The organism is Pantoea sp. RCC30.1 (assembly GCF_058148845.1).
This window is the reverse complement of record NZ_JBXUHX010000027.1, coordinates 1-54,203: the sequence shown is the minus strand read 5'-3', so window position 1 is coordinate 54,203 and position 54,203 is coordinate 1. Positions and strand designations below refer to the sequence as shown.

Sequence of the window (54,203 nt, the reverse complement as noted above, 5' to 3'; positions counted from 1 at the left end):
TATGTGGGTAGCGGGAATAAGCTGCGATGAGTTTAACTGCGGTTCAGGATAGTCATTCAGAACAGATCGAACGTTTCCCCCTTTACCGCCCGTTTCCCTTCAGGAGGATGCCAGTGAACATTAATCAGTTTGATCAGCCGGTCGGTGAAGCTCTGCCCGACTGGCAACCTGTCGCCAGACCGCCCCGCGCTCCCCTATCCGGCCAGCACTGCCTTCTCCTGCCGCTAAGCGTGGATCATGCGGAACCGCTGTTACAGGCCTTTATGCTGGCCCCGGATGATCGTGACTGGACGTGGCTGAGCGCAGAGCGGCCCGCCTCACTGCCGCAGATGCAGCGCTGGATTGCGGATAAAGTGGCAGACGCGGCCCTGGTGCCCTTCACGGTCTGCACGCCGAATCAGCAGCCCTGCGGTGTAGTCTGCTTCGCCAGTATTGAGACCGAACATGGCACCCTTGAAATCGGGCACGTCACCTGGTCGCCACGGATGCAACGCAGTGTGATCGGCAGTGAGGCCATTTTTCTGCTGCTGCAACAGGCCTTCTCGCTCGGCTATCGGCGGGTGGCGTGGCGCTGTGATTCAACCAATGTCGCGTCAAGACGCGCAGCAGAACGGCTGGGGTTCCGCTTTGAGGGCCGTTTTCGTCAGGTGATGACGCGAAAACAGCGCAACCGCGATACCGACTGGCTGTCGATGATTGATAGTGAATGGCCAGTGGTTCAGCACGCCCTGAGCGCCTGGCTGAGCGTGGATAATTTCACCGACGAAGGACAGCAAAAGCGCCCGCTCAGCGCCTGCTTCGCCGGCGTTAATCGGGCCGATACAGGCGCGACAAGCCCTGAACGCTGAGGCGGTTAATGCAGCCGAAGCCGGCTTAGTGCCGCAGACCAGCGTTGCCGCTGACAGCGCGGGCAGACGGCCTGCTGCTCCGCCTCAATCCTCTGCGTCTGGCCGCAATGGGTGCAGGCATAAAGTCCGCTGACCGGCACAGTGCTGTAATCCTGCCGATGCTCCGGCGGCAATATGCTTAATCCAGGGCGCATCTCATCGTCATCGTAGAAATAGAGGCTGAGCTGACCATCCACCTCCACCAGCGCCAGCCGGATCTGCCCCAGATGCTCCACGCCGCTCTGGCGCAACTCCATAAAGAACTCATCTTCGGAAATATTCAGCCGATCCAGACTCTCCAGCACATACAATCCGTCTTTAATCAGGGTAATGACGTCGCCCTGAATAAGCCGGGAAAAGCGCGAGCTGTGCGCCGTCAGCCAGGTGGTCAGGCGATAGAGCGCCAGCAGGACCACAAACACCATAATGACCGGCAGCACCGGCACATCATCGTAAAACGTGACGTCACCGGATGCGGAACCCAGCGTCAGAATGACCACCAGCTCGAACAGCGACAGCTGACGCACGCCGCGCCGTCCGGAGACTTTCAGAAAGGTAAAAACCACCAGATAGGCGATCAGAACGCGCGCCACCACTTCAAATAAAAAGGTGGCCGGTTGATCGTTGAGTAAGAAACGGTGCCAGTCGAATGAGAACATAGTCTGCTAAACATCCTGTTTTGAAGGGGCATGCATCGTCGCAGCCGCCCAATGATGGCCCGCAGATTCAGGCCAGTGATAAGTAAATCTTGTCGCCAGCCCGCCAAAAGGCAAGCGAAGCAGTAACGTGACAGCAGTCGAGTCTGACCGCTCTGCATGTTGAGGAAAAGGTTCACAAAGCTGAAAGTAGTGCTGATTCTGTTCACGCTGCGCTTATCGAGCCAAGCCTGAAACTGGATGCAAAAAGTTCCTGTTTAAGACTGCCTTGTTTTTACCGCTGCGTTTTTTCTTTTCACTTCAATAATTTGCGAACCACACCTTCGATCCTATACTTTCCACTAAGGCTTCCAAAAAATCCGTTAACATCAAGAGAAGCCAGCACTTTCCTGCCGATAGCGCCGCCCGTGTAGTCCTGCTATCTCACTCATCTGCTACGCCACAGGACCTGATGCCTGCACCTCAGTGTCTGTGGCTCATGGCATGGAGCGCCCTTCTGTTCAGAGTGGTCAGATCGACCAGTCTGCAATGCATACCTGTCACCCCCTGGCCCGTTTCGCGACGGCTCGTCAGCGGGAAGCATGTTGCTTTTTTCGGGAGATACCATGACGCCTTTCAACAGTTTCTGGCAGGCCGGCTACGAAGGTGCCGATCATATCAATCCTGACGGGCTAGCGCTGTCGATGAACGATCTCAACCAGCATCAGGCGCGTGCAGCAGAGGATTATGCCGCCCTGGCCCCCTTTTGCATTCGCACGGTGCGCGAAAGCGTCGGCTGGCGCTTATGTGAGCATGATGGCAGCTATGACTTCTCGACGATCGCCGCCCGGATGCAGGCCGCAGAGCAGCAGGGGATCCAGCTAAGCTGGACCATTTGCCACTACGGCTGGCCTGCGGGCGTCAGCCTGTTTGATCGCGACTTTGTCAGCCGTTTCGCCACCTTCTGTGGCGCACTGGCCCGCTTCCTGGCGCCCTGGTATCAGCAGCCGCCGGTCTACGCCCCGATGAATGAGATCTCCTTTGTCAGTTGGGGCATTTCGGTCGGGCTGTTCGCCTGTGAGGCGATCCCGGAGCCGGATCGGGCAGATGCCGCCAAGCAGCAGCTGGTGCGCGCCACCCTGGCAGCCTGTGATGCGATCTGGCTGGCCGATCCCCGCGCCCGTCTGCTGCACTGCGATCCGCTGATTCATATCGTGCCCGATCCCGCGGATCCGGCCAGCGATGTGCTGGCATGTGAGATGTGTGACACACAGTATCAGGCGTGGGACATGCTCAGCGGCAGGCGCAACCCGGAACTGGGTGGCGCCCCACGCTATCTCGATCTGATCGGCGTGAATTACTACCACGATAATCAGTGGGAACAGGGAACGAACCAGCGGCTTTACTGGCATCTGGGCGACAGCCGCCGCCTGCCGCTGCATCAGATGCTGCAGCAGGTCTGGCAGCGTTATCAGCGGCCACTGCTGCTGGCGGAAACCAGTCATGTCGGCAGCGGACGCGGAGCCTGGATCAGTGAAATCGCCGCACAGGTGGCGCAGGCGCAGCTGGCAGGCACTGAACTGCTCGGCATTTGCCTCTATCCGATTCTCGATCGTCCCTTATGGGAGGAGACCACCTTCTGGACCCGCAGCGGTTTGTGGGATCTCGATCTGCAGGGTCCCGATCCTTACGCCCGCCAGTTACAGCAGCTTTATGCCGACGCATTACGCCAGGCACAGCGCTTTTTGCAGCACATCCAGTCCCCATTACATCCCAGCCAGGAGCACACCATGAAACCACCTGTACTCATCGTTTTCAGCCACTTACGCTGGGGTTTTGTTTTTCAGCGCCCGCAGCAGCTACTGACACGTCTGGCTCAGCACTATCGCGTGCTGTTTGTCGAGGAGCCGGTCTGGCAGGCGGGACCACCGGGTCTGCATCAGAGTTCACCTGCCGCTAACATCACGGTGATCCAGCCGCACACCGACAGCGACGCGCCAGGTTTTCACGACAGCCAGATCGCCCCGCTGCTGCTGCTACTGACGCCACTGCTGGAAGAAGATGAACCGCCGCTGATCTGGTTCTATACGCCGATGGCGCTGCCCTTGCTGACGCCCTTTGATCCATCACTGGTGATTTACGACTGCATGGATGAGCTTTCCGCCTTCCAGAATGCGCCACGTCAGCTTCAGCAGCGTGAATCCGCGTTGATGACCCGCGCCGATCTGGTCTTTACCGGCGGCTCCAGCCTCTATGAAGCGAAGCGTGATAAACACCCTCAGGTCTACTGCTTCCCCAGCAGCGTCGATGCCATTCATTTTGAACAGGCGCGCGATCGCACTAACCATCATCCGCTGCAGGATACGATTCCGCCGCTGCGCCTGGGTTATTACGGCGTGCTGGATGAACGCATCGACCTGCCGCTGATTGCGGCACTGGCAGATAGTCATCCCGAATGGCAAATTATTATGGTCGGGCCGGTGGTTAAAATTGATCCCGCCAGCCTGCCACAGCGCGACAATATTCACTGGCTCGGCCAGCAGCCCTACCAGGCGCTACCGCAGTTCCTGGCAGGCTGGGATGTCTGTCTGATGCCGTTTGCGATTAATGCCTCTACCCGCTATATCTCGCCAACCAAGGTGCTGGAATATATGGCGGCGCAGTTGCCGGTTGTCAGTACCGCGATTGTCGATGTGGCGCGCCACTACGCAGAGGAAGTGGCGGTAGCAGAGACGCACGCGGCGTTTATTACCGCCTGTGAACAGGCGATGGCGATAGATACCGCAGAACGGCTGGTGCTGGCGGGACGGATGCAGGCCAAAGTGGATGCCACCTCGTGGGATCGCACCGCAGAGCAGATTCATGGATTGATCCAGCAGGCGCTGACGCAGCGTCAGCCTGCTCTGAAGTCAGCCAGCCAGACCCGCGCCCAGGCTAACGTCACACCGTTAGCGCCGGCCATGCTGGAGAGCGATGCGGTGCCCTGCCTGATTATCGGAGCCGGACCCACCGGGCTGAGCGCCGGTTATCACTATGGCGAAGGTGCCGTGCTGCTGGAGAAAAATAGCACCCCAGGCGGCTGGTGCCGCTCGATTGACGATCAGGGATTCACCTTCGATTATGCCGGTCACATTATGTTCTCGCAGGACCCGTATGTGTTGCAGCTCTATGAGATGCTGCTGGGCGACAATCTGCACTGGCAGGCGCGTGAAGCCTGGGTCTACAGTGACGGCGTGTATACCCGCTATCCTTTCCAGTCTGCGCTGCACGGCTTGCCGATCGAGGTGGTGAAAGAGTGCGTGCTGGGAGCTATCGAGGCGCGTTATGGCGCAACGGCGACAGCTGCCGTGCCGCTGGATCGCGCGCGGGCGCGGCGGGATTGCTGTGCGGATGGCGCGATTCCTGATGAGGGCAGCAGCAGCGGCATTGTGGAAGGCGAAGAGGATTTCCAGCACTTCATTATGCGAACCTGGGGTAAAGGCATCGCACGTCACTTTGCCCTGCCCTACAACCAGAAGCTGTGGAAGGTGCCGCTGACCGACATGGAAACCTCGTGGCTGGGCGGACGCGTCCCACTGCCCGATCTGTCGCAGATCATCGATGGCGCACTACAACCACTAGCGAAACCGGTCGGCCCTAACGCCCGATTTGGCTATCCGCTGCGCGGCGGTTTCCAGGCACTGATGTCCGGCTTCTTGCCGCATCTGAAATGTACGCTGGAAACGGATACGACGCTGACCCGCATCTATTCGCAGGCGCATGTCGCGCTGCTGGCGGATGGTCGCCACTACCGTTATGAGCAGTTGATTAGCACCATGCCGTTGCCGGAGCTGATTAAACTGATGGGCGATGAGGTGCCGGAGAGTGTGCAACAGGCGGCGAAACAGCTGCAGTTTGTTTCTGTGCGCTGCGTGAATCTGGGGATTGGCCGGGCTGACCTGACCGAAAAGCACTGGATTTACTATCCTGGCGATACGCTGTTTCACCGCATCTTTGTGCAGGGCAATGCCAGTCCGCACTGCAACCCGCCGGGCGGTTTCGGCTTAACCTGTGAAATCACCTACAACGCGGCCAATCCGCTGCCGCTGGAGGGCGATGCGCTGATTGAGCGCTGCCGTCAGGATTGCATCCGGGTCGGCATGATTACTGAGGACGATCCGCTGCTCTGCGCCTCGGAGGTCGATATGCCTTATGCCTATGTGGTCTATGACCATGCGCGCAGCGATAATGTGGCGCTGATCCGCCAGTGGCTGCTGACCCAGGACATTCATCTGTCGGGTCGCTACAGCGAGTGGGAATATTACAACTCGGATCACGCCTTCCTGGCCGGTAAACGCGCCGCAGAAAATGTCCGGCTACAGCATGTCAGCGCAGGAACTCTGGGCTGATCCGACGCAGCCCGCTACGACAGTCGCTGGCTGCATTTTGCCGCTTTCAGCGACTGCAACTCAGTGACTCGCTTATCCACCTTCTGAGTGGCATTGTATTTCGCAATGCCATTACCCAGCCCGAAATCCCCGACAAAGCCCAGCACGGTCAGGGCATCAAACTGGCCGGTTTGCTCAATGTCACTCTGCACGCTGTGCGCTTTGACGAGTTCCTGATTCAATGCGCTGCAGTTCAGTGTCGCTGTCTCTTCCGGCGTCACCGCCGCCGCCTGAGGATACTGTTTGGTGGCGCAACCGGTTAACACCAGCGCCAGCAGCACGATTAAAAATCTCTGTTTACTCATTTCTTATTGCCTGTTTTTTGCCCGGTTAACAGGGTTATCGGCAGCATATACCGGGAACATGAGTCTCTGACCTATCAATAATGGTCGAAACCGCTACGCTAATGTAGGATTCAGCGCGCTGCAATCAGAGGCAGCCTGCTACCGACCGGAAGTCACGCAGCGAACGCACATTGCCCGTTCATCACTTCTGCCAGACCTTTCAGATAGTTAGCCAGCATGATGCTGCCAGTAGCAGCATTTTAAGAGCAAAGCCTGACCGATAATCTGTGACGCGGCAATCGCATAAGCGAAGCCAGACACAGAAAATTCGTGCGTCGGGTTTATCAGAGTTTGTTCCAGATGAGGTTTTTCCATGCGCTTTAAAGGATTGAACATCGGGTTTTTCATTTTGATTCTGGCTATCGCCACCGTCGCTTTTTTTGACGTGCTTTCGCCCTATTTCTCGTCGATTCTATGGGCGGCGATTCTGGCGGTGATTTTCCATCCGCTGAAAACGTATCTCCGCAACCGACTGGGTGATCGCAATGGCCTCGCCGCGTTAATTACCCTGCTCTGTATCTGTCTGATTGTGTTTACGCCGCTGGCCATTATCGCCTCCTCACTGGTGGTCGAAACCAACGCGGTCTATCACAAATTGCAGACCAACTCGTCGCAGTTTCCGGTCGTGTTCGCCGATCTGTTGCAGCATCTGCCACGCTGGGCGAAGCATTTTCTGGCTGAAAATAATCTGGATAACGCCGGGCAGATTCAGCAGAAGCTCTCCTCGTTTGCCCTCAAAGGTGGCCAGTATGTCGCGGGCAGCGCCTTTATCATCGGTAAAGGGACGTTTAGCTTCACCGTCGGCTTTGGCATCATGCTCTATCTGCTGTTCTTCCTGCTGAAAGATGGTTCCTATCTGGTGCATCTGATTCTGGAAGCGCTGCCGCTCTCAACCTACGTGAAACATCACCTGATGGTGAAGTTTGCTGCCGTGGCGCGCGCGACGGTGAAAGGCACGGTGGTAGTCGGTATCGTTCAGGGTATTCTCGGCGGGCTGGCCTTCTGGTTTACCGGCATCGACGGCAGCCTGCTGTGGGGCGCGCTGATGGCGTTCCTTTCCCTTATTCCGGCAGTGGGTTCCGCCATCATCTGGGTGCCTGCGGCAATCTTCTTCTTCGCCACCGGTGCGCTTTGGAAAGGGCTGTTCCTGGTGGGTTTCTTCGTGGTGATTGTCGGACTGGTGGATAACATCCTGCGTCCGCTGCTGGTCGGCAAAGACACCAAAATGCCTGACTATCTGATCCTGATCGCCACGCTGGGCGGCATGGAGATTTACGGCATCAACGGTTTTGTTATCGGTCCGGTGATTGCCGCCCTGTTTATCGCCTGCTGGAATCTGCTCTCCGGACGCGATAACCGCGAAAACATCGAAGCCATCGACGAAGAGTTTATTGAAGAAGGCAAGAAACAGTCCGATACCGCTGCAGAGGCTGCGGCTGAAGCGACGGCGGCCTCCGCCGATGCGGCGGCAGAGACGGAAAGGAAAGTCTCTGCGTTAGCCGCCTCAGAGAAAGAGGCAGTGGAAAAGAAATCGTAATCCGCGTCGGACCATAAAAAAACCCACCGTAAGGTGGGTTCTTTTTTTAACCTGAAAACAGCCGCGAATTAGTTGGTCGCTTTGTTTTTCAGATCTTCAGCACCCTGCTTGGTTTTATCCCAGCCTTTCTCAGTGCCTTCTTTGGTTTTGTGCCAGCCCTTCTGAGTACCTTCGGTGATTTTACTACCGGTGGTGTGGCTCTTGCCTTCAGCGGCGTGCTCAGACTTCAGCTTCAGCTCTTTGCCTTCATTCTGGCTCTGGTGCAGTTTTTCTTTCGCAGTATCAGCGCCTTTGTGGGCTTCCGCTACGGTGTTGTCTGTGGTGGTAGCAGCAAATACTGGCGAGGCCAGCAAAATAGCAGACAGTGCAATAATTGATTTCTTCATAATTCCCTCTGTATTCATCGTTGCCGTGTAGGTTTTAATCCTGGCATAGCCTTGCCAGGAAAGATTTAAGAATAAACCAGGAATCAAAAAGGGCCAGTTTTCACCAGAAAAAGCGATTGGTTGTAGATTTTTCGTCCACTACCAGAGTGCCAGCTGCGGATCGTCGTCCGGTTTCGGCTGGCTTCGGGTCACACGAGCAGGTGGCGCAGGCTGCTGCATCTGCCGGGTGATCCACTCCAGTAACACCGTCACCACATACGCCTGCTGCTCAGCGCTCAGCGGCTGATGCTGTCCGATGTTGTGCCACTTGCTCAGACAGCCACGACAGCAGGTCGCGGTAGCGTGCTGGGCGATAAACACCGGATGGCCGCGCATCGGCGTCTGCTTGCCATCATTCTCAGGCTGGGCAGGTGCCAGCCGCTGTGCCACAAACTCTGCGGCGTGCTGACGCAACACCGGCTCGCCTTTGCTGTTCGCATAATCATACTCAGCGCGTCCCAGACGAAAGCGATGGCGGAACGGCGAACGTGCCAGCCGGATAAACAGATCGTCAGAAACTTTCATGCTAATGCCAGTCACTCATATTTACGTCCCGCCAGATAACTGACGCCCTGCGCCCCGAATGCCTCGCGATGCAATTCATTCGGCTGCAGGTGAAATGTCTCACCGGGATGATAAGTGGTATCGCCCTGTTCGGTACTGATGGTGATGTCCCCACTGAGAATCAGGGCCAGCGATTCAAAGGGATGGACGTGATTATCAAGCTCGGCTGACGCTGCACGTTCGATCAGCAATGGCTCGTCAAAACCCTGATCGGCTAACAATTTTCTGAATTCGTGTTCGGTCATTGCAACTCCTCAATGTGGAACTGACCCTAAGCAGTGTAGACGATCTTTATCGCCGTCTATGGCACTCAATACTTTACGTAAAGTAGCGCAAGCAACGTTGTTCACCGGTCAGGCCGATGCTGTACTTACCGTCTCGCTCCCCCATTTTGACATCAGGATGACGCAAAGTATGTCTCACCACGAGAGAACCGCCCTGCTACTGATTAATCAGCGCTCACGCAAAGGACGCATTGAAGCCAGCCGGGCGCAGACGCTGCTGGCTCAGGCCGGATTCACCCTGCTGCAACCGGAGAAGGATGAGACCCGCAGCTACAGCGAACTCATCGCCGCGTATGCCGGTCGCGTCGATGCGGTGATCGTGGGCGGTGGCGACGGCACGCTTAACGCGGCCGCGCAGGGACTGATGCAGACCAACCTGCCGCTGGGGATTTTACCGCTGGGCACCGCCAACGATTTTGCCCGGACGCTGGGCATTCCCGCCACGCTGGAACAGGCGGTGAAAATAATCGCAGACGGACAGCTGCGCGCCGTGGATCTGGGTGAAGTCAATGAGCACCTGTTTCTGAACGTCTCCAGCATCGGCTTTTCGGCGGAACTGGCGCGCAACCTCACGGCGGAATCGAAAAAGCGCTGGGGCGTGGGCGGTTATGCCCTGGCGGCTTTGCGGCTGCTGCGGCAGAGCCGTCCGTTCAGCGCCATGCTGGTCCATCAGGGTCAGCGGACGCCAATTAAAACGGTTCAGGTATCGGTAGGTAACGGGCGCTTCTACGGTGGCGGTATGACGGTGGAAGAGCGAGCGGCTCCTGACGATGGGTTGCTCGATGTCTACAGTCTGGAGTTAAAGCACAGCTGGCAGCTCATTGCGCTGCTGCCCTTTCTGCGGCGCGGCACGCATGGACGCTGGCGCAACGTGCGGGCATTCAGCACCACGGAACTGACGATAGAGACACGTCGTTCTCACTACATCAATGCAGACGGCGAAATTATCGGTCAGACGCCCGCCCATTTCCGGCTGATCGCCCGTGCGCTGCAGGTGTATGCACCGTGCGACAGCGCAGCAAAATAGACTGAAAGCCGACACCACAACCTGCCACACTACGAAACTAGTGCCTGGTGCTCTTTTTTTCAGCGCAGTCGATATGTTCGGAAAGATTGGCGACCAGCTTTTTCGCCATTTCGAGGGTCAGACCCAGAAACAGGGTCTCCTGCGGGCCCTTTTCATGCGGGGCTTCGGGATCGATGTAACCGAATTTGAGAACCAGTGCCTGATGCGAGTTCAGAGGTCCAATATGCCAGCCGGTAACCGGGTAGAAGGTAAAACGGGTAAATTCATTCACTTTAATCCTGACTGTAAAAGCATAACGCTGATTGATAGTCAGGCCAGCTCTGATGATAAAACATGAGTGGAATACTAAGTCTGAACTAAATCGACAGGATTACAAGGGCAGCGGCAGAACAAGCGCAGCGTGACGCAATGAGGATGTGTACTGCATCCGGGGCCTGACGGGGATGGCTCAGGCGTGCGTCACCTGCGCGTTTCCGGCACGGGGGTTGCCAGGCCAGGCTAAAGCCAATCACCCGCCAGAACTATTTATCGGCTCGGGGAATAATCGAGATATGGCCGTTAACCTCCAGCACGGCATATTTAATCTGATCGAATCGCTCCAGCCCCTGCCCGGATCGCGCCGCTTCCAGCACATCGTCAGGGCTGATGCCGGTCATCTTCATACGCTCGATAAGCAGATTACCATTCTCGACCAGGATCACCGGGCCGCCATCAATCACCTGCTCCACCACCGGAAAGCGGCTTTTCAGTTTGCCCAGCACGATATCAATCGTTACCAGCGTGATAATGGTCAGTGCCGCGCCGGTCACCGAAAAATCGTCGCCCAGCAGCGCCTGCTGGGTTGCTTCGCTGATGATTAACAGCAGAATCAGATCGAAAGAGGTCATCTGCAGCAGGGTACGTCTGCCCGCGATTTTGATCACCACCATCAGCACCAGGTAGATCGCTGCGGCACGTAATACCGTTTCCATAAAGCACTCCTGTCAGGGATAGATCCATTGGGTAAAACGAGCCGGAGGATGATCGCCACGGCTGACGCTGACAGCAATGCGACCAGGATTTCGGGGCTGCAGTCCGATCCAGATAGCGTGATCCGGACCGGTATCACGCGACGAAAAGGTCAGCCGCAGATCGCTGCCAATCGTCACTGCCTCCAGCGGTTGAGGCTGCAGCGTCTGGATCTGCAGGTTATCCAGGGCGCCACCGCCAATCGTAACGTTAAAGCGATCGGTTACCGGTGCGTTGTAGCGAATGCGCATATCCATATTACTCTCAACCCGGCCAAACCGTTCATACTCCACCTGGATCGTCCCGTCCGGCGAGCGGGCGCTACCGTTACTCAGCACCCCTTTAGAAAACAATCCACACGCCCCCAAAATTACCAGCGTAATCAGGACATATTCACCGATACGCTGAATCAGCCATTCACGACGTATCCAGCGCATATCTTCTTTTATCGGGTAATCCCGACTGCCTGTGTAATTTTTTTTCACCCTGCGATTATCTCCTGTCAGCCGCCAGCCTCAACGGCTCGCTGCCCAAAACATAGCGGACATGGGTCATTTAGCGCGCCGTTCAACCCAGAACGACCAGCTGTGATAGAGCAGCGTCAGCGGCATGGCAATCGCCGCGCCCACCAGCACGAATCCCTGCGTGACCGGCGAGGAAGCGCTTTCACTGATGGCAAACTGGTACGGCACCAGCCACGGATAAAGGCCGCACAGCAAACCGATAAACACGGCCCCGATCAGCATCAGCGCCACAATAAGCTGTAGCAGCGGCCTGGCTCGCCAGAGCGCCACTGGCAAAACAATCCATAGCGTGACGATCGCCACACCAGCCACTTTACCCAGCGGTCGCTGCCAGCTCTGATGCCAGATATCGGCGTTGAAATAGAGTTCGAACAAAAAGGTTATCAGCGCCAGCAGCCACCATAGCCAGCTTTGCGCTTCCGCCAGGGGTTGTACTCTGTCGCCGATTCGCCAGCCGATCCAGCAACAGGCCAGCAGCGAATTGATCGCCATTAATCCAACTCCACTCATCAGCGGAACCAGGCTCAGCCCATCAGGCAGCCCAGTCAGAGGCTGAGCGCTGATGATCATGCCAGCACACCAGCCCTGAATAAACGTCGCCAGCGCCGAGCAACTGGCCATGATAGGGTCGAGCCAGCGGCGTAACCGGGTACTGCTCTGGGCACGATACTCGAGCGCCATCGCCCGCATAACCAGTGCCAGTAGCATGGTGAACAGTGGCGCGCTCAACTCACTGAGCAGCAGACTGTAGACCGGCGGAAACAGTGCCAGTAAACCGCCTGCGGCCAGCACCAGCCAGGTTTCATTTGCATCCCAGACCGGCAGAATGCTGTGCGTCATCAGCTCACGCTGTTGATCATCGTGAAACCAGAAAAACAGCATACCCACACCCAGATCGGTCCCATCCAGTAACAGATAAAGCAGCAAAGAGAGAAAAATGATCATGGCAGACAAATCGGCCATAGCGACTCCTAATGGGGCGTTTTAAGCTGAATGACCACCGGCTCACCCGAGGGTAGTTCACCTTTAATCCGACGCAGCAGATAGCGTAAGCCGAGAGCAAACACCAGGCCGTAAATCAATAGTACCGCCAGGAAAATGCTCAGTGTGGTACTCAGGGCCAGTGGTGAGACACTCTCTGCTGTTCGCACCATGCCATAAACCGTCCACGGCTGACGCCCGACTTCAGTCACCACCCAGCCTGACAGCAGCGCGATAAAGCCTGCCGGAGAAAGCCAGGTCAGCCAGCGCAGCAAGCGCCCTGACATCGCCAGTCTTCCACGCCAGCGCTGAAGATTAGCGGCCAGCGTGGTCAGCAATATGATCAGCCCCAGCCCCACCATCAGGCGAAAAGCGAAAAAGACCGGTAACACCGGTGGAATCGCATCCGCAGGAAATTCGCTCAGGCTTTTGATATGACCGGAGAGGTTGTGCCGCAGATAGAGCGATCCAAGGCTGGGGAGGCTGATCTCCAGAGAGTTGCGCTGCGCCTGCTGATCCGGCAGCGCAAACAGTCGCAGTGGTTCGCCCTCCCCCGTCGCAGGGGGGTGCCAGCCACCTTCAATCGCGGCCAGTTTAGCGGGCTGATAGTCACGAGTGTTTTCGCCGTGCAGGTCGCCCAGTACTATCTGCACTGGAACGGCAAACAACAGAAAGGTCAGCGCGCTGTTGAGCATCAGTTGCGAAGCAGCCTCCGCCCTGAAATGGCGCAGTCGCCAGGCCGCCACCCCCATCATCATTACCGCCACCGCAATCAGCGACGCCATCACCATATGGCTGAAACGCCACGGAAAGGAGGGGGCCATTAATATCGACTGCCAGCTTTCGGCCAGAAAAATGCCCTTCTCGTCTCGCGTGAAGCCGACCGGCGTATGCATCCATGAATTAGCCGCCAGAATCCAGAACGCACTCAGCAACGCCCCGATCGCCACCAGACAGGTCACGACAAAATGCACGCCTGGCCGGATTTTATTGAAGCCAAACAGCATCACGCCGGTCAGGGCCGACTCAAGGAAAAAGGCGACCAGCACCTCATAAAACATCAATGGCCCGATAACGCCACCCACCTGATGAGAGAAGCGCGCCCAGTGGGTTCCGAACTGAAACTCCATCACTACACCAGAGACCGCCCCAATCGCTACCGTCAGGGAAAAAATCGTCAGCCAAAAATGCAGTGCATCACGGGCGACCTGTTGTTTCCCCCACAGCCAGCGCGCTTCAAACCACACCAGAAAAGGGGCCAGCCCCAGCGTCAGTGCTGCGAGCGTAATGTGCATGCCCATGGTTAGCGCAAACTGCGTCCGGGCAATCATTAACACCCAGTCGTGATCAGTCACAATCGGGCTTTCCCTCTGCGCCGCGCGCAGGTAACGACGGACAATGACCAGATGTTAATAAGCGCGGATGGCGAGTTCGTTCTGTCATCAGCCTTTCTCCGGATAAAGATGCGTTGCCACAGATCAGCGCTGCAAATTTTATTTCGCCGGGATGTACGGGTTATAAGATTGTATTATCAGCGTAGCGAAAGAATAAAAATCCGGCCAGATCAACAGAGCAATGTAATAAATAAGCGGAGCGATAACAGGCTTATTTCATTTAATAATTATTTTATTTTACTGAGGGATAGGATTATTAACGCATCTTACTCATCGCTACGCTTAAATAGCCATAAGCGTAGCGATAGAATAAGCCGTAGCGTACTATTCCGTTAGTTTACAGCCAGCCGGAGCGACGCAGTTTAGCCCACAGCCCGCCGCAGGCCAGCAGGGTCAGCCCCACCGCCAGCGGATAGCCATACAGCGACTTCAGCTCCGGCATATGCTCGAAGTTCATGCCATACATACTGAACACCACGGTCGGGATCACCAGGATCGCACCCCAGCCAGCCAGCTTTTTCACCACCTCATTCTGCTGCACCGTCACCAGTGCCAGGTTAACCTGCATGGCACTGGTCAGCATCTCGCGCATGTCTTCCGCGTCGGTCACCACATGGCGGGCGTGATCCTGTACGTCGCGGATATAGGCACGTAGCGGACGCGGGATCAGGTCTTCATGCAGGTGGATCAGCTGATTACAGATCTCCTCGACCGGCAGCGCCGCATTGCGCAGCGACAGCAAATGACGCCGCATGGTGTAGACCGATTGTACCGACTTGCGATCAAATTCACTGGTGAAGAGATCGTTCTCCATCTGCCCGACTCGCTCATTCAGTGAAGTGGAAAGCGCGGCGTAACGATCCACAACAAAGTCGAGCAGGCAATAGAGCGGATAAGCGGGGCCAAACTTAAGCAACGCCGGGTTTTCAGACGCCCGCTGCCGCACCGGCGTATAACTCTCAGATGCGCCGTGACGGATGCTGATAAGGAATTTTTTTCCGACAAAGAAATGGGATTCGCCAAGTTCGCAGGTGTCGTCCTTCGCGCACACCGTTTTCACCACGATAAACAGCGAGTCGCCATAATGTTCGATTTTAGGTCGCTGATGGGCATTAAGCGCATCTTCAACCGCCAGTTCGTGCAGTCCGAACTCCTCTTTAATCTTCGCCATAAACTCGGCGTCTGGCTGCCACAGCCCGAGCCAGATAAACGCCTCCGGCTCCTTAATTACTTCACTGATATCATCGACCTGGACCTCTTCGCCCGCGCATCCCGGACGATACACCATGCTGCTTACGATCATCTTCTGCATTCCTGTTGTGACAGTACAAGGAGCTTAGCTAATGCCGGGCCTGTAACCGGATAAAAACAGTAAGGATTTGCTGCGACGTTGCGCAATCAGCGGACTACCACTTCAGCCCCAGTCCGGTGGAGAAGATCCCTTCATTCAGGGTATCGGGTATGCCGCTGACCAGATTGCGATGATAGCCAATATGCAGGGTTGACCAGGAAGTCAGGCTGTACCGCATCCCGACTTCAGCATCCAGCATAAATACGCCATCATCATCCAGCGAATGGCCGATATCGCCGTTGCTGTAAAGCGTGACCGATTTGCCCAGCAGATAGCGTTGATAGTTCCATCGCACTGAGCCGCCAAAGTGCCGCTCTTCCCTGTCATCGCTGTAGCCATACTCAAAGGCACCGCCCAGCAGCGAGAGTGAAAACGTACTGAGTTCGGTGTCCCACAGTTGATAACCCGGGCCGGTGCCGATCAGTGCCTGCCGCGACAGATTCTCTACCCAGTCGCGCTTGTAGGTCGCGCGGGTCTGCCAGAAAAACTGCTCTCTGACCAGATAGTCAAAGGCGTAGCGCAGACTGTAGTTATCGGTGTTGACGCTCTCATTTTCCTGCTCGCGATTGTAGGTCGCGCCGATGTCGTGCCGCCATTTTCCCTGGTTCAGCTTGGTGTTGAGCGCGAAGCTGTAGTCGTCGGTTTTAGTCGAAGCTTTTTTGACCTTCACACCCGCATCGATGTTGCCGGTCCATGCTAGCTGATCGGTGCGGACTTTCGCTTTCATGAACTCGTCAATGCGCCGCAGCGAGACCTGCTGCTCCTGCTCATTGTGTTCTACCCACACATAACCGGGATCGGACGAGCTGAGCCGCACCTGATAATGCTCACCGGTCTTTTTGTTTTCGACGTTTACCGGATTCTCGCTGGCGAGCGTACTGACCGCACTCCAGTCCAGTGTGATGGTGCTGGCATAGTGTGTCTCTATTGCCAGCTTACCGTCGCTGAGGTAACGAATAGTGCCCGTCAGCCGGTCACCGTTATTCAGCCAGACGGTATCGGCTGCGGCCTGCTGTGCCCATCCGGCACAGCAAAGCGTGACCAGCAGCGTGGTAAAGGAGGTGGGGCAACGCATAGCTTTCCCTGTAAAGGCGTCGTCTTACTCGGGCGACGCGTCAACGCAAATTCTGACCTGACAATTAAGCCGATTCTGCGACGATATGCAATGCGCCGCCTGGGTCAGGAGAGATCGTGCAGTGCTTTGCCGAGCGGTGGAGTAATAGCAAAGTCCGTAAAACTCATCGCCAGCCCTTCACGTTCAGGCGAACAGCCCATCACTCCGACAAACCGCCGCACCTGACCGGGCCACGGGCAGAGCCGTAATAGTGGCCAGGTCACCCCGTCGGTGGAGTACTGGATCCTCAGCGCCGAATTTTGCAGCGTAGCGCGCATCCAGAACTGACGCGCATCGCCGGGAAAAACGCCGGTAGACCAGTCGGAAAACTCGCGCGTCAACACGCTGCCAATGGCGGGCTGGTCATCGTTAAACTCAATGCCCGCCTTAACCCAGTGCGTTTCGTTATCCTGAATAAACAGCCCGGCCTGATCGTAGAGCTGACTGAAATCCGCCCTTACCTGCACCTGAACGGTAAAGTCGTGCTCCACCCAGAAGCCGAAAGCGTGTCCGCTGTGCCGTTCGAATCCGTACCAGGTACGCTGCCAGAAATCGCTGTTCAGCGCGGTTTCGAACCTCAGCGTATCGCCATCCAGACTGTGTACCGGCGGCTGATTAATCCAGACGCCACCTTCAGTGGTAATTGAACTGACTGCTGTCATAGGCACTCCTTTGGGTAAGTTAAACCGCCCGCGTTCTGGGCGATCTGCGGCGTGGTGATTGACCTGATTATCATAGCGTTGATTGTTGAACGGGCGGCAGACGATTGCGGCAAATCTGATGATGTCGATGTGGCAGGCAGTGAGGTCAGCAGACCCGTGGCTGCAGATACTCCGACTCTGTTTGCGGTTTCGCTTATATGCCCTTTATTCTCCTGCCGGCAATAAATAACAGCGACCAGGTCCAGCTCACTGAACTATTTCATTTTGTTAATCCCCTGGCGAAAACAGCATTTAACAACCAGGCTTGTTTTGTCTGAGGGCAACTGAACTCATTAAATATAAGGATTAAGCCACCATGGTAGATAAATCAGAGATTTTAGATCACGCGCAGGTTGTTGATGTGAATGGCGAACATGTCGGAGTTGTCGACCATTTTGAAGGCGACGACAAAATTAAGCTGGCGAAAAGCGATCCTGAAGCAGGCGGCAAACACCACATTATTCCATTCAGCTGGGTAAAAGAAGTTGACGATAATAAAGTCATCCTCTCTAAAGCCAAAGCGGATGTAGAAAGTGAGTGGCAGTCTGCATAAAACATTAGCCGTGGCGCCCGCCACGGCTTATTTTATTTATTCTGTTAAATAACTCCTGCGTCCTGCCCTGCCCATTCTTCATTTATTACTGCTTTATATTTCACACCGTCTGAAACGTCTTCAGCAATATCTGTCAGATTTTTACTTTCCATGACGCGGTGCTCTCTGTTTTTATGCCCGGTGGCGGGTTGTCGTAAGCGGAGAGTTTGGAGCGGTCATCATGGCATTGCGGCGGGAGGGAAAAAACCACCAGAATGGCGCAGCACTTTGCCGGATCTCTGTCGGTATCCGGCGGGCGTAAGAAACGGCGGGTGAAGTAAAACCTGAGATCCTCACCCGCTGCGGGTTATTCCTGTTTTGCTGCGCGATCCCGCAGTACTTCCCCCACCACCGGAACCGCTGAAAAGGCATTTGGCCAGCCAGCATAGAACGCGGCCTGAGTGATAATCTCGCCCGCTTCTTCAGCCGTCAATCCGTTGTCCATCGCCCGGTTGAGATGGTAGCTAATTTGCGCACTTTGTCCCGAAGCAATCAGCGCGCTGACCGTCACCAGACTTCTGTCACGAGGCTGTAGCGCTGGCCGCTGCCACAGATTGAGAAACAGCGGATCGGCGGTAAACCTGACCAGCCCGGGCGAGATCGGCCCCACATTTTTCTCCACCGTTGCAGAACGCTGCTGTTCAGCTGCCTGATTCAGTGGCAACAGTGCCGGAGAGGCTTCGGCCAGTTGATCGGCACCAATATCTCGCGCCTGAAACACATTTTTGGTTACCGCAATTGCGGACATCGCATTGGGCCAGCCGGAATAGAACGCCAGGTGAGTGATAATTTCGGAGACTTCAGCAGGCGTCACTCCACTATCGAGCGCCACACCGGCGTAATGTTGTAACTCAGCAGGCTGGTTGCGGGCGATGAGAATGGCAAGCGTGACGATACTGCGGTCACGGATCGAAAGTGCGTCGCGTTTCCAGAGATCATCGGTTATCGCTTCACGTCCGAAACGAGCCAGTGCGGGAGAGACGGACTCAATGTCGGCAACCGAAAGGCTGGATGGATTGACGTTCAACATAGTTTCACCTCTTTTGGGTTCAGCAGCGGCCAGGTCGGCCAGCATCATGGAGATCGCGGCGGCGGCAATCACTTTTTTCATCCTCTGATCAGCTCCCTGGTAAAGGTCAGTTAACAAAAGAATTGAGAGCGCCGCGGTTTTTCAGCAGAGCAGGCACCACGGGGATCGCCTCTTTGCGGTCGGTCATCTCAGCTGTCAGCCGGATATAGTCGCGAAAATGGGGCGTTTCGCAGTGCTGCTGATAGGCGGCGTCACTCGCGTAGATTTCATAGAAGAACCAGCGATATCTGTTTTTCGCATCGGTCGCGGCATACATCGCCAGTACGCCCGGTTCCACCTTCAGTGACTCTGCCATTTCAGGCAGCACAATAGCGCGGAATGCCTGTTGATCGGCCGGTTTCACGTCAACAATCACCAGGTTATTGATGGTTTCTTTATTTTGTACGAAGGGTTTATCACCCAGAAACTGCGGCTCCAGCACGGTGCTCTTTTTCTGGCCGATAAGATCAGGTGCGTGCTGAATAAAGGACCGGTACGGCTCTGAACTGAGATGTTGCTGGTATGCGTCTTCACTCGCATAAATTTCAATCATATAAGCCTGATGAGCGTTCTCTTTACGCTTCAGTGAATACATCGCCAGCGTACCTGGTTGCTCTGCCAGCGAACGGGTAATATTATCTCTGGCAACTTCATCGTACGGTCCGTTTTTCCCGGCCTTAATTTCCATTTCATGCAGATTAATGACACGGTTTGTGGGTTCTGTTAAAGCGGCTGCCGATGCCGGGCCGGCCATCAGCAGAGTCAGAGTCAGAGCGGTAATATTGTTCACGGTCTGCCTTAATTATCGGATGAGGTGATTTGCGATTCATTCGGTGTATTAACCGGTGTGATTTCTGTTTCATCTGGCTATTAAGCCGTTGTGAGTTCCGCATTGAGCTGAGCAATGAGTCGCGACGCGTGTTGCTTTGCTGCAGCAATTTGCTGCGTGATAATAGTTTCATTACGACTGGCATAGCTTATCCCGCAGGTATAAACCGGTTTCTGCATCTCCAGATTGCAGAGCCGAGCGGTGGTTTCAAACTGAATCAGATAATCCTCCAGCTGATGACCAAAGACGCCATCTGCCGCGTATAACGCCTGCGGTGCGCCAGTGGTGAAGGAGAGGATCAGTTTTTTACCGCCGAGTCTGGCCGTTGATCCATGCGCAAACCCATGAACAAATACGTCATCCAGCCATAACTTCATGAGGCCTGGCAGCGAATACCAGGAGAAGGGAAATTGCCAGACGATAATATCTGCTTTCAGCAGTGCATCCTGTTCGGCGCTGACATTGATATTGTTGTCCGGATAAAGTGCATCCAGACGACGGATTTCAGCATCAGGCAGCGCAGAAGCGACTTCATTAAGAATGGTAGCATTACCGACCGAATGGCTCAGGTCAGGATGACCGGAAATAATTAATATATTTTTCATTTTCAATTTTTAATCATCTATTTTTTAACAGATAGCCAGGCGTTGGCGATGCCATCACGCGCTGGGGAATTTTTGCCGTCCGGCACCGTTTAATCAAATCCAATCGCTACTGCATCCGCCTTTCCTGCCGTTAGCGCTTCACGCGGCGTTTTTACTGCGCCGCCTGCCTGACACCTGTCGGATGACTGGTGACAACACACGGTGGCGGTTTGCGACTGATCATTGGGTCACGCCCTCTTGCTGAGGCTTATACTCTGCAGCGAACAGGCTTTCCCAGTTGGTGAATGCTCCCAACGGGATGCAGTCAAAACTCAGCAGACCGGTTTTTGCCAGCGGAAAGTCAGCCAGCAGGCTTTGGGCCTGTTCCACCGAGTCGCATTCAAGGAAGATCGCAACGCCGGGTCGATCCTGTCGGTAGTAAATATCGCGTAGCGCACCGGATTTATACAGACTCCAGGCATGGAAAGCTTCGGCAGCCAGATGAGGGTGATACTTTTCCAGCGTGGCATCGGGGGCGGGTTTATCCAGACACAAAATTCGCATAGCAATCTCCTGAGATTCACGGCCAGGGGGAACTGATAAGGAGTATATGCTCGCGATTTAGTGAAGATTAGGCCACTATTGACTCAAAGATATTTAGCCTGCGGCTAATAATAAGCAGCCCGATTGTGTCAGGATTATCCCGTGAACAACGCCATCTATAATCAGATACGCATCTTCCAGAGCATTGCCCGCGAAGGAAATATTTCATCGGCAGCGCGCAAACTGGAGATTACTCCCCCCTCTGTCAGTAAGGCGCTGAAGCTGCTTGAAGCGCACATCGGTCATCCGCTATTTGTACGAACCACGCGCCAGATTGAGCTGACCGATGCCGGACAGCAGCTGCTGGAACAAACCTCAGCAGCGGTAGCCTCGCTGGAAAAATCGCTGGAAAGCATCCGCGACCAGAATCAGGAACCGTCGGGACTGGTCAGAATCACCCTTTCGCGCTTTGCCTATCTGCTGGTGCTGAAACCTGCGATGGCCGCTTTCTGCCAGCAATATCCCGGTATTCAGCTGGAAATTTCGGTATACGATGGCACCGTGAACATCATTGATGAACGTTTTGATCTGGGGATCCGGTTTGGCGACATTCTGGAAGGTGGCGTGGTGGCGCGCCCGCTGATGAAGCCGTTTCGCGAAGGTTTGTATGCCTCTTCTGCCTATCTGGCAGCGTTCGGCATTCCAGAGTCTCCGTCTGACCTGCATCAGCACCGGCTTATCGGTTACCGGTTTATCACCAATAATCGTATTCTGCCGCTGATTCTGGATCATCATGGCGAACAGCTGACCGTTGAGATGCCGGGTCAGTTGATGAGTAATGATATTGAGGTGATGGCTGATGGCATTCGCAACGGGCTGGGTATCGGGCGACTGTTTGAACCGGTTCATAATTTACAGCCGGATAAAGAGGCATTTATTCCGGTGATGGAGCGTTACTGGAAAACTTATCCGCCGGTTTATCTCTATTATCCTAAAAGCGCGGGTAAAACGAAAAGAGTAAAAACGTTAATCGACTTTCTGCTTAAGCACACTGCGGGTTAAGCAACTGTTACTAATAGCGGGCTTAATGGATACGGCTAATGGCAGATATTTATGACGAGATCTCGCCTGTTTTCTTTCGTATATTCCGAACGGCGATTGCTTTCAGTTAATTGCATTTTTTTGAGATCGTTATCGTAAAACTCGCTGTTTATCAGATGATTAAACTCACTGATTTACATCGATTTTCAGCTGGACTTTTCCTGCAATAGTTGTTTATATGTACAGGTATTTAGCGCGATACAGAGGTGTTGGAGCACCCCTGTATCGCTAATCACAACCACTATTGAGTGAGAATAGAGATCATGACTGATTCAGAGTGTAATGCAGTTGGTTTAAATTCAGAAGCCCCTTCCGTTTCCCAGCGCAAATTAACGGTGAGTTACGCCAGCCGGTATCCCAGTTACGCGCGTATTCCGTCGATTATCATGAAAGGCCAGTGGCTGGCTGCCGCCGGATTTACCACCGGCACCGAAGTAGAAGTAAAAGTCACGGCGGGCCGTATTGTGCTGACCGTGAAACCACCAGAGCCGGTGGATGAGCAACTGGTTAACGCGTTAGCGCAGCTGAATAAGCTGCCCGCCAGGAAACAGAAGCAAGTTCTGGCTTTGTCGGGTGTGGTTGCGGGTCAGGTTTAATTTCTGCTGAAGGGATGCCGCTTCTGGCTGGGGAGCGGCAGATCAGTATTGCTGGCAATAATTATCCGCGTTTTTAAATTTAAATTAAATTTTGCCACGCCAGCGTAGCGCCCCCCTGTTTTAATCGCCTTTTATAATGAGAGGATAGATAATCTATAGATTGGAATGATTTCTGAAGAATTATTAAATGTTTATTATCAGATTGCTATCGCAAAATACAGATTATCGATGTACACACTATGTTCCTGTAAGGATCGTACAACTATAAATGCGTGCCAGAAACAGGAATCAGATAACTAACTTTGGATAAAAATTAGCGCTTACATTCCCTGGCGAATTTATATGATTTCCATGCCAGTTTCAGAGGCGTAACAAAATAGACCACAAGGTATGCAAACGTCAGAACAACAATATATGGAATGGCATTTGAAGCATCTGCATTGAAAACGCCATCCAGTCCAATAAGCATCAAAATAATAAGAGCAATAACTCCGCCCCAGAAGCGTTTACTTAGATCAATCACGAGGCTCTGAAGTGTATCTTTTTTTGACTCGTCTTTTTTTATAATACTTTTGAGTTTACCGATCTCTTTAGCGGAGAAGCCGTTATTATAGAGTTCTTGCTCAAATTCGTTCATCTGATTCATCCTGAATGCCGTTGTGATACGAGCAAAATATAGCACAGTGTACCTGAGCCAGGCTAACCCCCTCTTTACATTGGCGGCACCGGTACCGCCCGATGATATTGTCTGCGCTGCTGTCATTGCTGTGGTGTACCCGTTAATCCCGCGATGGCTTCTCCTCCTTAAGTGCTCTATCAATGTGCCTGTTACAGCTGACGAATAAGCGGCCAGCAATGCAGCTGCTGAAAGCCGGTTGATGGGGCCAACGCAGCTCTGGCTGTAACCTGATGAGATGCGATCCCAAAGGTAAGGGATAGAGGTGATGCGCCTAATGAACACGATGTATGTATAAATCCACACTAACTGGCAGGATTAAGCCCAGGTTATGATCTGATTTCAATGGCTACACAGGGTCACAATAGCCGTTTAATTAAACAGAAAAACCAGCGCGAGATGAAGCAGCGTGGATATAACGATTAACCCTCATCAATCTCTTCAGATAAGGTTAAAAATGAAAAAAGTTACAATCGCAGCGACCATTTTACTACTCACAGCCTGTGTACCCCATAATGACAGACAACACGCTGTGGGCATGGCTAACCCAGCCTCTGTGCATTGTGAAAAGATGGGCGGCAAGCTGGACATAGTTAAGGGCACGGATGGTGATTCAGGTTACTGTAATCTGCCAGGCGGGGAGCGCATCGAGGAGTGGGCACTGTACAGAAGGGATAACCAGTAGCTCGCTGGTCGGAGGCATATCAGGGCAGCGATCAAGGAGCCGTAAGAATGGGACGTGGCTTTATGAAAGGAGGATTACCAGCATACGGCCGCATTGATGTTCCTGATTTCACAAAGTGTGTAGTGCGATGAAAATACTGATATTTATTATAATCTTCTCCGCAACCTGGTTTCTCATACCTGAAAGCATCATCAGATCCCTGGTAGAAGGCCACATTAGCGGTGATGGTGAAGGCGCTATGGATAGTTTCGAATTCACAGTGATTGCAGTTAAGGCGGTGCTTTCTGCTCTGCTGGCCTTTATCGGTGTCTGGCTATATCGCAAAGCTAACCAACGATAACGAAGCGACATTCAAGAAGCTGTTCATCGACGGTATCCACAAGTACCTCAAGGGGCTGAACCCGCGGTGGCCTATGATGCCGGTTAGAGGGGAGCAGATCAGAACGGGATTGCACACCAGATGAGTGTGACTTTCAATAGATGCTAATAGACATCCGAATAAATTAACCTGGCTAAACGCCTTGATATTCGCGAAATTAGTAGACTTTAAGAAGCTTCAGAAGGGAGAATTTGGTACCCCTACAGGATTCAAACCTTCTGACCAGTCTACTGTTCTATATGTGATTTTTTTATTTCAATTTGTGATCTGCTCCCAAAAATGCCCCCTTAGAAAACGACCACTCTCACGGCTGAGGTTCATCACTGCATGATTATGTGGGCGTAAATGACTCTGAACATAGTAAATGTTAAAAAAATTCTTAATTTACCTCACAAAAAGAAAATGTATAATATTTAATCATTTGACTGAAAGGGATTGATTTTGAATGAAAGGAATCGACAAAAAACTTATCATCTTCACTACAAAAAAAAGATTCAATGACAGAAATGCTGATGACATGCAAAGTGGCGACATGGATGCTGATATACTGAAAAAGCATTATCATCTCGGGCAAGTATCAACTTTCATCGACTGGACTACTTTTGGTCCCTCCTATCAGCATCCTGCTACTAATTCTATACAGCCAGTTAGTAGAGAAAAAGCCATTGCGATGTTATATGATGAGCTACGATCTCAGTCCTATGCCTTTTCTTTCCGAGGACCATACCAGGGCTTGATCATAAATCTTTTCAATCACATGCAACGTAGTAATGGAAATGATTTTCAGCATCCGTTTATGGATAATGCCTACAGAAATCTCATTTTGAGTGACAACTCTATCGATAGCACATTATCCATAATTAAAAACACTATCGAGCAATTTGATTTTAATAAGTCACAATTGACGAAAGAACATTTTTCAAATGTATTATCTAAAAGTCGTTTACCAAAATACACAAGATGGAAAGATTTTGTCAATGGCATGGGCATTACCGTCCATGACATAAACAGCACAGAAATTTCTATAGAAAGCCTGACCTTCCAGGGCAATAAATATACTGCGACTATCAAATACAGAGCACAAGACCATTTTGGCTTAGATAAAGAAGATATCTTAAAAGCTAAATTCAACTCAATTAGTTTCTTTAGAATATGGTTCGTTCTACAGAGGGCTAAGCATTTAGCTCAAAAGCCATTTTTCACAAATTTCGGAGCAACTATAACATTGACAGGAGAAAACAATGTTTAAATACAAAAGGATTGGAGCAGTTCTGATTTTGTTAATATCAGTATATTGCATATGGATTGCTGTAAGACCAGCAAAAATAGTCAGAGTTGATAATGGTGCAGTTTTTGTAGAACATTTACCGATGACTACAGAAGGAAAACTAAAATGGTGGTTAGAAAAGAAAGATTCACTTCAGAATAAATATCATATTATCAATACCCCAGATAACTTCACTGTTATCATCATGAATTTCGATGGTTATGAAAAGTTACCAACAGGAACCAGAGATGGTTCAATTGATGACTATACCTGCTTTGATGATACTAATGGCGAGCATAAGAAATGTGTATATAACAGCATAGCATTAGTTATAAGAGGGAGCCTTGACAGAAAAGTATTTATAAATATAGGCGACAAAACATATATACAGAGTTCTGATGGTAGAGTAACATTAAAATAAAAAAGATATTTTTTACCAAATCGCTTCAAAATTTAAATAGTCTGACCAGGTAAGCCAGGCTATTTCAAAAATTTTTTAACTAAATTATTTTTTAATAACCACATCATCTTTTTTAACAAGAACATAATTTATTTTGCTTTTCTCTTCTTCAACCATTTTTGTTTGAATTATGTTTGTAATCTTATTAGTATCAACGTCAGATGCTAAGGCTGAAAAAAACCACCAGTCAACACTATTGTATTCAACAAGTTCGGTTAATTCAAAACATTCAACTATGCTCACGATTTTTAAGCTATCCTGAGAGGCGTAATACTCTCTAAACATAATATAAACAATATCTTCAGCAGGATACATTCTATAGCTTTCAGTAATTTTATTTTTTCCTAATAAATCTACTTAATCATCATGCACTTTGTTAAGAAACTCTTTTTCCTCAGCAAATGATATTTGTTCATCTTTCATTTTATCTTTACTCATAAAACCCTTCTTTTTATTTATAATTCCTTTAACGCAGATTTATTTTTTGTCAATATAATTCACATAAAATCTAATGGAGATTTTTGGAAGAACTAATTGTCAGAGTGAATTATGTCTTCACTAATCGCCGTGTAAGCAAGTCCCAGCACATGGGAAAAGACACTCTTAACAGGGCCATAGCGAAGCTTTGCGGTATTGAGCCTGGCAGGAAGACGCAACCGCCCAATGTTATGGGTGATATTGAATATTTTACCGTTCATGATCTGCTAAGAACGAGCCGGAGCTTACTATGCCACTACACCCGCTTCTCTTTACCAGCTATACGGTATTTGAGTCTCCAGCTTTTGGCTCCGTTTGGAAATATTTCAAGATTTATACCACCACCATCGGCAAGTTTGTATGACTTTTCTTTTGGCTTAGCAGAGTCAATTTGTCGGGCTGTCAGCTTCATTTGGGGGCATCCAGTTAATTGAACCTGGCAATGCCCCCTATCCTGCCCCCAATCGAAACAAGAACGCAATAGGTGACCCTGGACCAAACTGGACCACAGAGAATTGTTAGATTCTGATTTTAAAGGAAAAAGTAGACCAGAAAGGATGTTAACAGAAGAAAATATGGTACGCCCTACAGGATTCGAACCTGTGACCTACGGCTTAGAAGATAGTAGATCATCATTTAACACACTGATTTAAGGCCAGAAATCCATGCTCGCGCAAAGTGATGTGTCGTACTGTGTCGTTAAGTGCATTCCTCAGAATTTCTTCTGCGTCATGTGGCGACACATTTACGACACACCATTTCTTCAGTTTGAATCGCAAGAAAGGATTCGAACCTGTCCCATCAGATAATCGGCCTGCTTGGCTCATGCACGAGCATTATCTCGGCCGTCACTTTCCCCAGCACGATAATCCCATCCATGCCCTCTCCGTCGATCGTCTCGCCGTCAGAGGAGATAATCCCAGAACTGAATAGTCGTCCCAATTGCGGGAACTCACCCAGCAGGAACGCGACTTTATCGCCTGGCACTGCCTTTAGTGATTTGTCCGCCAGCACGAACCCGTCCGGTGTCTCAATCAGGATCATGTTGTTCCGGTGAGGCATCAGGATGTTGTTCAGGTCTAGGCGTCGCTCGACGTAGTCCATTGCAGGTGAAGGGAATCCCATATCTACCTCACATATCCCATGTTGCGTAACGACCAGGTTTTGTTTTCAGTCTCCTCGGTGACCAGCTCGAAGAAGAAATTCTGGTAATACCGTATCCACTGATTACACTGCTTCAGCGTCCAGACGTGATTCAGGTCATCCAGGCGCTTCTGGAATGCCGCAGTGGTGACTGTCTGCCGCCCTCTGCTGTCCTGCGTTATCGCCCCAGCAAACGCTGCGTGTATGTCACTCTCTCTCGCCATGCTAAATCCTCCTCTGATAAATACTGTATGGATAAACAGTAATATCGATCGGTGGTTTTGATCAAGGCGAAGCGAGTCACAGATTTGTAAAGGTATTGAGGCAAAAGGGGTTTTAATCAGGCGGCGATGGTCATGAGTGACTAATCTCAAATCACCCACCCCGCAGCCTGCTAAGACAGGAACGGCTGAGTCATTGCCCGGTCGCCGGGCTTTTTTATGGGACTAAGATGCTGGCAGCTCAGGCCACTTAATGACGGCGTCAGTATTGGCGTCCAGTCGATTTAGTAAAACGCGATACTTTTTCCAGGCATTAAGCTGCTTCAGCTCATCGTCCGTGGCCATATCTAAGTCTACTGCATCCTGAAGTGGCGCAATTTGTATAGTAGCCGCCGCCATCAAGTTATCTTTCATCCGCTTATTTTCGCTTATCGCAGCGGCCTTGTTTTGGCTTACCTGCTCGTCGGTTAGCTCTGGCGCGGTGAACTTGGAGTTTTTGTATAAAAATCCCATTGTGACACCTTGCCCTTCAGGTATAGCGACTGCATTCACTCCATCCCCGAAATCTACAGCCGTTTCCCCATCCCACACGATAGTGTTAATAACTACCCCGTCTTTAACCAGTGCGTAGTCAGTCATTATGCGTACTCCCATACTCGAATAAATCCACCACCACCTGCCCCGCCATTCTGTACGGTTGCGTTAGTGATGCTGAAGCCGCCAGAGCCACCAGAACCTTTTCGGCCCGGAAGTCCGGCATTTGATGAGTTCAGCGTAACAATCGGGTTTCCGCCGGAACTGTGGTGCGATCTGCCTCCCCAGCCGGATTCGTAGCCAAATTTAAGTATGATGCCGAATCCGCCTGCGCCACCAATCATGTTATCGAGGTTTCCGTTAAAACCCATGCCGCCGCCGCCGTTGTAAACAAGCTGTGTATCTCCCTGAGTCACTGCGGTTCCTGATGCTCCATAATCTCCACCGGTAGCATAGAGGTATGATCCAAAGTTACTCTGCGCTCCGCCCTGCGCAATCGCAGATGCGGTAGCTCCTGCACCACCACTACCGACAATTACAGACACTGGCGTGCTGATATCGCTAATGTTGAGTTTCGAGATTGCAGTACCGCCCGCGCCGCCACCTGCGCCGATAGAGACAGAAGTGTTTCCTGTTGAACTGGATGCGCCGCCGCCACCGCCACCGCCGGTTACCTCGACGATAATGAATCGGGTTCCGGGAGTAGGTGTGTACGTGCCTGAAGCGGAGAAGTCAGTAATGTTTAAAAGCGTGCCCGGCAGGTCACCAGGGATAATATTTGTACCATCCCCCTGAAGAATTGAAGACCGGCCTGCTGGTACTGATACACCTGATCCGCTCGGCGTTTTAACGGTTACTGAAAACGCACCAGTGCAGTTATTAACGATCGTCCATCGTTTTATCCATGCTGGCAGCACCAGGTTGATATTGGCGCTAAGCGTGCCAGCCAGCGTGATACGATCTTTCGATGCCTGCAGCGTGGTCAGTGTGACACTCGAGCCTGACAGGCCGGTAATAGCCGTCACGCCATAGTTTTCTGCTGGCACCCAGCCAGTAGTCGCCGCGCCGGTAACTTCCGGATTTGCAGTGTTGCCATCCGTAGTGTTCAGCCAGTAACCATCAAGTGTTGAATTGGGGATTCTTGCACCCTTGGGATATCCGCCGATCGCAGTATTGAATGCTGTGTTAAACGGATAGCTCGCACCAGACTGTGACCAGCGCAAAGCAGCAGTAATATCGTTCAGCACGCCGTTAAAGTCAGTGCCGAATGGAGGCACGCCACCGGCGGCCAGAGGTGTTCTCGTTAGTGGGGGGAACCCATCTGTATATGATGCGCGGCCTGCAGTAATGCCGATCTGAGAGTCGTTAGGGATATTCTGTTTGGAGCCGGTATCAGCGAATGGAACCGGCAGTAATTTAGGCTGCGAGCTGGTCTGCATTTTGTATTCCTGAGTCGGGGAAGAAGGTGCCGTTTTCAAAAGGCTGTAATCCAGCCTCGGAAAATCCAAAGGTGTTGTTGAAATCGAGTGACATGATGCTGACGCTGACGCCTGCAGGTTTGGCGATAGCATTGGAATTGAGCAGGATGGCCCACTCTACCGGCGTCAGATTGAAGCCAAAGACGTAGCTCATGGACATCACACCGGTAATGGCTACGAACGTGTCGCCCTGGTCGCCAAACAGGTAGTACAGGGCTTTGTTCAGTGATGGGATAGAGCAATCAGTGATGTTTGCCATCGCCTTCGCAAGTATCAGCTTTCGGTAGCCGTCATCAGCCATCCTGACAGTCGAGGTAATTTGGACTCCCTCAAAGAAAGGTGCTTCATCAAACGGTTTTGGTGAGTCATCACTGGCGCTGATAAATGCTTCGTCAAAGCCGAAATATGTCGCTGACTGTCTGACATTGAGCAATCGCGATACGCCTACAATTTTCCCCCACACATCCAGCCCGTACCCCGTAGCGGTCGAAACATCCCAGATGGCCGTCAGGAATTCGTCGGTGAATTCCGTCATATCCATTGAGGTGTTGAAGGTTTCAATCAGGCTGCGGATGTTAGGGCTGGCGGCGTATTGCGTGAGGATCGTGTCTTTCACGTTCTTCATACAAGGCTCACAGAGATGTCGCTGGCATCGAGTGAGGGTATCTGGTCAACGCCGTACTCAACGGATGACGCGTAGTTCACGCCGTCCAGGCTAACAGTCACCGACAGAACGTTCACCGATGCGGTGTCGATATTGTTCAGTACTGAGTAATAGCCTCCGGCAAATACCTTTGACGCGATACGCGCTTTAGGTACCAGGTCACTGTTGCCATTGAAGGCGCTGATGATTGCCGCCCGGACCTGATCAACAATGTCCGATGGAAGCGATTGTGAGTTCTCCAGTTGGACCTTGAAGCGCGTCCTGGTCTGCGCTGGAGTGTTCCACGTCATCGTGTACTTAGGGTTGATGTTCGTGCCGCGCGAGGTGTCAGTAACCACTGCAGAAGTGTTACCCACCATCCCGCAGCCAGCCTGATTCTTCAGGTAGATAGCCTGAGCGATGTCCTGTGCGTTACCGCCATACACGGCGATATAGACGCTGTGAGCAGGCACCGGGTAATTAGTTGACCCGATATTTACCGTTACGCCTGAGTGATTCGACCACACATAAGCATCGACCACGCCATCGACATCCAGCACTGCGGCATAGATTGACTCGGGCGTACCCTTCGCGTTTAGAGCGACAGACTGCTTACGGCGGTATTCGAAGTTAGATCGCGTTTCGACGTCATTGCCTGGTACGCCTGCTGCTGCGTTGGTGATTCCTGACCAGCCTGTAACCGCGCGATAGATCGTGTTCAGTGAGCCAGCAGGGCATGATATTGCGCCGCTGGTCTGGTTCTGGAATACGATATCGACAGCGCCAGAGGCGGTAATGATTGCCTCAGCCAGCGAGGTGTAGATGTAGCCCGCCTCATCCTGTGCCGTGCTTCCCACCGGTATCACTGTGCCGACTAAGCCAGTAGCCGTGGCTGTCACAGTGGTGCCCTGCGCGGCAATGCGGTCGATAAAGTAAATTCGCCCGATGGCGTCTTGGAATCTGCCCGCTGCATAGTCAGGGTTGATACCGTTCACTATAGAAAGCAACTGGTCATTCTTGTCAGCGATAATGGCAGTCTCGCTCATGGCGATCTGACCTTGCGGCGTGGTAAGGCTTTTGCTCATGCCACCGCCCAGCGCGCTGTCTAAATCGCTCAGGCGGCCGTCTAAAATATCCTTCTCATCTGGCACTGACAGGCCGATGTCAGAAAACGTGGCCGCCGGCACCGATGTGGTAACGATTACTGTGTCTGCCATTTTGGCCTCAGAAATTGATGGTGCTCTGGTCGTAGTTGGTGTCGGTGATGGTCATGACGCCGGATGCGATTCGGTTCTGTTTGCCGATTACAGTCGTGCAGGTTGCGGTCTGTACGTAGTCGAGCTTGAGCGCTTCGGACTGCATCTTGGTGTTGATGAGCTGAGTGCCCGGCCAGTGTCCCAGAATGCGCTGGTAATAAGGGATGCCGAGCGACGTGTCATACCAGGCTTCACCGAGGAAAGTCTTGCAGGCGCAAGCTACGTCCTGTGCGACTGCGTAGGGGTTTGGCGTGGAGGCAAGGTTGCCGGATCCATCTAGAGTCAGGTCCCATGCGTCGGCGTTAAGCAGGAGGGATTTGGTTATCATGCTTTCTCCGGGCGTAAAAAAACCCGCCGAAGCGGGTTAGTTTTCATTGAAGTTGAATGTTCTTTTCAGGAGAGCGCAGATAATGCAGCACCCGCCAGTTGTCATTTGTAAATGAACCAACCGATATATCTTTGGTTTCTCTATCTAACAATGACCTGGCCTTTTCAAGGGTTCTTGAATATTCCCGTGGTATTGAATGATAAGCCCCAGCCAGTCGATGCTCTGCAACTGCCAGTAAAGGCTCAATTTCGGCTATTTTGCTGATCATTACTGAAGAAGACATCCAGAGCCAACACAGTGAACAAAGCTCTTCCTTTGTGAACTGGGTGGACGGAAGGGGTAACTGAGGTTGTTTGCCGATAAATTCACCCTCAAGTACAACGCGGTGAATGTACTCTACAGCTAAGGGAATTTGATCGAGTTCAAGCTCATCAATGCTATCCACATTAAAGCGCTGGTGAACCATAGTGTATGCATCGTCATAGCGAAGTCCTTTCTTGCCAACAAGCATGTTAACCGCATCACGTAGCGGGGTGCGTTCTTCTACACTGGTTTTTATGCGAGGATTTTTGACCTCACCTTTCGTCCAGTACTGATAAAGGACGTCATCGCACTCTTCCTGATAACGAGCAACCTTGTCACGCAGCTCAGGGCGAACCTTTCCAACATTGATGGTGTGTAGCCAGCCAGCTAGTTTTCTCAGATTTAAGCAGACAACCTCTCTGCGTTGATTATCACCCGGAAGCTGCATTGTGATCATCACAACGGAGGTGCTAAAGCGCTGCTTAATCTTGGTATATTGCGACGCCCAATCAAGACCCATCCCCTCAACAACCGGGCGCATAGGAACTTGCGCTTCACCTTCATGGCTGACCAGATAAAGGTTGTCGCCATGGAATGGAACGTTGATGGTGGAGATCTGTGCTGATATACTCATAACTGTTAGTTCCTTCGTAGTTACTGACAATTTAGAAACCTCGTTGGTTGCCGCCTTCGGGGTTTCGTCGTTTTTAGGCTTTAATGAACCCATCTTCTTTTAAGCTCCGCTCAATCCGTTTAATCACCTCGCTATTCAGTGACCTTCCTTCTCCCTTTGCAGCCTGCTTAAGTAAATCTTTCAATGTGTCGGGGAACCTGATTCCCGTTGGCGGGATGTTACGTGCGTTTTCCATTTAGAACCTCTCTCTTGGCTACATCATGTAGTCATTCAATACTACATCATGTAGCTATCATGTCAACGATAATCTAGCTACATTATGTAGCTATTATTTGATAGGGGGTTTTGAATGAAAGGTGCCAGTCAGATCGCTCCATTTGGCCTTAGGATGCCGGAGGACCTTAAAGAGATCATCGCTGAACGGGCGGCCAAAAACGGCAGGTCGATGAACTCTGAAATCATTCTCACTTTGATGAAAGATTTAGCTACAGAGAACAAGCCAGATAAATGGCTTGAATCTCTTATGCGCCTAATGGATGAGGCAGACACATCGACAGATAAAGGTATGGCGGTATTTAACCGCTCAGTTTCCGCTGCTATACGTGAGATTAACGAACGGATTACACTTGAGAACGGCAGGCTGTCAAAGATAGCTGATGCCTACGCTAAGGTTCTGCTAGATGAGAAAGAAAAACCCACCTGATGGTGGGTTAGTTTTTATTGGATTCAGAGTAATACTTATCAATCATATTTACATATAGCTGCTGGCAATCCTTCCCGGGATTCTTAGCTACCCATGCTGCAGAATTGTTTGCTAAGTTACTAGCTGACTCTTCGTCCATGTTAGTTTGTTCAACAAGGCCTTTCTTCAAACTCTCGCCGGTATATCCCCGATCTTTTATCAATGTGCACGCCAAAACTACCGATATGGCGTAAGTTCCGGCATCTGTTTTCGCTTCAATTGAGGATGCGCTTACTGATGATACAAAAAGATATGATGCTATTAAGGTAACAAACTTATTCATCACTTTGGTCCTTGTGTGTCAGAGTTCCCTGATTGTACCCCGCCGTGTGTATGTGTTGAAAATTTAATCCCCTTACCTGTAATTTCGCCAATGGCCGTAATGTTGCCAGCAAAATTAAAGTCGCCCTTATTGCTGCCTGCACCCTGGCTTACGGCACCATTCAGTGTGATATTAGGAGCGTTTACAACGAAGGACTCTGATGCATTGGCAGTAATGACTGGTGCATCAACATTTATTACGAGGGGAGAAACGATGTCTATTCCGTCATCCATAAAGCGCAGGTACTGAGATGGTGAGTTATTGAGTATGCCACCCAGATAAATCGCATCACCAGGGCTGTGATTCCTTCCTGACGCAGGCAGCGACTCTTTCCTTGAGTCTACGGCGTTCCTGATGTCCTTATCACAAATAGCCATCAGGCCAATATCTCCGACAACCGGATCCATAATTACCGCGCTGGAACCTCGCTGCAAACGCCACACAGGTGCACTATAAACGGTGCCGCTATCAAGTATGTTTCCCTGCGCGCCCTGGTCAGAAACCAGTGGCTTCAGATCGACAAAGCTCATTTCATTGTCTTGGCCCGGCCTGACAGCAGTCACCATGCCAAGCATGATGAATGACTTTGAGTTCAGAAAACGCTCCATGATAAAGAATTGCGCGTTAGCGTCTGAATTAAGATCGTGAGACTTAACCGTGTATTTGTTCGTCATTTTATCGGCCTGCTGTGAATAGCGATGCTGAGCACTGCGTCATCCATGGTCCGCCTTCCATCCAGGTAGAAAGATGGTGAACGGCTGAGTTGATGCGATACTTACCGCTGGCATTAGGAAGGTCGGTCTCCAGCTGTACGTCACGCCCGAGTATTAACAGCGGGCTGAAAGTTGTGTTGAATTCTATGCCCCAGCCATTGAATCTCGGGTATCCAATGAGGCCCGTTCGTGGCGAAACAAAAGGTATGCTCTCATCAATCGCGTCACCCTCTTTCCATACAAAAATGACGCCCAGGCGAATATCAAATAAAAGGTCGTGCGCTCTGCAACAGTCACGGATTTGGTCAATAAAATTCCCCCTGTAGAATGGGTTGCTCTCGACCTCTGTTACTGTCTGCGAGATTCGGACGCTGTAGCCAGTCAGCGCAGCTATTGAGCTGATTATGTCAGCAACTTTTACTACACCCGACTTATTGAAGGGGGCTGCCTCTACAGATTGAGCGTAACCTGTGGAAGAAGCATTGATAATCAACGGAGCATCCGGCATCTCATTAGCATCAACAAAGCTCCAGCCTATTGATCCTTCAAATATGGGAGTGTCATCTGCCCACACCTTCATCATGTTCTGTGTCGTAATGCCGTATTGGGTGCCTTTATACCCAATCGCCGCCATATTCTTGAGGCTAAGCCCGTAAACTTTTGCATCCATGGTGTTTGCCGACAGGCTCCCTAATGCTGCAACCTGAACTTCAGCCTTGGCGTTTTCAATCGTCAGCATATCCATTTTATTTTTGTCGTCGAAGCTGCCGGAGCTGAGCTTGAATTGAAACTTGAGAGTGCGTTTTTTGTAGGTCATGCTGCGGCGCTCATCTCGTCAGGCGTGGCATAAAAAAGAAAAAATCGATCACCCAGGCCTGAATAACTCGGGTCATCGCTGCCTTTTGTGTCAGCAAAGAACAGTTCACCCTGAAAACCAAGATACGGATAGCGCACCAGCCGGTTTCCATTTAGGCAAATAACACCCTGCGCAATCCACACATCACCCAGGCCGATATCGACGTATAAACCGGTTGAGCGTTGAACGATTCGCAGGGTGACAGACTGCTCACCCAGCTTAACCGTAAGCTCCTGGGCCTTTATTGGCTGCAATGTGATCGTCTGCATCAGGTAAGCACCTTAACCAGGTCAGTGACCGATGATGAGAGTTTGTTGATAGCCGAGGTGGCCGCGCCGTTGATCGATGCCGTGGTGGTCTGAGTGAGGTTATTCACGGTTGATGAAACCTTATCCGCTACTTGGCTGGCTGCGCTTGAAACGGAGTTCTTCAGGCCGGTAAGCGCTGACGATACGCTGCTTTGCGTTGCATCTGTGGTGGATGAATTCACCTTCTCCGTCACCGCACTGGGGGACAGGCTGGTCGCATTAGCTGTTGTGGTGCTTTTAGCTGTGGTGCTGGTAAGCGCCACCTCTGCCTCCTCAAGTACAGACTGGAAAATGGCCTCTACTGTCAACAGGGTTACGTCCCGGTCAGAGGTGCGGTAGTTGTAGCGCACCAGATCGTACTTCTCATACGTGGCATCTGGTGTTTCGATGTCATACGTCATCGTGTCTTCTACCATCGCATCCAGCGCGGCCAGCATGTCGGCGCGACTGGTCAGGCTGAAGTTAGTGAGGTTTGGCAGTGAACCCGTCAGCCCAGACCAGCCCTCAAGAACAAACAACACTCTGATTACCGGCGGCCGCTTCACCTTGTTGTACGAGCTGTAGGAGCCTCGCTCAATAGGTGCGGATACCACTGAGGCGTCAGCCCCGTACTCAACTCCGAGGAAGGACGAAGGCGAAAGCGCCTTGCCCGTTCCGTTGTTGAAGTAGATTCCATATCCGGGGCCGATAATGCTGTTAATTACCGAGAAGATGCCGCCACCCTGTACGGCATTGAGCAGCGTTGTTTCGTTCAGAGAGAAATTCATCACTTCTGCCCCGTGTTATACGCAGATACGATCCCCTGCCGCGTTGCAGTCCGCTGAAGATCCGATCCTAATGCAGTCGCAGTAGTTGCTGACGTCTGCAGGGTAACTTCGCCAATATGGATATCAGTTTTGTTGCCTGTCTGCTGCTGAGCATCTGGCTGCCTTCTGGCTTGAACTGATGCCCCAGCCCCTACCTGAATGCCTGCCAGAACCCTGGGAACGTAATTGCGAGTTTCCAGAGGAGCATTATCCAGACCTTTCTTTTGCACGTTTCCCACACCCCAGTTATAGGACGCAATAGCTTTAACCAGATCGCCACCATTAGACTTCAGGAGCTGAGAAAGATACTTCGCCGCGGCATTAGCTGACTTCTCCGGGTCAAAGACATCACCGCCCTTCAGACCGAGATCGCGCGCTGTTCCATCCATAATCTGAAAAAGACCCTTAGCGCCAGCTCCCGAGATGGCAAACTGGTTACCGCCTGACTCCGTGGTTGCAACGCTCTTTAAAAGACCAGATGGTAGCTTGTAAAGTGTCTCCAGCTTCGAGAAGAGTGGCGTCATCCACTCCAACATGGCTTTGCCAGACCCTTTCGCCTCGGGAGCAGTGCCGTAAGCGTCATACTTGTTCGTCGCTCCGCCAGTGCTGGTGATCGACTCCCACCATGAGTATGACTTCTTCAGCCACTCATCAGCCTTACCCATGAAACTGTTTTTATCTGGAGCTTCAGGTTTTTTGTTAACAAGGTACTCGCCTACGCTGACTCCTTGCTTCTTCGCTTCTTCCTGGGCGTTGCCGATCTTATCCCACGAGCTTACTGCAGCCATTGCAGCGAGAAGAGGCCCAAACCCACCCGTTACGCGGGTTATGCCCGAAAGCATCTTAAGAGCCCATGAACCAGCGACAAAAGCGGCCAGTATGGCTAGAGCGTTCTGCCAGCCTCCGACAGCGTCGACAACTTTATTTACCTCAGCAGCTGAATCTGAGAAGAACTTTTGTATCTCCGGTCCGTGAGTAGATATCCACACTCCAAACTTTTCAATGAGAGGAATGAGCTTCTCTACGTATGGGATTAAGGCTTCATAAAGAACCTGAGCAGCAGCAGAGAAGTTCTGCTTCATCTCTGTCAGGCGTCGGTTGAATTCCTGCGCCTTGCGTGTAGCGTCTTCGGTAGCGCGTGACATCTTCGTGAATCGGTCAGCATCCGTTACCAGCTTGCCACTGCTCAACGCTAGCTGTGTTGGGTTATCAAGCCCTATATCAGCACCGAACTTCCTTTGAGCATCCTTATTCAACTTGCCCCAGTTGGCAGCAATGGTGCGCATAATGTCTTCAGAAGACTGGGTGCCTAAGTCGAACTTAGCCCCTGTCGCCCCTGAAAATCCGTTAAGCGCCATGAGCAGGGGGTTCCCCTGAACATTTCCACCACCCCTGAACGTTGTTACCAGATTCTGGAATGCCTGAAGGTTGCCAGTGATCTTCTCAGCACTTGAACCAGCAGCCTCTGCCGCCCTCTGCCAGCCATCCAGTGATTTAGCCGACATATCCAGCGACTGAGAGTTAACTGCAAGCTGCTGCAGGTTATCGGTCATGCCGGTGATGAAGTTTTTGAATCCCTGCACAGACAGCGTTACGCCGACCAGCGCCAGCAATTCAGTGCGGATTGAGCCAAAGAAAGAGGCCGCTCTTTTACCTGCGGCCTCCATGTCCTTCGCTGTCTGCTCTGATTGCTTTCTGGTGTCATCCAGTCCGCCCTTTACGTCCTTCTGGCCTTTATTAAATCCGGTCGCGTCGAGGCCAAGCGTGACAACCAGCGCATCGATTATTGTGCCTGCCATAATTCACCTTTATTTATGCCTGCAAAACTCTCCATGCAGGCGATCTCTCAATAAGGTGGAGGCAATCTCAGCATCCGACAGACTATTGAAATAACCGCCATGGAATTTCTTTCGGTTAAACATCACCTGAACCTGATATTTCCCATGCTTTTTGTGCCAATTAACACCTTTAACGCCTGTCTTGTTGGTTTTCCTCAATCCTTCATTTCTGAGGTTCTGAGCTCTTGTCGCCAATCTTAAGTTGCTAAGCCGGTTATCTGAGCGGTTGCAGTTTATGTGATCGATGTCGATATCATCTGCAAGGTGTCCGTTTACCATCATCCATCCGAGGCGATGAAGTGTATGGGTCACACCAAATAATTTGGTTTTCCGATATCCTTCAGCAGATAGCCACCCAACTACGCCTCCCGCTTTCGCTCTCCCTTTGTTTTGCTTCCAGGTAAATTCGCCAGAGACTGGATCGTATGAAATAAACTCTTTAATTTTCACTAAATCGACCATCAGTTAGACTCCTGCGATTTGTTGACGACCATCCGGTTGTAGTTGTCGACCGTAATGATTTCCAGCCACCACCATAAATCCTCAACGCCAAGCGTCGTGCTCAGCTCAGTGAGAGAGCACTTACCCGATGAGAGGACGGTAGCTATGGTCTTGGGGACGTTGACGTATTCGGCAAGCCCGTGGACCTGCTCATGCATCATTGGTGGGATGTCTAGCGGGCGGCGGCCTGAAAAAAATCCACGTGCAACTTGAACACCTCCGCCCTGAGCTTCAGTCGGGTGGCAATCTCTTCAATATCATCGGCGGTTTGAATGGTCCTTTTGATATTCTGATTAGAAGGGTCAGGCACGCACTGAACGCATTCCATTAACTCGTCGAGCAGTGGTTTAGCTTCTGCTGGGGGAATCTGCGAGACCATTTTCAGACCGGTGCCAGCCATCGCTGCAATTCCCATATCAGCGAAGTTTTCCGGTAAATCAACACCGCTGCGAGCCATCGCCATGCCCGCGCGAATAGCCCACCATTCTGCTTGTGCTGCTGACATTTCACGGATGTAGAAAACCTTGCCAGCATCGCGCCCGGCTGTTTCTGTGTAATAGAGTTCTTTGCGTGCCATGTTATGCCTTAAGGGTTATAAGCTTCAGGTGTTACAGATTCCCAACTGATCTGGAAGGTGCCAGCAGCAAGTACGCGCTGAGCATCCGGCATAGCTTTAGTTCGCTGCAGAACACCATTTGTTAAGGTGTATTTCCGTCCGGTTGAAGGAAGGATTACTGTGGCGTTACAGCGGAAAACAGCCTTAGCAGTAAGAGATGTGAGCATCCACGTCTCGAAGATTTGCCAGCTCGGGCTATCAGGCATGACGGTAATCGTCTGAAGGTATTCGCCAAAGACGAAGCCAGCAGACAGCTTCCCGTCAGCACCACGGACGGTGTTTGCCATCTCGGTGTCACCGAAAGCAAACATGGCGTCGGCGGCGTAACCTTCCAGCACCTGCGCTGTTGGATACAGATTTGTCACAGTGAGCGAAAAAATAGCGTCAGCACTGGTGATCGTGTTATTTCCGGCCATTTGTTCGGCTCCTTACTGGACCATCGTCGAAGGTAATGAAATTTTCTGCACGCTTCCGCCGTCGCAATACCAGAGCTGCATAGGTGGCGAGCCACGCTCCGCCCTCACGGCCGGTGTAGCGTCGCCGATATTGAGGTAGTAGCCTTTGGCATTCAGGGATGAAGAGATATCCGCACCGACAGCGTTGTTGATTTCTGAAATCTGGGAAGAGGACAGCGTTACACCAGAGCGAATGCCTCCAAACGCCACACCCTGAGAAAATGTGTCAGCAAAGCCCGCTTCAATGATTGCTTTGCCGCGCGCGTTATACGGGAATGAGCGATTCGATTTCATTGTCTGGATAGCAGCGCCTAACAAGGCAGCATTCAGCCAGATTTCGAAGCAGAAGCTATCTACCCACTTGAAAGAGCCGGATACGGTGCCGTCAGCCCAGTAATTTTCTGAGATGTTGTTCTCGCCGTAATCGCCATAGAAGTTGTAGCCATTGGCAATAAGCGCATCGTACGTTGTTGAATCCTCAACCTTCGCAGTCAGCCCATCGGTCTCACGGTATTTCAGAGTTACACGGCCTTCCAGCCGATCAAAATCCAATGAAGCCGAATAGCCAAGCACTGCTGCCGCATCGAGGTGATCGCCATACACAGGAATCACGCTGGCATAGTTATTGGCAGTGATGATTTTGTATGCCAGGCAGTCTGTGCTTCCGCTGACTGTTGCAGTTACTGAATTGTCATGGGGGACATAGCCATACCGGGAGTTCTGAGCGCTAGTCCATGCAGATAGGTTAAGGTGCGTTTCTTCATCGGCTGCAAAAATAGTCGTGAAAAGCGCCCAATTCTGGGACTTAGCTTTGATGGCTGCGAATGCATCTGCAGCGATCGCAGGATCAGCGCCCTGTGACAGCACTGCGCCCGTAGCTGATGTAAATTTCAGAGCGCTCGAAATAGAGCCAGTAGCATAGGTAATAGTGCTGCCTTCGCCAGTGGTTGCAGATGTGATGATGAAAGCTTTCTGTGTGGTATCGAAAGTAACCACTACTGAATTACCGATCGCTGACTCAATCAGGTCTGCAGCTGCCGCAAAGCTATTCGCGCCGCTGAGGTCGATGTTGGTGGAGGTCTTTACCGTACCATCTACTGTCAGCGTCAGAATGCCACTCATCAGCTTAAGCTGATCGATGGTTACTTTCGCCATCGAGCCAGAGCGGAGGAACGCTGATACGGTTTCGGTGTTATATCGGGCCAGAAGCAGCGCACCAGGCTTTTTGGTAGAGTTCACATAGCCACTGAAGTAAATGCTGGCGAAGGCATACTCTTCAGATGTAGAGCCAAAGTAGCTACGCACATCATCCGGGCTGGTAAATGCAGTAACAGCACCAACAGGTGCATACTCGCTATCAGTAAGAGCCAACCCGTTCAGGTACAGGGCTGTACCACCGGCAGAAAGCACGCCGGGGATGATGGAAATATCTTTACTTAAAGGGATTGGCATTTAAGCATTCTCCGGTGGGTATTTCAGGTCTGCTGCAATCGCTGTGACGTTAATTTCGTCGAAGAAATACAGAGGTGTCGTAACGACTGCGTTAAATTGCGCGATGAAGTCGAGCGTCCAGCGGTTTTCATACTGCTGTTCGGCGTTAATCATCGTTGTCTGGTGCGGCTCTCCCGCATATAGGGGAGTAACCGGCATGTTGTTCTGGCGAAACCAGTTTGTGGAATATTCAGAGCGGATCATGGTGCCGACAATGGCCGCCATCTCCTGCGCTGAGTTGCCGTAGAAATCAAGCTGGCATCGCCACTGGTTACTGCGTTGTGTCTGCTCACTTCCCTGCCCAATGCCGGGGTCGTTATAGGCAACACGGTTGGTTGATAGCCCGGTGATAAACATCGGCGTCATGGTGACGAAATCGCCGATCGGCATTGGCGAATTGTTTTCCTGTGAGAGGAACACCTCAGCGTCAACGAGAGACAATAAAAAACCGCGCAAGGCGGCTGTCAGGTCATCCTGTGTAATGCTTATGGTCGCGCTCATGAAGGCACCTGCAATCTGACGGCTATCCGGCACCAGTCAGGCCACTGCTCAAGCACCTGCACTGTCAGCCATTCCTCTCCAGTGCTATCAATAACAACCCGGTCGCCGCCTTTCTGCTTGAGCCTATTCACCCCCTCAAAGCTGCCGTTCAGATGAATTGACTTCATGTAGCCCTGCAGGTTGAGGTTGTCGAGGTGCTTAAGGTCATCAGAGGTAATCGGCTGAACCTGTCCCATCACATCAACCGGGTCAGCGTAGGATGGAACACGCTTACCGGCTGCCGTTGTGGTTGTGCCAGTGCTGATATAAATCGTGCACTTCACATCAGGGTTAACCGTGTTAATGGCGCGGCGCACAATGCCATGCAGGTTCATTCTTCCACCTCATAATCCACACTTGACTGCATATGGCCTGTGTCAATCAGAGGATTGTTGAAGCCTTTCTTTCTCGCTGTCGAGTAGGCGTTCGGCGGCTCATCCATGTTGGTAATTGACTCCTTCAACTGACCGGCAATCCGTTCCCCCATTAGAGAGAGTGTTTTCTTGGCGTCATAGTCGCTGGACTTCATGATTTCAGCCATATCCGCACCCCAGGAGGGACTTTTCTCGGCCAGCATTTGACGGAAAAAAGGTCGTGATGGGATTGTTATGGTATGAGCTGGAACCTGCACTGTCTGAGCAAGATTAGCTTTGGCTGCTTTCACAAAGCGGTAGTCATCAATATTGCCAGTTCGCTCATTAAATCGGCGGTAGATAGTCTGCGTCCTGGCTGGAATATCGATTGACCCGCCGAACTCTTGCACTGCCGCTACCATTGGAACAGACGTTCCATCAGGATAGGTTGCCCCCTCAAGAAACCCTACCTTGAGGCCAGTCCCGGAGCTGAGGTTGCTCTCAAGTTCTTCAAGGTATTTTTGCAGCTTCTCTCCGCCAGTTAGATCTGACATGCCTACCTCCGGTATGCACCTCTGCGGTTGTAGTGATAGGGATACATCGATGGTGACCCACCGGGCAGGTAACGAATCGTCCGGAATGGCAGCGTGGCCTGCCAGTAAGCCGCACCATATGGTGTTTGCAGATACCACCATGATGCTGAACTCGACGGCCCGGCATCTACCGACACAGACACCGAACCTTCCGACGCGCTCGTTACCCGCCCAACCAACCCAATTGATGCCTGACCGCCCACACCGCTATTCATCGCTGCGAGGTGAGCAACCAGCATGTTCAGGAATACAGCCCGCTGATTCACATCAGTGACCGGGCTTGTATCGGTGTTATTCAGGTAGACCGTTGCCTCAATGAAATACGCATTCAGCAACGAGTCACTTACGGTGTCAAACTCCGGGTAGCGCGCTCGGAACGCGGCGAGATCAAAGACAACGACTGCCATGATTAGCCCCTTTGCTTCATCGCTTCTTTATCAACTTCGATGCCAGGCGCTGGTTTGTCCTGCGGCAGGCCTTCGAGGCCCGTTTTCACGGAGGCATTTTCTTGTGCCTTATCCTGCGCGCTATTGGTTTTGGCTTGGGCGAATACCAGCTCGTTTTTAACGTACGGCTGGTTGGCGTGAGCTTTCATCCACTTATCAAAAGCGGCCTTATCAACACCCTCAGTCAGGCCATAACCACCAATGACATTGGATGAATTGGCACCATTTAAAGTTACCGTGTAGCCTTCAATTTCAACGACCAGCCCGTTAGGGAGCTTGCAACCTACTGTTACGACTTCAGCCATTTCTTAAACTCCCAGCATTGTGGCGATTGCCAGCGGTTGACGAATGATTGCACCCCAGGTGCCACCAGATTTTTTCTGTTTCCAGGATGATTCTTCAGTCACAACGGCATGCGCGCGCATCTTCTCCGTGAAGGCAGCGTAAGCGGTGTCCTGCTCACCCAGGCGATCTGCAATCAGCTGAACCATCTCACCGGCTGGAGTTGAGTATTCAACTGCGGTTTCAATGGTGAGGTTAGGGAAGTTTTTCTTGATCAGGTCCATCACGTTAATGCCGTACATGTTGGTCTTGGTCAGGTTCACTTCAGCAGTTGGCGACATAGCCAGTTTCATTGGGTCTGTGCGCTCAATCAGGCCATCAGTTTGCAGAACCAACTGATTCCACAGTCGCGAGGCGACGTCGTCATAAACCAGATCGCCCGTCTTCGATCCCCACGTTACAGCACCACCAGTTCCGCTTGCAGATGGAGTAATTGGTGCTGATAGGGAAGGATCGTTGAGCAGACCAAAGTTCTGCAGACCGGAAATGCCGTAGAAGTAGGATTTGTTCTGGAACTTATTCAGAATCAGCGCTGAAGCAACGTTAAGTTCAGCTGCGTATCCGATGCGTGCTGTGCCATACATATCCAGCTCACGCTCACCCCAGCGGGTGTGGGTCTGGTAGTGGTAGGACTGACGCGACACCCAGTTTACGTTTGCGCCGGTCATGCCGTTTTGGTTGTAGTCACCGTATGAGCTGGTTTCACCAGTTGCCTCTACGATCGGAAACTGAGCAGTAAGCGTGGTCCAGTCCCCTTTTTTTGTTTCGCCAATGATTTGCGCTGCTTTCATCGGGGTGACGAGAACGCGAATCAGCTCCGGGTCCACGTAGTTGGTGAAGTAAGCCGGCACACCAGAGCTACCGGTTGTTACCATTTGAGGCTGCGCATCCATCGCCAGCGCATAGTTGTCCGCGAACTCTGGCTTCAGGTACTCTTTTGCACCCGGCAGCACAATGCCGTACTTACCGCTTGCGGCGGCGTAGTGCTTCTGAAATTCGTTCATTAGTTGCTCCAGGTGGTCATTTTGACAAGTTCATTGGCATCGCAGGTATTGCCAACTTTGAAGTTGGTTTCAGCGTAACCTGCGATAGTGGCGCCAGCTGCGCCGGTCTGAACCTGACCGGTAGTAAGTGAGGCAAAGATTTTCTGTCCGCGTGTTGCGGCTGTAGATGTCCGAGCCCAATAATCGCCAGCCGTCTTAAGCGTTACTTCTCGGCCTGACTGAATGACATTTGACGCCTCGCCAAGCCATGTTGTGATGACAGCCTGACCGTCACGGTGAACGAAGCCAGAAGGTGCGCCAGTGCCAGCGTTTACTGCAACCCCATTAACGTCCCATGCAAAGCGGCCAATAGTCACGCCATTGGGTCCGGCAACCAGTGCTGCCTCACCTGCTACATAAGTGGCATCAGGGTTAGTACTTGCAAAGCCACCTTCAACACCGGGTGCTGGGTACTGATTAATTCTTTTCTGAAATTGGTTAGCCATTTCTTAGCCTCTTTTCAGTTTGCCAGCGGTTGGGAAGGCCTTCTCAAACTCACTGATTGATGCGGAGTCCTGAGCGATAACAGGACGTGAATTTTCTTTCTGCTGGATTGCCATGCGCACCAGTGAAGGGAATGCAGATGGATGCACGCCAGTGATATCCACCTCAGCCTGCTCAAGCGCGGTGCGGTATACGTCCTCGGCGGAGTCCATAGCCACTACGTCGCCAATCAGCGGTCGCACGGCCTGCTCTGCTTCACGCACGCGGCGGAAGTTCTCAGCGGCGGTCTTAGTGGCACTGTCAGCAGCCAGACGAATAGCGGAGTCCATAGCGGTCTTGGACACCTTGTCTTTTTCGTCTTTCTTGTCGCTGTCTTTTTCTTCATCAGCAGCGATGGCAGGTGACAGAGCGGCAGCGATTTTGGCAATCACTTCTTCGGACACGCCAGCTTCACGCAGCAGAGAGATGATCGACTCGTTGTCGTCATCGCCAGCCACTTTCGGCTCTTCTTCAGACTCAATGCCGTCAGCAGACGCTTCGATGATTTCAACCAGTTCTTCAGGCTCCAGCTCCATGTCGGCGGCCAGTTTGGTTTTGTATTTAGCGATAATGGCCTGTGCGATCGTCTTTGGTGATTTGTTCGCATTCAGGATGGCGGTGAGGTCTTTGGGTGCAGCATCCTGAGCCAGGCGCGGCTTCAGAAACGCTCCCAGCGCGGCACGTGCGGCAACGCCTTTGCGGTCTAACTTCATGTATTTAAGCTCCAGTGGGAGTGAATCAGCGACCAGTACGTCGCTACCTGCGCGGCCGGTTTCGACCAGTGCAACGTGGTTCCCGACGATGTCACGCATGACGCCGTCAAATGCTTCGCCGTCTGGTGTCTCGCCGGGACTCATGTCAGCGACGTACTGATACGACGATGACAGTTCTTTCTGCTCTTCAGTCTCAATACCCGCGATGGCTGAGTTATCCCAGACGGACAGGCCGTTATCTAAATAGGGGAATAAAAACTCGCTGCCAGAATGCGTGGTGCCTACGCGGTATTCGCGAGGCGGGTCGCCGGGGAAGTCAGGGGTATGGATGCAGAGAACAGGGATGTTGTTGAATGTTGGTGCGGCTTTCTTCAGTTCGTCAGGGTGGCGCCAGAGCCGGTAAATCTTGTCGGGGTCTAATCCCAACGCCTCAGCATTCGGAATCTCACGCCCGTAATAGGGGCAGACATTCGCCTTGCTGATATGACTACTTTTAATCTGAAGCCTGCCGTTACCATCGAATGAGCGCACGGATGCGCGGTCAAACGCCAACCGTTCGATAGTCATGTGTGTTTCCGTTTAATTAAGTCCGGGGATGATCGGCGACCATGTGCAGCGGCAGTTAATCTCTTCACCCGGAAGAGTCCACTTGCCATCCAGATAAAGCCCCTTCGACAGGTCGAACTTCTCACCGTCAGCTTTCACATGTGATTGCCGCGGCTCTTTGCCTGCGTGAGAGTGTCGCCAGATGCCCTCAGTGATACCGAGAGACTGCTGTCTGGCTGTCTGCATAACTGCGGTGGCTTTGTTGTTCTGGTCTCGTGCGATGAGTGCTGCGCGGCGGCGGGTGATACCATATCTCTTTTGCAGCTCATCGGTCAGCGTCGAAAGGTCACGACCCCGGCTAACGGACTGCATCACCAGCGTCTGAACCTGCGTCAGATACTGCTCAGGAATACTGGTAATCAGGTTCACGTTTTCCGTGATGGTTGCCTGCAATGCGTTATTCATCGCTGGCGTCATCTTGAACGGCACTGTGAATCCTGCCGTCTCCAGCGCGTTATAGAGCGATACGTCGGAGTTCTTCTGCGCCTGACCTGCGAATCGGTCAGCCAGCTTTGCGGCCACATCGTCGAATCGCTTCTGCCACTGCTTAGCTAGCTTCTTCATCGCGTCACGCATGAACACAGCCGGGGATGCATCCATTGCCATCGCGCCGGATGCCCGGTAATTCGCTTTCAGCCAGTACACAACCGAGTCGTTCATTTCGGTAATGAGTGAATCCAGCTTGCGGCGATACCAGACTTCGACACCGGCGTTAGGTCTTGTCGGGCGGATCGTCTTTACCGTCGCCTTCCTCGTCGTCATCGAGGTCGTCTTCTTCGATTTCGAGGTCATCGCTTAAGTCCAGTGAGTGATATGGGCTATCGGGGTCATCAGCAATCTTCTCGCGTACCTCATTGGCTGAGAGCGCCTGAACCTGAGTGACGTACACCGCATCAGTCTGCGCATCCACCAGTCGGATATCTGCCCGCTCTTTCGCGCTCATCTCGTAAAGCGGTTCGAACTCGAAATAAATCTCCGGGTCGATGTCGCCAAACTCTGATAGCTGAATAACGTCCAGAACGCGCTTAAGAGGCTCTTTGAACATTGCCTGTTGCAGTGAGTGGATGTAGTCGTAGAAAACGCGAATCTCGCCGTCTGATGAAGCGTTCAGGCCGTTTGGGGTAATACCCAGCAACTTAACGAGCGGGATGCCGGATACTGCCGCCATGTGCTCCTGCGATTGAGCCTGCAGGGTGTCGAGGCCTGACAGCGGCGCATTGACGAACTCAACCGTTTCCTCGCCATCTGTAGCGTTATTCTTTGCGAACACGCCACGGTTATCACGGCAGCGGTTGAACAGTTCCATTCGGGCAAGCACCACGTCTGCGCCATTACCCATCAGCACCTGACTCATGTCAGTACCGAGCACCGGGATACTGAACGAATGGATCATGTCACTAACGCTGTCTCGCGTGCGGAGCCAGTTGTTCACGTATGGCTCAGCCATCTGCACCAGTGACAGCCCGCGAAAGTTATACGAGGCTTTCAGCAGGTCTGGCACCTGACGCGACACGAAGTCGATCATGCGACTGGCGTGCACCGTCTTACCCATCACAAACCATTCAGTCGGCTTGTAGAAGTCAGGGCTTAGCGGATTCTGCGCGTTATAGACGCCGGGGTATGTCCATACAGGCTCAATCACCTGCAGGCCCTTCAGGCTGCCTTTGGGGATTTTCTTGTCGCTGATGAAAAGCTTCTGCTTCAGCTCATTCTCATCCGTCCAGGCTGATACGTTTTTTGGTGACAGTACGTCGATATAAATCTGCCCGCCACCGAAATAGCCGTCGTGCTCTGCAGCCTCGCGGAATTTCTCCCGCACATGGAATCGCTCGAGAGCATCGGTGATGGCCTTAACGCGATCTGACTTGTCGTCCTCACCAACCGTGCGTAGCTTTATCCACTTGCGCGTCATTTCTTCGGCAATCGTGCCCACCATCTTGCGGTATTCAGGCTTCTGCGCCATCGCCGCCAGATAGGGATATCCGGGGAATGAATCCAGCGTGCCATAGCCCATGCTGTACGCATCATTCAGCGCGCCGTAATCGGTGGAGTCCATCGCAAGGATGGCTCTCTCCATCGACGCCGGGATAACGCCTTTAGGTGGCTCATAGCGCTGGAATTCACGCGGTGCTTTCGGCTGGACAGAGACAACAGCTTCGGGGCTAATCTTCATCTGAGCCTTTTCAGGCTCTTTCACCGGCTCAGGCGCGGCGATTTCTTTTTTCTTAAACCACCACATCAAATTCTCCTGAGTTGATTCGGGTCGATAGCCATAGGTGCGCGACCTGAAATCAGGTTGTCGTCAATGGCATCCATCCATGTATCGATGATGTCGTCATTGTCGTGGCTGTCATCGGCAGAGAACGCCGCGCATTCGGTCATGGCGGTAAGCACCCAAGATGTTGTGCCAGCAACTGTGCCGTCTTCGTAATAGACATGCATGATCGCCGCGCCGTCGTGATTGTGCGTAGCAGGCACATAGACCTTGCCAGTTTTAATCTGAGGGATAACGTTCAGGCACCTGACCAGCTTGTTCTGTCCTGCACCACGAGGGATTTCTTTAACCGGGATGCTCAACTGACCGGGAGTGGCACTACGTTTCTTCAGGGTCGTGATTAACCCCTGACCGGCCTGCTTCTCTTCAATGGCCGCATAACGCATCGGCATTGTTCGCAATGAACCAGCGGCACTCCATTTAACCCAAAGCTCTTCAGCCTTCTTCAGCAGGTCTTCAGGGTCCCAGCGACCACGTACAACGTCGATGATGTAGAGATTGCCATCAACACCCATGCCAACCAGCGTGAACACGGTGTAATCGAGCCAGTCCTCTACCTTGCCGCTGTTCGTATCGACGTACACAGCGCGGTACTGAAGTTTTGGCAGAGTGGTGTAGGTGTTGAACCAGTCGGTATCAATGATGCCACCAGTGAGCGCCATCGGGTTCTGCTGATACTGAGACAGGAAGGTATAGCGGTCTTTCTCCCAGAGCTGCAGGAGATCGTTCACGTCTTCCATCTGAGGCCAGTATGACCAGTACCGGGTGCCGGACACTTCGACATAATCGGTGTCTTTCACTGTCTCCCAGCACAGTGACCGCCAAGGCTCAGCAAGCGACTGAATGTACTTCTCATCAATCATTGCCGGGATGGCTACATGATGGAAGTTAACGCCCATCCCACCAGAAAGCATGAAGCCTGTTGCATCATCTGTATGGAGGCGCTGCTGGATGCTCACAAATGGCGTTGGGTGGTCTTTCGACTTGTCACCACGACGTGAGCGTATGGTGTTAACCAGAAGCGTGTTAGCGCTGTTACGGCGCGATTCGCTGAGCATATCCACTGGCTTGTTATAGTCATCAAGCATAACCATGCCGGAGAAGTCAGGGCCGTAGTAACCACCACGACCGCCGGTAATCTGTCCGTTACTGGAGCGGGATACCGTCTGGCCGGTTGAGCGACCACGTGTATCGATGATTTCCCACTCTTCTGCCTGATTGACACCGAAGCCACACGGCCACAGTTCCTGGTACTCTTTGCTGGCGATGATGTCTCGGGTGCGGCGTGAGTTACGCTTAACCAGCGTGTCAGCAAATGAGATGTTCAGGTTTCGGAAGCGTTTAAGCCTACCTTCCTGAACCAGTGCGTTAACGTAGGCCGGAAAGTGGATGGAGAAGAACTCTGTCTTTGTGCCGCCTGGCGGGATGTTGATGATCAGGTTTCGCGGCCGCAAGCGACCAGCGATCAGGTCATCAATCTTCGATGCCATCAGTCGGTGATGCCAGTTAACCAGCAACCGGTCACCCTGTACCATTTCGAACCATAGTCGGGTGAAGTTAAGAAACGATTTAGTCGATTTGGTCTTAACAGCAACGCGCTCAGGGAATGACATATCATCCCATTCGATAACTTTTGCCATATCAGTCCAGCCCGTCTAGTTTCTCCTCCAGCTGCGATTGTGCTGCTGCGTAATCTGCCGGGGTGTAATTCACCACCGCCAGCGCCCCTCCATTGGGGCCTGTATGCTCAAACTTGTGTTTATTGGTGTAAGCGTCGCCACACTCTTTAGCCGCCTGCTCAATTAACTGCGCTGTCAGAGCAAAGTTTTTCATTCCTTCAGTTCGGGTTGCCATGCGATCTAACATTCGAAGCCGATAAGCCTTGTTAGCGATCGGGATGTCAGAAACTTCTTTCTGAAACCTTTCTCTAACTTCCTCAAACAACTCAACCCATTTGGGGGCTAATGTTTTGCCGCTGGCCTTGGTTGGGTCGTGAGACTCCACCTGCTGGCGACTAATCTTTAGAGAAAATTCTTTTTGGACAGACTCTACAACCTGAGACGGAGTGTCAAAGCAGGCGAGAGCCTGAACGATGAACGCTTTCACGTCAGGTTTAAGTGCTGCCATGAATCACCACTCGTCTCATTCAGTCTAATTTTAAGCAAGCTTCATAAGGCATGTGCCGCATGCTCTTGCCACATCTAGATGTGCAACCTCAGCGCGATTATTCGCTACTTCCACTAACCGCTGGACATCAGCACTGGCACCATATCTACGTACGACACCAACAAACTCTTCAACGTCATGTCCGCGCATGGTCAAAACTGGCTGGCCCTCTTTGTTGAACTTAGGTGCACCGAATTCATCCTGTGCCTGAGCGATGTGATAAAGCTCATGTTCAACCAGCGCGCAGAAGTCGAGGTCACTACACTCAGAGCAGTAATCCCCTGCAAGAGTGATGATGAATCGGGGGACATCTCCGAACCAGTCATGCATCTGTTGCTGCATTCTTGCCTTCTGCCAGCCACCTGCCCGCATAGCGACTTCTTCAGCTTGCCCTAATACGGTCCTACCCTGCTTTGTGAAAGCACTTGATGCCCACATGAAGCGGATGTCAGCTTCTAAGAGATGGCTATGGTCTGGATTGTGTAAGAATCCATCTTCGCTGAGGATGTTTTCATTTACCCAATCAGATAATTCATTAGCAGGCGCAAGACTGATGTGTGCATGGAATGCTGAAAGAAAGTCTTGTCTGGGTAGGGGCCGCTTAGCTGATTCACCAGCAAACAGCTCTTGTTTGTCGGTGAGCTTTGCCATGTTATTTCTCTATTAATTTCCAATCACGAACATGCGGAATGCTGCATTGGATGCGGCATTCTCGAATGGGCCAGTTGTCAGCAGTAAGGTTCCCCTCGACTGCATTACTGTTACGTTGCATCCAGTGGCGGTTATCTCTGATGCCTGTCCAATAATCATCTGCGTTCCATTCCATATGGGGGATGGCTGGACTATCGGTGGCACTGTGAATACCTTGGTGAACTTGATGGCTACCTTTGTGCCGGCAGTGACGACTTTTGCCTCAACCATTTCAAACAGAGTGGGAGCGGCATTGATGCCATCCTTACCGTTCGTGCCATCTTTGCCATTTGTTCCATTCAGCGATGCCAGCCATTGAGTTTGCGTTCCACCATATCCACCGGCTACAGCTAACTCGTAAGCAGATTTGCCATTCAATCCGTCTTTGCCATTGCTGCCGTTCAGGCCATCCTTGCCAGCCGATCCATTTTTGCCGTCGACACCGTTCTTTCCGTCAACGCCATTAATTCCATCTTTACCGTCAGCACCATTGAGACTGGCTAACCACTGTGTTTCGGTACCGCCATAACCTGCGTCGCGTGCTAACTGGTAGGCAGACCTTCCGTCCTGACCATCAATGCCGTCTTTACCATCTCTTCCGTCTACAGCATCTCGGCCATCTGAGCCGTTTTTACCGTCGATTCCATCACGGCCGTTCTTTCCATCCACGCCATCGGAACCATCCCTGCCATTAAGCAAAGCAAGCCACTCAGTTTCGCTACCTTTAAATCCGTCCTGTACCGCTATCTCATAGGCGGACTTCCCAGTGTCGCCCTTCACGGCAATTTGTGATTCCTGAATGCCGGCTGCGTCGCGGATGTCTTTTGGTGATTTAGCGTGGATAACATCACTCACTGCATCACTCATACCGGTAAGTTGGTTGACGCTCACCTTTCGGCTCATTACGTCGCCGGTAATGTCACTCGCAATCTCATCGGCGTCTGGCAGCTTTACTGGATAGCCACCAGTAGTCATTACTCGCTGTGCCATGGAATCCTCCACAGGCTGGTTAAGCATTATCAAAGCCACTCAGTAAATGGCTTCTGTAATGCCCTAACTATTCGGGTCAGGTCTAGCTACTGCGCGACAGGCCGCCATGCAGGCACGCTGCATATCTTTATGTGCTTCACGTAACCACTCCTGTGCCTCCCAACCCTCGGGCGTATTATGTAGGCTTGGGTCAGCTGCCATATCCACACCATGCTGCTGAAGCAGTGCAATGAACTGACCGCTCATCTCTTTGAACTGGTTCATTTTGCCGATATCGCCATAAGAAAGCGTGCGATAACCTTTCACTGTGCTACCGTCCTGCGGTTTTGCTTCATTCATGATTTTTTAGCTTCCTGTTTTCCACACAACTTCACCCATAGGTCGTTGTGATCGTTAATGGCCCTCACCGTGCGGATATCCATCACATCAGCATCTTTGCCATGCGTTCTGATTGGCGAGTCGAGTGTGCAGAGTGAATCAACGGTTTTGCTTGCCACTTCATTCGTCGGAGTTGAACTGTGACTTACGCAGCTTGTTGCGCTGATCGTCATCAGTAAGAGCAGCATTGCTTTGCCTGACTTCATTCGCCTTCTCCGCGTTCTCTGACTGCTGCTTTGCCACATCGGCGACCTGTTTCGATTCAACCTGCGCGGCCGCCACATCAGCTTTAGCCTGCGTCTGAGTTGAACCAATTTTCTTGCCACCGAAGTAGGCACTGACGAAAGCGGCGATGATTGCCAGCCCGGCGAGTATTTCTGTCCACCAGTTAGCAATCAGGCTCATGGTTGCGCGTCCATCTGTTGTTTTTGCTCATTCAGCTTTTTCTGCCGGACAAACTGAGCAATTACACCCATCGCCACCATGAATGCGCCAATCAGGCCGAGGTAGTTTTGAGGCAGAAGCGCCTTAACATCAGGCGGCAGCACATTCCATGCATCGATCGAGCTTTGCGGGAAGGATTGCACCCACGCGCTAAGCATGGAGCCAAGAGACGCCAGCCATACAGACCACGCCTTGAAGAGTAGTTTTGCATGAGAGACAAACTCCAGGCTGGTGTACTTGCGGATTAGCAGCACAGCAATCACGACGCTCGCGATAATCAGGAGCCAGATAGCGAAGTTCATATCTTCCCCTTGTAGATGTCGTATGAACCGCTGCGCATTACTTCAGCGTGGCGTCGGGCGCGTCCGGGAGTCTGCTTAGCCCAAAGACTATTCAGCATTTCGTTAGCGCCGCTGGTGAAATCACCGTTTGAAATGAAGATAAGCGCCCTGCTGAATTGGGCCAGTCCGTCAACACCGAGCTGATAGGCCA

68 protein-coding genes and 1 pseudogene are annotated in these 54,203 nt (G+C 52.0%); 12 read left to right on the top strand and 57 right to left on the bottom strand.

All coding sequences use genetic code 11. The features are described 5' to 3' along the window. Positions 1–113 precede the first annotated feature (113 nt). Positions 114–848 carry a GNAT family N-acetyltransferase gene (locus AC2LB6_RS19615; protein WP_490094791.1) on the top strand — a complete coding sequence of 245 codons (735 nt, stop codon included), beginning with the start codon at positions 114–116 and terminating at the stop codon, positions 846–848. A 5-nt stretch (positions 849–853) separates the two neighbouring features. Here AC2LB6_RS19615 and AC2LB6_RS19610 read toward each other — a convergent pair whose 3' ends face one another. Beyond that, entirely contained in the window at positions 854–1,546 is a 693-nt protein-coding gene (locus AC2LB6_RS19610; protein WP_490094790.1) for a YetF domain-containing protein, read from the bottom strand. Between the two features lie 602 nt (positions 1,547–2,148). On the opposite strand from AC2LB6_RS19610, the gene AC2LB6_RS19605 reads away from it, so the two are divergent. Further along, complete coding sequence (locus AC2LB6_RS19605) at positions 2,149–5,910, top strand: NAD(P)-binding protein (protein ID WP_490094789.1); 3,762 nt, start codon at positions 2,149–2,151, stop codon at positions 5,908–5,910. A gap of 14 nt (positions 5,911–5,924) precedes the next feature. Here the strand turns inward: AC2LB6_RS19605 and AC2LB6_RS19600 are convergent, their stop codons facing one another. Then, a complete protein-coding gene (locus AC2LB6_RS19600; protein ID WP_490094788.1) occupies positions 5,925–6,254 on the bottom strand; it encodes a hypothetical protein in 330 nt (109 codons plus the stop codon). A gap of 352 nt (positions 6,255–6,606) precedes the next feature. Here AC2LB6_RS19600 and AC2LB6_RS19595 point away from each other — a divergent pair, with 352 nt between their 5' ends. After that, positions 6,607–7,830: an AI-2E family transporter gene (locus tag AC2LB6_RS19595; RefSeq protein ID WP_490094787.1), complete on the top strand. Its 1,224-nt coding sequence runs from the start codon at positions 6,607–6,609 to the stop codon at positions 7,828–7,830. Positions 7,831–7,898: 68 nt separating this feature from the next. Here the strand turns inward: AC2LB6_RS19595 and AC2LB6_RS19590 are convergent, their stop codons facing one another. From AC2LB6_RS19590 to AC2LB6_RS19580, 3 genes are all read right to left on the bottom strand, one after another. Next, positions 7,899–8,216, bottom strand: a complete 318-nt coding sequence (locus AC2LB6_RS19590; protein ID WP_090963090.1) for a hypothetical protein — start codon at positions 8,214–8,216, stop codon at positions 7,899–7,901. A gap of 138 nt (positions 8,217–8,354) precedes the next feature. Further along, positions 8,355–8,780 carry a DUF4186 domain-containing protein gene (locus AC2LB6_RS19585; protein WP_490094786.1) on the bottom strand — a complete coding sequence of 142 codons (426 nt, stop codon included), beginning with the start codon at positions 8,778–8,780 and terminating at the stop codon, positions 8,355–8,357. Between the two features lie 11 nt (positions 8,781–8,791). Beyond that, entirely contained in the window at positions 8,792–9,064 is a 273-nt protein-coding gene (locus AC2LB6_RS19580) for a cupin domain-containing protein (RefSeq protein ID WP_490094785.1), read from the bottom strand. A gap of 169 nt (positions 9,065–9,233) precedes the next feature. Between AC2LB6_RS19580 and AC2LB6_RS19575 the strand changes: the two genes are divergently transcribed. Further along, entirely contained in the window at positions 9,234–10,130 is an 897-nt protein-coding gene (locus tag AC2LB6_RS19575) for a lipid kinase (RefSeq protein WP_490094784.1), read from the top strand. A 37-nt stretch (positions 10,131–10,167) separates the two neighbouring features. Here the strand turns inward: AC2LB6_RS19575 and AC2LB6_RS19570 are convergent, their stop codons facing one another. From AC2LB6_RS19570 to AC2LB6_RS19535, 8 genes are all read right to left on the bottom strand, one after another. Beyond that, positions 10,168–10,401, bottom strand: coding sequence for a hypothetical protein (locus AC2LB6_RS19570; protein ID WP_490094783.1), 234 nt, complete (start codon positions 10,399–10,401; stop codon positions 10,168–10,170). A gap of 250 nt (positions 10,402–10,651) precedes the next feature. Beyond that, complete coding sequence (locus AC2LB6_RS19565; RefSeq protein ID WP_490094782.1) at positions 10,652–11,101, bottom strand: DUF421 domain-containing protein; 450 nt, start codon at positions 11,099–11,101, stop codon at positions 10,652–10,654. 12 nt (positions 11,102–11,113) lie between these two features. Further along, a complete protein-coding gene (locus AC2LB6_RS19560) occupies positions 11,114–11,623 on the bottom strand; it encodes a hypothetical protein (protein WP_490094781.1) in 510 nt (169 codons plus the stop codon). A 66-nt stretch (positions 11,624–11,689) separates the two neighbouring features. Continuing rightward, on the bottom strand, positions 11,690–12,625 hold the full coding sequence (locus AC2LB6_RS19555; RefSeq protein WP_490094780.1) for a cytochrome d ubiquinol oxidase subunit II: 936 nt from the start codon (positions 12,623–12,625) through the stop codon (positions 11,690–11,692). A gap of 8 nt (positions 12,626–12,633) precedes the next feature. Then, positions 12,634–13,998: a cytochrome ubiquinol oxidase subunit I gene (locus AC2LB6_RS19550; RefSeq protein ID WP_490094779.1), complete on the bottom strand. Its 1,365-nt coding sequence runs from the start codon at positions 13,996–13,998 to the stop codon at positions 12,634–12,636. Positions 13,999–14,374: 376 nt separating this feature from the next. Beyond that, positions 14,375–15,340, bottom strand: coding sequence for a magnesium and cobalt transport protein CorA (locus tag AC2LB6_RS19545; RefSeq protein ID WP_490094778.1), 966 nt, complete (start codon positions 15,338–15,340; stop codon positions 14,375–14,377). A 103-nt stretch (positions 15,341–15,443) separates the two neighbouring features. Beyond that, the gene (locus AC2LB6_RS19540; protein WP_490094777.1) at positions 15,444–16,463 is read right to left on the bottom strand and encodes a DUF481 domain-containing protein; all 1,020 of its coding nucleotides are present in this window, start codon (positions 16,461–16,463) and stop codon (positions 15,444–15,446) included. 104 nt (positions 16,464–16,567) lie between these two features. Next, on the bottom strand, positions 16,568–17,164 hold the full coding sequence (locus AC2LB6_RS19535; protein WP_490094776.1) for a DUF1349 domain-containing protein: 597 nt from the start codon (positions 17,162–17,164) through the stop codon (positions 16,568–16,570). 355 nt (positions 17,165–17,519) lie between these two features. Here AC2LB6_RS19535 and AC2LB6_RS19530 point away from each other — a divergent pair, with 355 nt between their 5' ends. Further along, positions 17,520–17,756, top strand: a complete 237-nt coding sequence (locus tag AC2LB6_RS19530) for a DUF2171 domain-containing protein (RefSeq protein ID WP_090963114.1) — start codon at positions 17,520–17,522, stop codon at positions 17,754–17,756. A gap of 346 nt (positions 17,757–18,102) precedes the next feature. On the opposite strand, the gene AC2LB6_RS19525 is transcribed toward AC2LB6_RS19530, so the two are convergent. From AC2LB6_RS19525 to AC2LB6_RS19510, 4 genes are all read right to left on the bottom strand, one after another. Then, entirely contained in the window at positions 18,103–18,906 is an 804-nt protein-coding gene (locus AC2LB6_RS19525) for a carboxymuconolactone decarboxylase family protein (protein WP_490094775.1), read from the bottom strand. Positions 18,907–18,931: 25 nt separating this feature from the next. After that, positions 18,932–19,654 (bottom strand): putative quinol monooxygenase, encoded by a 723-nt coding sequence (locus AC2LB6_RS19520; RefSeq protein WP_490094774.1) that lies wholly within the window; start codon positions 19,652–19,654, stop codon positions 18,932–18,934. A gap of 80 nt (positions 19,655–19,734) precedes the next feature. Next, positions 19,735–20,298, bottom strand: coding sequence for an NAD(P)H-dependent oxidoreductase (locus AC2LB6_RS19515; protein ID WP_010259033.1), 564 nt, complete (start codon positions 20,296–20,298; stop codon positions 19,735–19,737). A 219-nt stretch (positions 20,299–20,517) separates the two neighbouring features. Further along, positions 20,518–20,841, bottom strand: coding sequence for a superoxide dismutase (locus AC2LB6_RS19510; RefSeq protein ID WP_490094773.1), 324 nt, complete (start codon positions 20,839–20,841; stop codon positions 20,518–20,520). Between the two features lie 141 nt (positions 20,842–20,982). Here AC2LB6_RS19510 and AC2LB6_RS19505 point away from each other — a divergent pair, with 141 nt between their 5' ends. Then, a complete protein-coding gene (locus AC2LB6_RS19505) occupies positions 20,983–21,882 on the top strand; it encodes a LysR family transcriptional regulator (RefSeq protein WP_490094772.1) in 900 nt (299 codons plus the stop codon). Between the two features lie 302 nt (positions 21,883–22,184). After that, positions 22,185–22,517: a SymE family type I addiction module toxin gene (locus AC2LB6_RS19500; RefSeq protein WP_191921121.1), complete on the top strand. Its 333-nt coding sequence runs from the start codon at positions 22,185–22,187 to the stop codon at positions 22,515–22,517. Between the two features lie 313 nt (positions 22,518–22,830). On the opposite strand, the gene AC2LB6_RS19495 is transcribed toward AC2LB6_RS19500, so the two are convergent. After that, a complete protein-coding gene (locus AC2LB6_RS19495; RefSeq protein ID WP_490094771.1) occupies positions 22,831–23,154 on the bottom strand; it encodes a hypothetical protein in 324 nt (107 codons plus the stop codon). Positions 23,155–23,650: 496 nt separating this feature from the next. Here AC2LB6_RS19495 and AC2LB6_RS19490 point away from each other — a divergent pair, with 496 nt between their 5' ends. The 4 genes from AC2LB6_RS19490 to AC2LB6_RS19475 all read left to right on the top strand — a co-directional run bounded on the left by AC2LB6_RS19490 (position 23,651) and on the right by AC2LB6_RS19475 (position 25,945). Next, entirely contained in the window at positions 23,651–23,878 is a 228-nt protein-coding gene (locus AC2LB6_RS19490) for a putative hemolysin (RefSeq protein ID WP_490094796.1), read from the top strand. Between the two features lie 127 nt (positions 23,879–24,005). Beyond that, on the top strand, positions 24,006–24,218 hold the full coding sequence (locus tag AC2LB6_RS19485; protein ID WP_031592123.1) for a hypothetical protein: 213 nt from the start codon (positions 24,006–24,008) through the stop codon (positions 24,216–24,218). Positions 24,219–24,702: 484 nt separating this feature from the next. After that, a complete protein-coding gene (locus AC2LB6_RS19480; RefSeq protein WP_425030215.1) occupies positions 24,703–25,506 on the top strand; it encodes a DUF3289 family protein in 804 nt (267 codons plus the stop codon). Further along, a complete protein-coding gene (locus tag AC2LB6_RS19475; RefSeq protein ID WP_490094770.1) occupies positions 25,499–25,945 on the top strand; it encodes a DUF943 family protein in 447 nt (148 codons plus the stop codon). The genes AC2LB6_RS19480 and AC2LB6_RS19475 overlap by 8 nt, the downstream gene beginning before the upstream one ends. 84 nt (positions 25,946–26,029) lie before the next feature. On the opposite strand, the gene AC2LB6_RS19470 is transcribed toward AC2LB6_RS19475, so the two are convergent. The 11 genes and pseudogenes from AC2LB6_RS19470 to AC2LB6_RS19420 form a co-directional block, all read right to left on the bottom strand. Next, complete coding sequence (locus AC2LB6_RS19470; protein WP_490094769.1) at positions 26,030–26,299, bottom strand: hypothetical protein; 270 nt, start codon at positions 26,297–26,299, stop codon at positions 26,030–26,032. Between the two features lie 421 nt (positions 26,300–26,720). Further along, positions 26,721–26,873: pseudogene (locus tag AC2LB6_RS19465) on the bottom strand (Arm DNA-binding domain-containing protein); the annotation flags it as partial. Positions 26,874–27,262: 389 nt separating this feature from the next. Then, positions 27,263–27,505 carry a phage repressor protein gene (locus AC2LB6_RS19460; protein WP_490094768.1) on the bottom strand — a complete coding sequence of 81 codons (243 nt, stop codon included), beginning with the start codon at positions 27,503–27,505 and terminating at the stop codon, positions 27,263–27,265. Positions 27,506–27,588: 83 nt separating this feature from the next. Then, positions 27,589–27,828 (bottom strand): hypothetical protein, encoded by a 240-nt coding sequence (locus AC2LB6_RS19455; RefSeq protein WP_490094767.1) that lies wholly within the window; start codon positions 27,826–27,828, stop codon positions 27,589–27,591. A gap of 222 nt (positions 27,829–28,050) precedes the next feature. Next, positions 28,051–28,464: a tail fiber assembly protein gene (locus AC2LB6_RS19450; RefSeq protein ID WP_490094766.1), complete on the bottom strand. Its 414-nt coding sequence runs from the start codon at positions 28,462–28,464 to the stop codon at positions 28,051–28,053. Beyond that, positions 28,464–29,798 carry a glycine-rich domain-containing protein gene (locus AC2LB6_RS19445; protein ID WP_490094765.1) on the bottom strand — a complete coding sequence of 445 codons (1,335 nt, stop codon included), beginning with the start codon at positions 29,796–29,798 and terminating at the stop codon, positions 28,464–28,466. The genes AC2LB6_RS19450 and AC2LB6_RS19445 overlap by 1 nt, the downstream gene beginning before the upstream one ends. Further along, complete coding sequence (locus tag AC2LB6_RS19440; RefSeq protein WP_490094764.1) at positions 29,776–30,462, bottom strand: DUF2612 domain-containing protein; 687 nt, start codon at positions 30,460–30,462, stop codon at positions 29,776–29,778. The genes AC2LB6_RS19445 and AC2LB6_RS19440 overlap by 23 nt, the downstream gene beginning before the upstream one ends. Beyond that, positions 30,459–31,697, bottom strand: a complete 1,239-nt coding sequence (locus AC2LB6_RS19435) for a baseplate J/gp47 family protein (RefSeq protein WP_490094763.1) — start codon at positions 31,695–31,697, stop codon at positions 30,459–30,461. The genes AC2LB6_RS19440 and AC2LB6_RS19435 overlap by 4 nt, the downstream gene beginning before the upstream one ends. 7 nt (positions 31,698–31,704) lie before the next feature. Next, positions 31,705–32,064, bottom strand: coding sequence for a contractile injection system sheath initiator (locus AC2LB6_RS19430; RefSeq protein WP_490094762.1), 360 nt, complete (start codon positions 32,062–32,064; stop codon positions 31,705–31,707). Positions 32,065–32,107: 43 nt separating this feature from the next. Further along, positions 32,108–33,094 (bottom strand): phage antirepressor N-terminal domain-containing protein, encoded by a 987-nt coding sequence (locus tag AC2LB6_RS19425; protein ID WP_490094761.1) that lies wholly within the window; start codon positions 33,092–33,094, stop codon positions 32,108–32,110. Beyond that, the gene (locus AC2LB6_RS19420; RefSeq protein WP_490094760.1) at positions 33,075–33,236 is read right to left on the bottom strand and encodes an Arc family DNA-binding protein; all 162 of its coding nucleotides are present in this window, start codon (positions 33,234–33,236) and stop codon (positions 33,075–33,077) included. The genes AC2LB6_RS19425 and AC2LB6_RS19420 overlap by 20 nt, the downstream gene beginning before the upstream one ends. Before the next feature lie 114 nt (positions 33,237–33,350). Between AC2LB6_RS19420 and AC2LB6_RS19415 the strand changes: the two genes are divergently transcribed. Beyond that, on the top strand, positions 33,351–33,704 hold the full coding sequence (locus AC2LB6_RS19415) for an Arc family DNA-binding protein (RefSeq protein WP_490094759.1): 354 nt from the start codon (positions 33,351–33,353) through the stop codon (positions 33,702–33,704). Between the two features lie 7 nt (positions 33,705–33,711). On the opposite strand, the gene AC2LB6_RS19410 is transcribed toward AC2LB6_RS19415, so the two are convergent. From AC2LB6_RS19410 to AC2LB6_RS19275, 28 genes are all read right to left on the bottom strand, one after another. Continuing rightward, positions 33,712–34,026: a hypothetical protein gene (locus tag AC2LB6_RS19410; RefSeq protein WP_490094758.1), complete on the bottom strand. Its 315-nt coding sequence runs from the start codon at positions 34,024–34,026 to the stop codon at positions 33,712–33,714. Continuing rightward, positions 34,026–34,739 (bottom strand): oxidoreductase, encoded by a 714-nt coding sequence (locus AC2LB6_RS19405; RefSeq protein WP_490094757.1) that lies wholly within the window; start codon positions 34,737–34,739, stop codon positions 34,026–34,028. The genes AC2LB6_RS19410 and AC2LB6_RS19405 overlap by 1 nt, the downstream gene beginning before the upstream one ends. 1 nt (position 34,740) lies before the next feature. Further along, entirely contained in the window at positions 34,741–35,595 is an 855-nt protein-coding gene (locus AC2LB6_RS19400) for a baseplate hub protein (protein ID WP_490094756.1), read from the bottom strand. Further along, on the bottom strand, positions 35,592–35,903 hold the full coding sequence (locus AC2LB6_RS19395; protein ID WP_490094755.1) for a phage baseplate plug family protein: 312 nt from the start codon (positions 35,901–35,903) through the stop codon (positions 35,592–35,594). Before AC2LB6_RS19395 ends, AC2LB6_RS19400 begins: the two co-directional genes overlap by 4 nt. Beyond that, the gene (locus AC2LB6_RS19390; RefSeq protein ID WP_490094754.1) at positions 35,903–36,709 is read right to left on the bottom strand and encodes a hypothetical protein; all 807 of its coding nucleotides are present in this window, start codon (positions 36,707–36,709) and stop codon (positions 35,903–35,905) included. Before AC2LB6_RS19390 ends, AC2LB6_RS19395 begins: the two co-directional genes overlap by 1 nt. After that, positions 36,709–38,547, bottom strand: a complete 1,839-nt coding sequence (locus AC2LB6_RS19385; RefSeq protein ID WP_490094753.1) for a lytic transglycosylase domain-containing protein — start codon at positions 38,545–38,547, stop codon at positions 36,709–36,711. Before AC2LB6_RS19385 ends, AC2LB6_RS19390 begins: the two co-directional genes overlap by 1 nt. A gap of 9 nt (positions 38,548–38,556) precedes the next feature. Then, on the bottom strand, positions 38,557–39,048 hold the full coding sequence (locus AC2LB6_RS19380) for an HNH endonuclease (protein ID WP_490094752.1): 492 nt from the start codon (positions 39,046–39,048) through the stop codon (positions 38,557–38,559). A gap of 211 nt (positions 39,049–39,259) precedes the next feature. Beyond that, on the bottom strand, positions 39,260–39,664 hold the full coding sequence (locus AC2LB6_RS19375; RefSeq protein ID WP_490094751.1) for a hypothetical protein: 405 nt from the start codon (positions 39,662–39,664) through the stop codon (positions 39,260–39,262). 8 nt (positions 39,665–39,672) lie between these two features. Continuing rightward, positions 39,673–40,119 carry a phage tail fiber protein gene (locus tag AC2LB6_RS19370; RefSeq protein WP_307618056.1) on the bottom strand — a complete coding sequence of 149 codons (447 nt, stop codon included), beginning with the start codon at positions 40,117–40,119 and terminating at the stop codon, positions 39,673–39,675. Positions 40,120–40,131: 12 nt separating this feature from the next. Then, positions 40,132–41,610 (bottom strand): DUF3383 domain-containing protein, encoded by a 1,479-nt coding sequence (locus AC2LB6_RS19365; protein ID WP_490094750.1) that lies wholly within the window; start codon positions 41,608–41,610, stop codon positions 40,132–40,134. Next, on the bottom strand, positions 41,611–42,150 hold the full coding sequence (locus AC2LB6_RS19360) for a phage neck terminator protein (RefSeq protein WP_490094749.1): 540 nt from the start codon (positions 42,148–42,150) through the stop codon (positions 41,611–41,613). Continuing rightward, positions 42,147–42,524, bottom strand: coding sequence for a hypothetical protein (locus AC2LB6_RS19355; protein ID WP_490094748.1), 378 nt, complete (start codon positions 42,522–42,524; stop codon positions 42,147–42,149). Before AC2LB6_RS19355 ends, AC2LB6_RS19360 begins: the two co-directional genes overlap by 4 nt. Further along, on the bottom strand, positions 42,521–43,096 hold the full coding sequence (locus tag AC2LB6_RS19350; RefSeq protein WP_313677139.1) for a hypothetical protein: 576 nt from the start codon (positions 43,094–43,096) through the stop codon (positions 42,521–42,523). The genes AC2LB6_RS19355 and AC2LB6_RS19350 overlap by 4 nt, the downstream gene beginning before the upstream one ends. 2 nt (positions 43,097–43,098) lie before the next feature. Then, the gene (locus AC2LB6_RS19345; RefSeq protein ID WP_490094747.1) at positions 43,099–43,542 is read right to left on the bottom strand and encodes a DUF4054 domain-containing protein; all 444 of its coding nucleotides are present in this window, start codon (positions 43,540–43,542) and stop codon (positions 43,099–43,101) included. A 2-nt stretch (positions 43,543–43,544) separates the two neighbouring features. Next, positions 43,545–43,886: a hypothetical protein gene (locus AC2LB6_RS19340; protein ID WP_490094746.1), complete on the bottom strand. Its 342-nt coding sequence runs from the start codon at positions 43,884–43,886 to the stop codon at positions 43,545–43,547. 3 nt (positions 43,887–43,889) lie between these two features. Beyond that, positions 43,890–44,927: a DUF2184 domain-containing protein gene (locus AC2LB6_RS19335; RefSeq protein WP_490094745.1), complete on the bottom strand. Its 1,038-nt coding sequence runs from the start codon at positions 44,925–44,927 to the stop codon at positions 43,890–43,892. Continuing rightward, entirely contained in the window at positions 44,927–45,412 is a 486-nt protein-coding gene (locus AC2LB6_RS19330; protein ID WP_490094744.1) for a structural cement protein Gp24, read from the bottom strand. Before AC2LB6_RS19330 ends, AC2LB6_RS19335 begins: the two co-directional genes overlap by 1 nt. A 3-nt stretch (positions 45,413–45,415) precedes the next feature. After that, positions 45,416–46,729: a DUF2213 domain-containing protein gene (locus AC2LB6_RS19325; RefSeq protein WP_490094743.1), complete on the bottom strand. Its 1,314-nt coding sequence runs from the start codon at positions 46,727–46,729 to the stop codon at positions 45,416–45,418. Positions 46,730–46,741: 12 nt separating this feature from the next. Continuing rightward, complete coding sequence (locus AC2LB6_RS19320) at positions 46,742–47,428, bottom strand: phage head morphogenesis protein (protein WP_490094795.1); 687 nt, start codon at positions 47,426–47,428, stop codon at positions 46,742–46,744. A gap of 52 nt (positions 47,429–47,480) precedes the next feature. Beyond that, positions 47,481–49,007 (bottom strand): DUF1073 domain-containing protein, encoded by a 1,527-nt coding sequence (locus AC2LB6_RS19315; RefSeq protein ID WP_490094742.1) that lies wholly within the window; start codon positions 49,005–49,007, stop codon positions 47,481–47,483. After that, positions 49,007–50,683 (bottom strand): phage terminase large subunit, encoded by a 1,677-nt coding sequence (gene terL / locus AC2LB6_RS19310; protein WP_490094741.1) that lies wholly within the window; start codon positions 50,681–50,683, stop codon positions 49,007–49,009. Before terL ends, AC2LB6_RS19315 begins: the two co-directional genes overlap by 1 nt. Before the next feature lies 1 nt (position 50,684). Next, positions 50,685–51,170 carry a DUF2280 domain-containing protein gene (locus AC2LB6_RS19305; protein WP_490094740.1) on the bottom strand — a complete coding sequence of 162 codons (486 nt, stop codon included), beginning with the start codon at positions 51,168–51,170 and terminating at the stop codon, positions 50,685–50,687. Positions 51,171–51,200: 30 nt separating this feature from the next. Next, on the bottom strand, positions 51,201–51,860 hold the full coding sequence (locus AC2LB6_RS19300) for a putative metallopeptidase (RefSeq protein ID WP_490094739.1): 660 nt from the start codon (positions 51,858–51,860) through the stop codon (positions 51,201–51,203). A gap of 12 nt (positions 51,861–51,872) precedes the next feature. Next, the gene (locus AC2LB6_RS19295) at positions 51,873–52,889 is read right to left on the bottom strand and encodes a hypothetical protein (protein ID WP_490094738.1); all 1,017 of its coding nucleotides are present in this window, start codon (positions 52,887–52,889) and stop codon (positions 51,873–51,875) included. A 63-nt stretch (positions 52,890–52,952) separates the two neighbouring features. Then, the gene (locus AC2LB6_RS19290; RefSeq protein ID WP_490094737.1) at positions 52,953–53,228 is read right to left on the bottom strand and encodes an Acb2/Tad1 domain-containing protein; all 276 of its coding nucleotides are present in this window, start codon (positions 53,226–53,228) and stop codon (positions 52,953–52,955) included. A 159-nt stretch (positions 53,229–53,387) separates the two neighbouring features. Further along, on the bottom strand, positions 53,388–53,672 hold the full coding sequence (locus AC2LB6_RS19285; RefSeq protein WP_490094736.1) for a hypothetical protein: 285 nt from the start codon (positions 53,670–53,672) through the stop codon (positions 53,388–53,390). After that, positions 53,669–54,013: a DUF7940 domain-containing protein gene (locus AC2LB6_RS19280; protein ID WP_490094735.1), complete on the bottom strand. Its 345-nt coding sequence runs from the start codon at positions 54,011–54,013 to the stop codon at positions 53,669–53,671. Before AC2LB6_RS19280 ends, AC2LB6_RS19285 begins: the two co-directional genes overlap by 4 nt. Then, positions 54,010–54,203: lysozyme family protein (locus AC2LB6_RS19275; protein ID WP_490094734.1), on the bottom strand; the 194-nt coding region annotated here is incomplete at its 5' end. The genes AC2LB6_RS19275 and AC2LB6_RS19280, both read right to left, overlap by 4 nt.

Coding starts and splice junctions, on each gene's coding strand:
- AC2LB6_RS19295 (WP_490094738.1), bottom strand. CDS start 52,889: ATGGCACAGCGAGTAATGACTACTGGTGGCTATCCAGTAAAGCTGCCA.
- AC2LB6_RS19400 (WP_490094756.1), bottom strand. CDS start 35,595: ATGACCTACAAAAAACGCACTCTCAAGTTTCAATTCAAGCTCAGCTCC.
- AC2LB6_RS19545 (WP_490094778.1), bottom strand. CDS start 15,340: ATGATCGTAAGCAGCATGGTGTATCGTCCGGGATGCGCGGGCGAAGAG.
- AC2LB6_RS19580 (WP_490094785.1), bottom strand. CDS start 9,064: ATGACCGAACACGAATTCAGAAAATTGTTAGCCGATCAGGGTTTTGAC.
- AC2LB6_RS19380 (WP_490094752.1), bottom strand. CDS start 39,048: ATGGTCGATTTAGTGAAAATTAAAGAGTTTATTTCATACGATCCAGTC.
- AC2LB6_RS19375 (WP_490094751.1), bottom strand. CDS start 39,664: ATGGCACGCAAAGAACTCTATTACACAGAAACAGCCGGGCGCGATGCT.
- AC2LB6_RS19385 (WP_490094753.1), bottom strand. CDS start 38,547: ATGGCAGGCACAATAATCGATGCGCTGGTTGTCACGCTTGGCCTCGAC.
- terL (WP_490094741.1), bottom strand. CDS start 50,683: ATGGCAAAAGTTATCGAATGGGATGATATGTCATTCCCTGAGCGCGTT.
- AC2LB6_RS19565 (WP_490094782.1), bottom strand. CDS start 11,101: ATGGAAACGGTATTACGTGCCGCAGCGATCTACCTGGTGCTGATGGTG.
- AC2LB6_RS19325 (WP_490094743.1), bottom strand. CDS start 46,729: ATGACTATCGAACGGTTGGCGTTTGACCGCGCATCCGTGCGCTCATTC.
- AC2LB6_RS19315 (WP_490094742.1), bottom strand. CDS start 49,007: ATGTGGTGGTTTAAGAAAAAAGAAATCGCCGCGCCTGAGCCGGTGAAA.
- AC2LB6_RS19515 (WP_010259033.1), bottom strand. CDS start 20,298: ATGAAAAATATATTAATTATTTCCGGTCATCCTGACCTGAGCCATTCG.
- AC2LB6_RS19280 (WP_490094735.1), bottom strand. CDS start 54,013: ATGAACTTCGCTATCTGGCTCCTGATTATCGCGAGCGTCGTGATTGCT.
- AC2LB6_RS19425 (WP_490094761.1), bottom strand. CDS start 33,094: ATGGGTTCATTAAAGCCTAAAAACGACGAAACCCCGAAGGCGGCAACC.
- AC2LB6_RS19455 (WP_490094767.1), bottom strand. CDS start 27,828: ATGGCGAGAGAGAGTGACATACACGCAGCGTTTGCTGGGGCGATAACG.
- AC2LB6_RS19470 (WP_490094769.1), bottom strand. CDS start 26,299: ATGTATCCTGCTGAAGATATTGTTTATATTATGTTTAGAGAGTATTAC.
- AC2LB6_RS19355 (WP_490094748.1), bottom strand. CDS start 42,524: ATGAACCTGCATGGCATTGTGCGCCGCGCCATTAACACGGTTAACCCT.
- AC2LB6_RS19415 (WP_490094759.1), top strand. CDS start 33,351: ATGAAAGGTGCCAGTCAGATCGCTCCATTTGGCCTTAGGATGCCGGAG.
- AC2LB6_RS19420 (WP_490094760.1), bottom strand. CDS start 33,236: ATGGAAAACGCACGTAACATCCCGCCAACGGGAATCAGGTTCCCCGAC.
- AC2LB6_RS19305 (WP_490094740.1), bottom strand. CDS start 51,170: ATGGCAGCACTTAAACCTGACGTGAAAGCGTTCATCGTTCAGGCTCTC.
- AC2LB6_RS19405 (WP_490094757.1), bottom strand. CDS start 34,739: ATGACGAACAAATACACGGTTAAGTCTCACGATCTTAATTCAGACGCT.
- AC2LB6_RS19555 (WP_490094780.1), bottom strand. CDS start 12,625: ATGGCCGATTTGTCTGCCATGATCATTTTTCTCTCTTTGCTGCTTTAT.
- AC2LB6_RS19410 (WP_490094758.1), bottom strand. CDS start 34,026: ATGAATAAGTTTGTTACCTTAATAGCATCATATCTTTTTGTATCATCA.
- AC2LB6_RS19490 (WP_490094796.1), top strand. CDS start 23,651: ATGAAAAAAGTTACAATCGCAGCGACCATTTTACTACTCACAGCCTGT.
- AC2LB6_RS19360 (WP_490094749.1), bottom strand. CDS start 42,150: ATGAGCGCGACCATAAGCATTACACAGGATGACCTGACAGCCGCCTTG.
- AC2LB6_RS19585 (WP_490094786.1), bottom strand. CDS start 8,780: ATGAAAGTTTCTGACGATCTGTTTATCCGGCTGGCACGTTCGCCGTTC.
- AC2LB6_RS19320 (WP_490094795.1), bottom strand. CDS start 47,428: ATGAACGACTCGGTTGTGTACTGGCTGAAAGCGAATTACCGGGCATCC.
- AC2LB6_RS19350 (WP_313677139.1), bottom strand. CDS start 43,096: ATGTCAGATCTAACTGGCGGAGAGAAGCTGCAAAAATACCTTGAAGAA.
- AC2LB6_RS19430 (WP_490094762.1), bottom strand. CDS start 32,064: ATGATAACCAAATCCCTCCTGCTTAACGCCGACGCATGGGACCTGACT.
- AC2LB6_RS19535 (WP_490094776.1), bottom strand. CDS start 17,164: ATGACAGCAGTCAGTTCAATTACCACTGAAGGTGGCGTCTGGATTAAT.
- AC2LB6_RS19510 (WP_490094773.1), bottom strand. CDS start 20,841: ATGCGAATTTTGTGTCTGGATAAACCCGCCCCCGATGCCACGCTGGAA.
- AC2LB6_RS19595 (WP_490094787.1), top strand. CDS start 6,607: ATGCGCTTTAAAGGATTGAACATCGGGTTTTTCATTTTGATTCTGGCT.
- AC2LB6_RS19495 (WP_490094771.1), bottom strand. CDS start 23,154: ATGAACGAATTTGAGCAAGAACTCTATAATAACGGCTTCTCCGCTAAA.
- AC2LB6_RS19440 (WP_490094764.1), bottom strand. CDS start 30,462: ATGAAGAACGTGAAAGACACGATCCTCACGCAATACGCCGCCAGCCCT.
- AC2LB6_RS19330 (WP_490094744.1), bottom strand. CDS start 45,412: ATGGCTAACCAATTTCAGAAAAGAATTAATCAGTACCCAGCACCCGGT.
- AC2LB6_RS19435 (WP_490094763.1), bottom strand. CDS start 31,697: ATGGCAGACACAGTAATCGTTACCACATCGGTGCCGGCGGCCACGTTT.
- AC2LB6_RS19285 (WP_490094736.1), bottom strand. CDS start 53,672: ATGAGCCTGATTGCTAACTGGTGGACAGAAATACTCGCCGGGCTGGCA.
- AC2LB6_RS19605 (WP_490094789.1), top strand. CDS start 2,149: ATGACGCCTTTCAACAGTTTCTGGCAGGCCGGCTACGAAGGTGCCGAT.
- AC2LB6_RS19340 (WP_490094746.1), bottom strand. CDS start 43,886: ATGGCTGAAGTCGTAACAGTAGGTTGCAAGCTCCCTAACGGGCTGGTC.
- AC2LB6_RS19335 (WP_490094745.1), bottom strand. CDS start 44,927: ATGAACGAATTTCAGAAGCACTACGCCGCCGCAAGCGGTAAGTACGGC.
- AC2LB6_RS19445 (WP_490094765.1), bottom strand. CDS start 29,798: ATGCAGACCAGCTCGCAGCCTAAATTACTGCCGGTTCCATTCGCTGAT.
- AC2LB6_RS19500 (WP_191921121.1), top strand. CDS start 22,185: ATGACTGATTCAGAGTGTAATGCAGTTGGTTTAAATTCAGAAGCCCCT.
- AC2LB6_RS19460 (WP_490094768.1), bottom strand. CDS start 27,505: ATGATCCTGATTGAGACACCGGACGGGTTCGTGCTGGCGGACAAATCA.
- AC2LB6_RS19475 (WP_490094770.1), top strand. CDS start 25,499: ATGTTTAAATACAAAAGGATTGGAGCAGTTCTGATTTTGTTAATATCA.
- AC2LB6_RS19395 (WP_490094755.1), bottom strand. CDS start 35,903: ATGCAGACGATCACATTGCAGCCAATAAAGGCCCAGGAGCTTACGGTT.
- AC2LB6_RS19300 (WP_490094739.1), bottom strand. CDS start 51,860: ATGGCAAAGCTCACCGACAAACAAGAGCTGTTTGCTGGTGAATCAGCT.
- AC2LB6_RS19450 (WP_490094766.1), bottom strand. CDS start 28,464: ATGACTGACTACGCACTGGTTAAAGACGGGGTAGTTATTAACACTATC.
- AC2LB6_RS19345 (WP_490094747.1), bottom strand. CDS start 43,542: ATGGCAGTCGTTGTCTTTGATCTCGCCGCGTTCCGAGCGCGCTACCCG.
- AC2LB6_RS19390 (WP_490094754.1), bottom strand. CDS start 36,709: ATGAATTTCTCTCTGAACGAAACAACGCTGCTCAATGCCGTACAGGGT.
- AC2LB6_RS19365 (WP_490094750.1), bottom strand. CDS start 41,610: ATGCCAATCCCTTTAAGTAAAGATATTTCCATCATCCCCGGCGTGCTT.
- AC2LB6_RS19590 (WP_090963090.1), bottom strand. CDS start 8,216: ATGAAGAAATCAATTATTGCACTGTCTGCTATTTTGCTGGCCTCGCCA.
- AC2LB6_RS19600 (WP_490094788.1), bottom strand. CDS start 6,254: ATGAGTAAACAGAGATTTTTAATCGTGCTGCTGGCGCTGGTGTTAACC.
- AC2LB6_RS19575 (WP_490094784.1), top strand. CDS start 9,234: ATGTCTCACCACGAGAGAACCGCCCTGCTACTGATTAATCAGCGCTCA.
- AC2LB6_RS19610 (WP_490094790.1), bottom strand. CDS start 1,546: ATGTTCTCATTCGACTGGCACCGTTTCTTACTCAACGATCAACCGGCC.
- AC2LB6_RS19525 (WP_490094775.1), bottom strand. CDS start 18,906: ATGAAAAAAGTGATTGCCGCCGCCGCGATCTCCATGATGCTGGCCGAC.
- AC2LB6_RS19370 (WP_307618056.1), bottom strand. CDS start 40,119: ATGGCCGGAAATAACACGATCACCAGTGCTGACGCTATTTTTTCGCTC.
- AC2LB6_RS19480 (WP_425030215.1), top strand. CDS start 24,703: ATGAAAGGAATCGACAAAAAACTTATCATCTTCACTACAAAAAAAAGA.
- AC2LB6_RS19540 (WP_490094777.1), bottom strand. CDS start 16,463: ATGCGTTGCCCCACCTCCTTTACCACGCTGCTGGTCACGCTTTGCTGT.
- AC2LB6_RS19290 (WP_490094737.1), bottom strand. CDS start 53,228: ATGAATGAAGCAAAACCGCAGGACGGTAGCACAGTGAAAGGTTATCGC.
- AC2LB6_RS19530 (WP_090963114.1), top strand. CDS start 17,520: ATGGTAGATAAATCAGAGATTTTAGATCACGCGCAGGTTGTTGATGTG.
- AC2LB6_RS19485 (WP_031592123.1), top strand. CDS start 24,006: ATGAAAATACTGATATTTATTATAATCTTCTCCGCAACCTGGTTTCTC.